Source organism: Kribbella sp. NPDC050281 (assembly GCF_040655855.1).
GTDB lineage: Bacteria > Actinomycetota > Actinomycetes > Propionibacteriales > Kribbellaceae > Kribbella.
In genome coordinates, this window is sequence record NZ_JBFAKS010000030.1 from 55,955 (window position 1) to 110,794 (window position 54,840).

Genomic DNA, 54,840 nt, shown 5'->3' on the forward strand with positions numbered 1-54,840 from the left:
GCGGCAGTGTGATCAGCAGGATGCCCATCACACCCAGAAGCAACGTGGTCGTGACCGTCGATGCGCGCAGCCGCGGAGTACGCGCCAGATGCGCCAGCCCACCGATGACCGAGGCCATGAACGGTTCGCCGCCGGTCACAGCCCGAGGGAGTGCGGGCAGCCGGGTGATGGCGACGATGCTCAGCGTCGCAGCCAGTGCGATGACCAGTACGGCGGTCTCCACCGAGAACACCGCCGAGATGGTCGCTGCGGTCGCCGGACCGGTGATCGTGGCCGCTCCGAAGCTCGCGGCCTCCAACGAGTTGGCGCGAGCCAACCGCTCCTGCGGGACGAGGCTCGGCAACATGCTCGTGAAACCACCACTCACCATCGGCAGCGTCGCCCCGGCGACAGCCGCCAGCACCGGAGTGACCCAGTGCGCACTGTGGCCGACCACGCCGAGAAGGCTCAGCATGACCACACCGAGCACGGCCTGGTTGAGCGCCAGTGCGGAGCGACGGTACGGCGTCCGGTCGAGCCAGGCGCCGAGCAATGGGCCGGTGACAACGGCCGGCAAGGCGTAGGCCGCCCCGGTGAGACCTGCGAGCGCAGGACTGCTGGTGCGCTCCAGCACGAGGAGCACCAGCGTGAACGCGACCATCTCGTCGGCGAGCCTGGCGAGGGTCGCGGCGACGTAGTAGCTGGGCACGCCGACCTCCTGTAACGCTATATCTACGGTTACGCGTTACGCTAGCAAATACGTTACGAGAGGGGGAAGTGGTGGAGATTCAGACGCCGGACCGGCTGATCCGGCTCGCGGTCGATCTGGTCAACACGCGCACCCGTGACCCGGAGCGGCTCAATGAGCCCGACGATGTCCGCGACTTCCTGCTGGAGCATGGCGAGTCGGACCCGATCACGCTGGACGACGGTGATCTGGCGGCGGTCCGGGCTGTCCGCGAGCGGATCCGGCCGGTGTTCCACGCCGACCCGGCCGAGGCGGCCCGGGTCCTCAACGAGTTGCTCGCGGAGTACGCCGTACGCCCGTATCTGTCCGACCATGACGGGTCGCCGTGGCACCTGCATGTGGCCAAGCCGGAGGCGACGTGGGCCGAGTGGCTCGCCGCCTCGACCGCGCTCGGGCTGGCCGGGTTCGCGGCCGGCCATGGGTTCGCGGCGATCGACGCCTGCGCGGCCCCGGACTGCGAGCGCGTCTTCGTCAACCCGGCCGAGCGCCGACCGCGCCGGTTCTGCTCGCCGACCTGCTCCAGCCGCACCCGCGTCGCGTCGTACCGGGCCCGCCAGGCAGTCGCCGGGGAGGCCTAGGATCGAGGCAGAGATCCGGACCGGAGGAGTGCGAGTTGAGTCATACCGTGGTGGCGGAACTGGTGGCCAATGTGCTGAAAGTCACCGCCCGGGCCGGGGACACGGTGGGGCCGGAGGACACCCTCGTCATCCTGGAGTCGATGAAGATGGAGATCCCGGTGCTGGCCGAGGTGGCCGGGACCATTGTCGAGCTGAAGGTCACCGAGGGCGAAGTCGTCCGCGACGGGGACCCGATCGCTGTGATCGAGGAGAACTGATTCAACCGAAATGGCCGCTGATACGTCTTCTTTGGTGAGGGCACCGGCCGGGAACTTCCGGCCGGAGCGCCGCGTTGAGCCGTCGTACGAGCAACTCAGGGTCCAACCCGGGTGTTCCCCACGTGCGCAGAGGACGGTGAACGCGGCACCATGGCCTTCACGCTTATTGCCGAGAGGACCCTGGGAGGCGTTGCGGTGAAGCCGGCTGACACCTCTGTGGTGCCTGTCCCGGAGGCGGTTGCTGACGCGCTGCCGTCGTGGGACGAGATCGTCCGCGCGCATTCGGCCCGGGTCTACCGGCTGGCGTACCGGCTGACCGGCAACAAGCACGACGCCGAGGACCTGACCCAGGAGGTCTTCGTCCGGGTCTTCCGCTCGCTGTCGTCGTACACGCCGGGCACCTTCGAGGGCTGGCTGTACCGGATCACCACGAACCTGTTCCTGGACGGCGCCCGCCGCAAGCAGCGGATCCGCTTCGACGGCCTGCCGGAGGATGCGCACGACCGGCTCCCGGCCAAGGGCGAGGGCCCGGCCGAGAAGCTCGACTCGGACCTGTTCGACCACGACGTGCAGGACGCACTGGACGCGCTGCCGGAGGACTTCCGTGCGGCCGTCGTGCTGTGCGACATCGAGGGCATGACGTACGACGAGATCGCCGACGTGCTGGATGTGAAGCTCGGGACGGTCCGCAGCCGGATCCACCGAGGCCGCTCGATGCTGCGCAAGCACCTGGAGCACCGCGCCCCGCGCTCTGGTCAGTCCCGGATCGGTGGTCCGCCCGCAGACGGACCGTTCAGCACCGGAGGTGAGCACCGGTGACGCTGCAGCACCCGATGGACAAGCTGAGTGCCGTCGTCGACGGTGAACTCGATCACGACTCCCGCGACAAGGTGCTGAGCCACCTGGTCAGCTGTGACACCTGCCGTGCGGAGGTGGACGCGCAGCGCCGGCTCAAGGCCCGGATGGCGACTCAGGAGTTGCCGGAGCCGTCCACCGACCTGATGCAGCGCTTGATGGGCGTCTCGTCGTTCTCGATGGAGCCGCGCGAGGAGGTCCGCCCGGTCCTCACACCGGCCGTGTCGCTCTTCCCGCAGCGGTCCGCGTTCCCGGCGGGTCGCAGTGGCTCCACCGGCCCCGCGCCTCGGACCACTCGCTCCCGGCGGCGTACCGGCGTACTGACTGCTGCGAGCTCTGCCGCCGCAGTGGCCTCACTACTCGGTACGGCGTTCGTCGTCGGAGACCCGGCCCGGTCGGAGCAGCCACCCGCGCTGCAGCCGCCGGTCGCGAGCTTCTCCGCCGACCACGCCAGCACGACGAGCGGAGCGCCGTTCGCTGACCCGGTCGCGCTGCTGAACTCCTACAACGGGGCTGGGTACGCGGGGCTGAGCCCGACGCTGCAGCCGGTGGCCCTGGCAGGACGTTGACCTGTGAGCCTCTCCCGGCTCGCCGTACTGGTCAGCACCGCACTGATCGGGTTCGGCCTGCCCATGCCCGCTGCTGCGATGACTGTCGCGTCCCGTGAGGACTCACCGACGGCCGTCAGCTGGCTCGAGCGTGCCGCCGCGGCGCCGAACCGGGTCTCGTTCCACGGCACCCAGATCATCACCTCGTGGGGACCGCAGGGCGCCAGCTCCGCGATGCTCGACATCGTGCACGCGGCCTCGCAGGGCTCCGAGATCACTGTGGTCGGCTCCGAGGCATCTCCCGGCGCCAAGGCCTTCGTTCAGCGCACCACGAACGCCGGTGCGGTCGACGGTGGACCGCTGGCGTTGCTGGAGGCGACGTACGCGCTCGTCTACAAGTGCTGCACGGACACGATCGGTCGGGCAGCTGTCCTGGTCGAGGCGCTGCGGGATGACCAAACGCTCGCTGCGCGGTTCTGGATCGACAAGGCGACCGGACTGCTGCTGCAGCGGCAGCTGTTCAGCGTGGACGGGAAGACGATGGTCCGGGCCACGGTGTTCACCGAGCTGGAGATCGAGGACTCGGAGTTCCTCGGGCACCTGCCGCCGATGGCGCCCGGCGGAGTCGAGTCGATGGGCCTGGGAACGGTCGACAACCTGCGCTCCGAAGGGTGGGTCTGCGCGCCCGAGCTCCCCGCGTCGCTCAAGCTGTACGACGTCCACCAGGACACCGGCAGCGGGTCGCTGCAGTTCTCGTACTCCGACGGGCTGTTCAACATCTCGCTCTTCGAGCAACGCGGCGCGCTCGACCCGGCGGCTGTGGCCGGTTTCGGCGCCACTGACACCCCCGGCGTCTACCAGCGCTACGGGATGCCGTCGTACGTCGTCTGGTCCTCCGGAGGGATCGTCTACACGCTGATCGGCGACCTGCCGCCGGACATGCTCGGCCAGGTGGTCCGGGCCTTCCCGCACGACGTCCCGGTGAAGCTGACCGCGATCCAGCGGATGGGTGCCGGGCTGGCGAAAATCGCCACCTGGCTAACTCCGATGGGTGCGCTTTCGCCGAAGCTGGGATAATCGAATCTGGAGGGGTCTTCCGGCAACCCCGGGAGAGGGCCTCCGACCGACGACTACGACACGTGAGGCGGCCACCGTGACCAGCGACGACGCCGAACCGACGGTTCCGACCCCCCGCGATCCAGCGACGCCGGAACCCACCCGGATCATCCCGACGGCCGCGCCTGCTTCGGCGGAGCCGACCGCCGACGGTCCGCCGTTGTCGGGGCTGGTGCCGCCTGCGGCCGGGTCGGGCAGCATGCCGTTGCCGCCTCCCGGGAGCGATGCGTCGTACCGGCAGAACGGTGGTCGTTCGGTGACACAACGCAGCTTCGGGCGGCCCGCCGCCGAGGAGCCCAGCTTCAGGCCGGTGTACCAGGGGCAGGCCTGGCCGACCCAGCGTCCGGCGTACCAGCCGACGTACACGCCGCCCCCGCCGATCGACTGGCACCAGCAGCAGGCCCGCGCGTACACCCCGGCGCCGCCGCCCAAGACCAACCGGGTCGTCGCGATCGCCGCGGCCGTCGCCCTGGTCATCGGCGTGATCGCAGGCGCCGGCGCTGCCGTCACCGTCGTCGCCCTCGATGGCAACACCAGTCCGGTCGCCGAGCAGCCCACACCGCCGGTCGGCACCGGCGCGGACCCGAAGATCCGCAGCGGATCGGTTTCCGCCGTCGCCTCGACGCTGCTGCCGAGCGTCGTGCAGTTGCGGGTCGAGGGTGCGGACGACTCGAACGCGACCGGCTCCGGCTTCGTGATCGACAACGTCGGCCACATCCTGACCAACAACCATGTCGTCGCCGCGGCGGCCAACGGCGGCTCGATCCAGGTCGTCGCCGAGAACGGGAAGCCTGCGACCGCGCGGCTGGTCGGCCGCTCCCCGGCGTACGACCTCGCCATCGTCCAGGTGGCCGGTCTGAAGGCGCCATCGGTGCAGTTCGGCCGCTCCGATCTGGCCGTCGTCGGTCAGGACGTGGTCGCGATCGGCTCGCCGCTCGGGCTGGCCGGCACGGTCACTTCGGGCATCATCTCGGCCAAGAACCGCCCGGTCACCACCTCCGGGGAGGCCGCCGACCCGGAGTCGTACATCAACGCGCTGCAGACCGACGCGGCGATCAACCCGGGCAACTCCGGCGGCCCGCTGGTCGACATGAACGCGCGGGTGATCGGCGTGAACTCCGCGATCGCCACCGTGCGCGGCACGCAGGAGGGCCAGAGCGGCAACATCGGGCTCGGGTTCGCGATCCCGATCGACCAGGCCCGGCGGACCGCTCAGCAGTTGATCGCCAACGGCCGGGCGTCGTACCCGGTGATCGGCGCTCAGGTGGACATGCAGTTCGAGGGCGGCGCGCGGGTGAGCCTGGTCAATCCGGGGTCTCCGGCCGCGCGGGCCGGATTACGCGTCGGTGACGTGATCACCTCGATCAACAACCAGGTCGTCGACACCGCCGAAGCACTGATCGTCGCGATTCGCACCCACCAGCCCGGTGAGAGCGTGAAGCTGGCGTACGAGCGCAGTGGGCGGGAGCGGCAGGCGACGGTCGCGTTGGCCGGCCAGATCGGCTGACCCGGCAGGCGGTGTCACCGTACGGCGGCTACCCTGGACGCCGTCGGAAACGACGTACAGAGAGGTGGGGACATGTTCGGCATCGGGCCACTCGAGCTGGTGGTGATCGCGATCGTCGCCGTGCTCGTCTTCGGCCCGGATCGGCTGCCGGAGTTCGCCCGCACCGCGGGCCGGTTGCTGCGTCAGGTCCGCCAGATGGTCAGCAACGCCCAGAACGATCTGCGCAACGAGCTCGGCCCGGAGTTCGCCGACCTCGAGCTCCAGGATCTGAACCCGAAGAACTTCGTCCGCAAGCACCTGCTCGAAGGCTCCGACGACCTCGACGACGAGAAGCCGACCAGCACCCCGGACTTCATGGACTCCACCCCGGACCGTCTCCCGGCCGGCCAGAAGGCACCCTTCGACCCCGAGTCGACCTGACCGTCACCCGGCCAGATCACCGGCCATCAGGTCGTAGCTGACCAGGTCGTCCTGGCGGGTCGCGACGCGGAAGCCTTCGCGTTCGGTGCCGGCATGGCGGAAGCCGGCTGATTCGGCGACCCGGCGAGCGGGAGTGTTGGTGGCGGCGGTCCGGATCAGCAGGCGGTGACCGTTGTGGCCGTCGGGGGAGAAGAACCACCCGGCGACGCGATGGATCGCCTCTGCCGTCAAGCCGCGGCCCTGGGCGTCGGCGTGCGCCCAGAAGCCCAGCTCACCGGCGCCGTCGTCATTGAGATTGAAGAGCGTGAGGTTGCCGAGGCCCAGGTCGGTCCCGGCATCGGCCAGGCACCAGTTGTAGCGGTGACCGGAGGCGGCTTGTTCGTCGAGGCTCTTGAGCCAGTAGCGCGCGTCCTCGGCGGTGAAGGGCTGAGGGATGAACGGGAGGAAGTGGGCCGTCGCCTCGTTGGTCCGGGCCGCGGTGATGCGGGGGATCTCGTCCTCGCGCCAGGCACGAAGGCGTAGCCGCGGAGTCTCGAGCACCGGGGCGACGTACCAGGGCCGACGGGGCGTGCGAGGGTCCATCGGGCCGATCCAGCCGGTCCACGCGTCGATGGGTCGGCCGCCTTCCTTCGCCAGGCCGGGGATGGTGTCACCGAGCCGGAAGCCGGTGGCCCACGCGACCCGGCGTGACGGCCAGTTGCCGACCCGCGCCCACCAGTGGACGACGCGGAATCCGCACGTGCCGAAGCCGAACTCCAGCAGGAGCCGTACGGCGCGACTCGCCACCCCGGCGCCACGCGCCCACTCGGACAGCCCGTAGGTCACCCGGGCGTTGCCGTCCGCATCCGGCTTCAGCGAGGCAGTACCGGCGTACCGGCCCTCATACTCGACGACGAACGCGAGCCGCCGGCCGGCCGCCCACGCCTCGGTGATGCCGAAGGTGATCCACCGCCGCGCGTCCTCGTCGTCGCGGGCGGGGTCCTCGCGGTTGCGGTCGATCTGGCCTTGTACGTCGTCGGGCCGCGGGGCGCGCAGGGTCACTACACCGTCGGTCAGAACCGGATGCTTCTCAGGAATCGGCACCCGGCCAAGTCAACACCAGTGTGGCGTCAGCTTCGGGTGGTCAGCGGCCCGCGGGGGAGAGGCCGAGTTGCCGGCCGGCCAGGCCGCGTGGGCGGCCGCCCAGGGTGGCCGCGATCTGCGTGAGGACCTGCGCTGCGGGAGTTTCCGGGTCGGTGACGGCCAAGGGGTTGCCCAGGTCGCCGCCGCTGCGGAGGCGCTCGTCCAGGGGGATCTCGCCGAGGAGCGGGATCTTGTAGCCCAGGCGTGCGGACAGGGTCTCTGCGACCCGCGTGCCGCCGCCGGTGCCGAAGATCTCGATCCGGTGCTCGGGGCCGCAGTGCGGGCAGGGCAGGAAGGACATGTTCTCGACCACGCCCGCGACCCGCTGGTGCACCATCTGCGCCATCGTGCCGGCCCGCTCGGCCACCTCGGCGGCGGCTTCCTGCGGGGTCGTCACGACGATGACCTCGGCGCTGGTCAGCCGCTGGCCGACCGAGATCGCGATGTCACCGGTGCCGGGCGGCAGGTCGAGCAGCAGGACGTCGAGATCGCCCCAGTACACGTCGGCCAGCATCTGCACCAGCGCGCGGTCCAGGATCGGGCCGCGCCAGGCGACCACCTGGTCGCGCTTCGGCTTCAGCATGCCGATCGAGATCACCTTCACGCCGTGCGCGGGCACCGGCATGATCATGTCGTCCACGGCCGTCGGCCGCTGGTCCGCAACGCCGAGCATCGCCGGCACCGAGTGCCCGTAGATGTCCGCGTCCAGTACGCCGACCTGCAGCCCCTGCAGTGCCATCGCGGCCGCGAGGTTGACCGTCACCGAGGACTTGCCCACACCGCCCTTGCCGGACGCGATCGCGAACACCTTGGTCAGCGAGTCCGGCCGGGAGAACGGGATCTCCTTCTCCGCCACGCCACCGCGCAGTTGGGTCTGCAGGGCGGCCCGCTGCTCGGCCGACATCACGCCCAGGTCTACCTCGACCCCGGTCACGCCGTCGAGTTTGCTGACCGCGGCGGTCGTGTCGCGGCGCAGCGTGTCCTTCATCGGACAGCCTGCGACGGTCAGCAGAATCCGGACCGTGACGACGCCGTCGTCCCGGACGACAACCGACTCGACCATGCCCAGGTCCGTGATCGGCTTTTTGATCTCCGGATCCAGTACACCGCCGAGCGCCGTGGTCACCTGATCAGCAGTGGGAGCCATACCCCCAGGCTACGTGCTCACCCGAGCCGCCCCGACCACGGTCCATGTGACGTAGGTCCACCAAGGTAACCCTTACTTCAGAGGCCGGGGGCGCCGTAGATGGGGAACCAGCGCGAGAGGTCTTGCTCGAAGCGGAGGTCGGCGCCGATCACGGACTTGATCTGGAGTTCGGTGGCGTTGTCGCGGCGGTCCTGCCCAGCGGGGACGAACGGGTACCAGGACCCGCGCTTGTAGAGGTAGACGAGCCCCAGCGACTTGCTGCCGTTGGTGAAGGCGACGAGCGTGCACAGCAGCGCCGATCCGAAGCCCGCGTCGACCAGTGAGGTGTTCACCGCGTGCAGGTCGGTGACCAGGCCCTCGACATCGTCCGGAGTGGTCTGCCGGACCAGCCAGGTGAAGCCGTACGAGTCGGTGTGGCTGGTGAACTTCCCGTTGTCGAGCGCGAGCAGGTTGTCCACCTCCTCGCGCAGGGTCGAGAAGCCACCGCCCTCGGCCGCCTTGAAGCAGACCGATCCACTCCCGGTCGGCCGGTAACCGGCCGCTGTGTCGAGCGTGATCGCGGCCGACGGAAGCGAGAACAGCTGGTCGAGGTTCGGCGGGACGGCTTTGCTCCGGCCGAGCAGGATGTCGAGAAGGCCCATGACCTAAGCTTGCTCGCCCAGCTCGCGTGACAGCACACCGAGGCGGTCGAGACGAGTCTCCAGCGGCGGGTGAGTGGACAGCAGCGAGGACAAGCTCTTCCCCTGGCCCGAGATCGCCGGGGCGAAGAAGAACGCGTTGAACGCCTCCGCCTGGCGCAGATCGCGCGACGGTATCCGGGCGATGTCGCCACTGATCTTGGTCAGCGCCGAGGCCAGTGCCGATGGTCTGCCGGTCAGCATGGCGCCGGCCCGATCCGCGGCGAGCTCGCGGTAGCGCGACAGCGCCCGCGTCAGCAGGAACGAGATCGCGTAGACGACGACGGACACCAGGATCACGGTCAGCACGATCACGGCCGCGTTCTGGTCGCGGTTGCGGCTCAGTCCGCCGTACAGGCCGAAGCGGGTGATGAGGCCGGCGAGTACGCCGAGGAACGACGCGATGGTCATCACCGCGACGTCGCGATGGGCGACGTGGGACAGCTCATGCGAGAGGACGCCCTCGAGCTCGTCCGCGTCCAGCCGGCGCATGATCCCGGTGGTCACGCAGACGACCGCGTTGTTCGGGTTGCGCCCGGTCGCGAAGGCGTTCGGGAGATCGACGTCGGCGACGGCGACCCTCGGCTTCGGCATGTCGGCCAGGGCACACAGCCGGTCGATCGCGCCGTGCAGTTGCGGCGCCTCCTCCGGGCTGACGATCCGCCCGCGCATTGCGTACAACGCGATCCGGTCCGAGAACCAGTACTGCACGAACAGCGCCCCGGCCGCGATCACGACGGCCAGTACGGCGCTCCCGGTCAGCGCGATGAGCAGCGCGACGAAAGCGACGTACAGCAGGCCGAGCAGGAAACTGGTCATCACCATCCGGCGGCTGAGGCCGCGATCAGGCGCGAATCGAGTCTTCATTCCACGTCCTTCCTCACCTGATAGCGAGAGTATCTCGGCTCCAAAGAGGTCAAACGCGGTCGTCCTCGCGGCTCTTCAGGTCCAGATCCGCGAGCAGCGTGCGCAGCTCGGAGCGGAGGAAGTCGCGGGTCGCGACCTCGCCGACGGCCATCCGCAGCGAGGCGATCTCGCGGGCCAGGAACTCCATGTCCGCACGGGTCCGGGCGTCCACGTCGCGGTCGCGCTCGTACTGCACGCGATCGCGCGCCTCCTGCCGGTTCTGCGCCAGCAGGATGAGCGGAGCGGCGTACGACGCCTGCAGGCTGAGTGCCAGTGTCAGGAAGATGAACGGGTACTGGTCGAATCGCAGGCTCTGCGGCGCGAAGATGTTCCAGGCGACCCAGAACAGGATCGTCGCGGTCATGTAGACCAGGAACCGCCCGGTGCCGAGGAAGCGGGCGATCCGCTCCGACAGCCGCCCGAACGCGTCGGCGTCGTACGACGGCCGCGGCACGAACGTCCGCCGCCAGTCCCGCGGTATGTCGAGCCGCGCTGTACTGCGCAGGCGGCGGTCGTCGGTGCTGCGGTCGTCACGAGGCATCGTGGTCCACCTCCTGCGAGTCGTTGTCGCCGGGCTGATCGGATTCACGCCAGTCGTCGGGGAGCAGGTGGTCGAGCACGTCGTCGACTGTGACCGCACCGAGCAGCCGGCCTTCGTCGTCGAGCACCGGTGCCGCGACGAGGTTGTAGGTCGCGAGGTACTTGCTGACCGTGGTCAGGCTGTCGTCCGGCCGCAGCCCGTCCAGATCGGTGTCCAGTACGACGGACACCAGCTCGGATGGTCGTTCGCGGAGCAGCCGCTGGATGTGGCCGATCCCGATGAACCGACCGGTGGGAGTCTCCAGCGGCGGCCGGCAGACATAGATCATCGCGGCCAGTGCGGGACTCAGATCGGCGTTGCGGACCTGAGCCAGGGCGTCCGCGACGGTCGCATCCGCCGGCAGGATCACCGGCTCGGACGTCATCAGTCCACCGGCGGTGCGCTCCTCGTAGGTGAGCAGACGACGTACGTCCTCGGCCTCGTCCGGCTCCATCAGCGTGAGCAATGCTTCGGCGGTCTCGGTGGGCAGCTCGGCGATCAGGTCGGCCGCGTCGTCCGGCGACATCTCCTCGAGCACGTCCGCGGCGCGCTCGGTGTCCAGGCCGGCCAGGATCTCCACCTGGTCGTCCTCGGGCAGCTCCTCCAGTACGTCGGCCAGCCGCTCGTCTTCCAGCGCGGACGCGATCTCCTTGCGTCGCTTGGGCGACAGATCATGCAGTACGGCGGCCAGGTCCGCGGCCTTCATCGACTCGAAGGCGGCCAGGATGTGGGTCGCGCCCTGACCTTCCTCGACCTGGGCGAAGCCACTCACGTCGGCCCAGTCGAACACATGCGACTGCCCGCGCCGCCGGAACCGCTTGCCGCCCTCGCGCACCGCCACCTTCGACAGCACCCAGTCCCGGGTCCGCCACTGCTCCATGGCCATGTCGAACACCACTGCGGTCGCGCCGGTCTCGAGGACGGTGACAGTGCGGTCCAGCATCTCGCCGAGCACCAGCACCTCGGTCGGCCGCTGCTCGAACCGGCGCATGTTCACCAGGCCGGTGGTGGTGACGTGTCCGACGTCGACGTTGGTCACCCGGGTCATCGGCAGGAAGATGCGGCGCCGGGTGAAGACCTCCACCACCAGACCGAGTACCCGCGGCGGTTGCGTACCCTGCCGCATCATCGCCACGACGTCGCGGACCTTGCCGACCTGATCCCCGTTCGGGTCGTACACGGGGAGACCGGCCAGCCGAGCCACGTACACGCGCGACGGTGAGCCACTCATGATCGAAGGCTAACCCGCCGGAGTGGAGTCTCAGCTCAGGCGCGGGCGGCGGCGGATGCGGCGGTGCAAGGTGACCGGTGGCTTGCCTCGGGTGGTCGCCTTGGTGCCGATCGGTGCTTCGGCCCGCGGAGTGGCGTCGTACCGCCCGGCGGCCTCGGTGATCTCACCGGTGGGCTCGAGCACGAGGAGGTCCGCTTCGGTCTTCCAGCGCTCGAGTTGCGTGTCCAGTCCGGCCGCGTTGAGCCGCTCGGTCCGCAGTACCTGGGCTGCCGTCGTCCACTCGTCGCTGCCCGGCTCCAGCCGTCGTACTGTCGCCTTCCAACTCGCCAGCCGGTTCGTGGCGGGCTTGGCCGGTACGACGACGTCCGCCGAGCCGGCCGTGGCCAGTCCGGGCAGCGGCTGCTCCGCGCTGTCGGTCGCATCCGCCAGTACGACGTACTGGCCGTCGACTGTGGCGAACCAGGCCGGCGCGGGGCGTCCGCCGTTCCAGGACAGCCAGACGAGGCCGGCCTTCTTCATGACACCGGCGATCTCGGCGGCAGCGTCCTCGATGGTCACGGACCCAAGGTTGTCACACCGGCGCGTCCTCCGGGGCACGGTGAAACCGGACACACTCGATGGCGAAGTGAGCCCGATCACCGGACCTCGCCGCGGGTTCGCCGTACGCTGCCGGTGACCGGCGGGTAACCCGAGTTGGAGGACGACGGCGATGGCTGATCAGACAACTACCTTGCGCAGCAGGCGGTCCTGCCTGGCCACGCCGGGGTCGAACCCGCGGTTCCTGGCCAAGGCGAAGGGCCTGGACGCCGACCAGGTCTTCCTCGACCTGGAGGACTCGGTCGCGCCGATCGCCAAGGTGGACGCCCGCAAGAACATCGTCGCCGCGCTGAACGAAGGCGGCTGGGGGACCAAGATCCGCGTCGTCCGGGTGAACGACTGGACCACCGAATGGACGTACGCCGACGTGATCGAGGTCGTCGCCGGCGCCGGCGCGAACCTCGACTGCATCATGCTGCCGAAGGTGCAGACCGCCGAGCAGGTGGTCGCGCTCGACCTGCTGCTCACACAACTCGAGAAGGTGCACGGCTACGAGCCCGGCCGGATCGGCATCGAGGCGCAGATCGAGAACGCACTCGGCCTCACCAACGTGAACGCGATCGCCACCGCGTCACCCCGCGTCGAGACGATCATCTTCGGCCCGGCCGACTTCATGGCGTCGATCAACATGAAGTCGCTGGTGGTCGGTGAGCAGCCGCCCGGGTACGACGTCGGGGACGCGTACCACTACATCCTCATGCAGATCCTGATGGCCGCGCGGGCCCACGGGAAGCAGGCGATCGACGGTCCGTACCTGCAGATCAAGGACGTGGACGGCTTCCGCCGCGTCGCCGGCCGGTCCGCAGCGCTGGGCTTCGACGGCAAGTGGGTGCTGCACCCGGACCAGATCGCTGCGGCGAACGAGGTGTACTCGCCGAGGCAGGAGGACTACGACCACGCCGAGAACATCCTCGACGCCTACGACCACTACACCTCCGCCGCCGGCGGGGCTCGCGGAGCAGTCATGCTCGGCGACGAAATGATCGACGAGGCGTCCCGCAAGATGGCGCTGGTGGTCTCGGCCAAAGGTCGCGCGGCTGGGATGACCCGCACTGACATCTGGCAACCGGCTGAGTAGTTCCCGACTCAGCCCCCGACCTGGGCCATGATTGCGAGGAGGTGGCCGTCCGGGTCTGGGAAGAACGCCATCCATTCCTCGATGCCGTTGTCGTGTTTGTGGATCAGGTGGGGTGCGTTCTCGAACTCCACGCCTCGGGCGCGCAGGTCGTCGTACGCGGACTGGATGTTGTCGACGCGGAAGTACAGCACCGACGGCTCACCCACAGGCCCGTCGTTCGCGCTGAGGAACAACCGGGTTCCGCCGCAGTCGAAGAACGCCAGATCTCCGAAGGTGTAGAGATGCGGCAACCCCAGCGTCCCGCCGTAGAAGTCGACCGCGGTCTGGATGTTGCTGACCGGCCGTGCGATCTGTCCGATCGTGCCCAACTGCAGAACCATGTCCGAGCCTCCTTGTCCACGCAGAGCGCTGTCGGCGGGCACGCCGCGCCAGGTGCGAAGCTCGGCCCGGCGTTCCAGGCCGAGCTTCAGCAAGGCGTTCGCGACGTGGAACTTCACCGCGTCGAGGCTCACCCCGCGGCGCCGGGCGATCTCCCGGTTCGACATGCCGTGCCGGACCGCGTGCACCACCTGCCACTCCGCCGGCGTCAGTACGTCGGGATGCCTCGGTCGTCCGCGAGTGCCCACGAGCTCAAGGTAGCCCTGCAGGCTGTGGAATTACCCTCCCCCGAAAGGTCAGTGGGACCAGACCTTGTAGATGCGGATCGGCTTGACCGGCGGGCCGTCCTGGTCGGGGTCGGCGATGCCGGCGGCGACCATGCGGTCGAACGTGGACATGCCCGCGATCACGTGGCCGAGGACGGTGTAGTTCGGGTCGATGTTGGCGAACGAGTGGACCACGAAGAACTCACTGCCATTCGTCCCGGGACCCTGGTTGCCGTAGGCAACGGTACCGCGTGGGTACGTCTCCTGCCCGGTGACCTCGTCGGGGAACTTGTACCCGGGGCCACCCTCCTCCTGCCGGTAGATGTCCCCGCACTGCAGGACCCCGAGCCGGGCCGAGTTGGTCAGCCGGAAGCACTGGGTGAAGTCGTAGAACCGGCTCTTCACCAGATGCACGAAGTTGTGCACCCCGCACGGCGCGTTGGCCCGGTCCATCCGTACGACGAACGGTCCGTAGTTCGTCACGAAGAACACGTCGACCGTGCCCTTGGCCTTCGCGGTGGCCGACGGAATCCGCACCGGTTTCGCCGCCGGATTCTCCGGCGTCGGCGTGAACTCACACTTCACCACCGGCTTCGGCCGGTGCGCCGGCGCAGCCGACGCGGTCGTGGTGGTCAGCGTCGCGGCAACCAGTGTGGCCGCGATCAGGGCGGTGATTGATCGCTTCATTCGCTCACGGTAGTACTTTCATCGCTCTGTGCAGAGGTTCTTCAAGCTTTTGGCCGTGGACTCGATCTCGTCGCCTTGGCCGCCTAAGGTGTTGCGGTCCGCTGCGGAAGGTGTTGTGTGTGAACGGCGAGGTACTGGCAGGGCGTTACCGGTTGCTCACCCTGCTGGGCAGGGGTGGCGCGGGTGAGGTGTGGAAGGCCGAGGACACCGTCCTGGCCCGCCAGGTGGCCCTCAAGCTGCTCCGCCGGCTCGAGGGCGATCCGATGGACGCGGCCGAGCGGTTCCGGGCGGAGGCGCAGGCGGCCGCGCGGCTGACCCATCCGAACGTGGTCGCGACGTACGACGTCGGCACCGAGGGTGAACATGTGTTCCTGGTGATGGAACTCGTTTCCGGCCCGGATCTGGCCCAACTGATGCGTACGGCGGGCCTGCCGAGCGGGGAGCTGGTCGCCGACATCGCGACCCAGGGTGCACGCGGTCTGGATGCGGCCCACGCCGCCGGGATCGTGCACCGCGACGTGAAGCCGGCCAACCTGATGCTGGCGGCGGACGGCACGCTCAAGATCACCGACTTCGGTATCGCCAAGCACGCGGGCAACGAGACGACCGGTCTGGGTGTCCTGCTCGGTACGGCGTCGTACGTGTCGCCGGAACAGGTCCGCGGCAAGTCGGCCACCCCGGCCAGCGACTGGTACTCCTTCGGCTGCGTCCTCTACGAGCTCCTCAGCGGTACGCCGCCCTTCACCGGCGAGACGGTGGACGTCGTCATGCGCCAGCACCTCGAGACACCGCCGCCGCCCATCGTGCGGACCGACGTACCGGTCGAGCTGGCCGGCCTCGTCACGCACCTGCTGGCCAAGGACCCCGCTGACCGACCGTCGTCGGCTGCTCAGGTCGCTGCCCTTCTGACGCCATCTCCAGCGCACAACGCGACGCAGGTGCTGTCTCTCCCCACACCGGCGACCGACGTGCCAGGTGAGCACACAGACGCGGCCGAGGATGTGGTCGGCGTGGGCCACTGGGAGGACGAGTCCTCCGAAACGGGTACTCACCGAGCACCTCGCAAGGCGTTCCCGCTCGCGAAGGTGGGTGTGGCCGCCGCGGTGGTGCTGGCTGCGATCACTGGTGGGCTGATGCTCCGCGAGAGCGTGACGAACGAGCCGCCGGCGCAGGCGGGTGGGACCCCGTCCGCACCGGTGCAGAAGGTCTCGGTCGCACCCAAGACCACGTCGAAGCCGACGCCGACTCCGACGCCCTCGAAGAAGCCGAAGCCCACGCCGACTCCGAAAGAGACGCAGAACCCGCAGGCGGCGCTGGTGCAGAGCTTGCGGACGCTGGCCGCTCAGGTGCGGGCGACCCAGGAGGGGAGCCGGAGCAAGGCTCCGCGCGAGGCGGCTCGCGACTTGGACCGGGCCGCGGAGGCACTGGACCATGGCGACACGGAGTCCGCCGCGCAGCACTTCTACGACGCCCGGAAGCGGCTGTTCGAAGCGCAGCAGCAACACCGCTGGCGGGCGACTCCGCAGATCGCGGCGTTGTTCGCAACAATTAGCCGGACGCTGCCCAACCCCAATTCGGACGGTTCACGCGACGAGTGAGCCACGCGACGGTGAGCGCGTGGCCGGTGTCACAGCGGGTGTCGTCCTCGTGCCGGGATGCTGAGAACCGCGATACTCGCGGGTAAGGCCAACTCCCGAAGGAGCCGACGATGAGCAGGTTGCAGCAGACCGACGGGCTGACCGACATCCAGGAGGAGATCCTCAAGACGGTCCGCGCCTTCGTCGAGTCGGAGATCCTCCCGGTCGCGACCGAACTGGAGCACCGCGACGAGTACCCGGCCGAGATCGTCGAGGGCCTCAAGGATCTCGGCCTGTTCGGCCTGATGATTCCGGAGGAGTACGGCGGCCTCGGCGAATCGCTGCTCACCTACGCACTGTGTGTCGAGGAGATCGCCCGCGGCTGGATGAGCGTGTCCGGCATCATCAACACCCACTTCATCGTGGCGTACATGCTGCTCCAGCACGGCACCGACGAGCAGAAGCGGAAGTACCTGCCGCGGATGGCGACCGGCGAGGTCCGTGGCGCGTTCTCGATGTCCGAGCCGGGCTGCGGTTCCGACGTCGCCGCGATCAAGACCAAGGCGGTCAAGGACGGCGACGCCTACACGATCAACGGCCAGAAGATGTGGCTGACCAACGGCGGCTCCAGCAACCTGGTCGCCGTACTCGTGAAGACCGACGAAGGTCAGGACTCGGTCTACAAGAACATGACCACGTTCCTGGTCGAGAAGGAGCCCGGGTTCGGCGAGGTGGACATGGGCCTCAGCGTGCCGGGCAAGATCGAGAAGATGGGCTACAAGGGCGTCGACACGACCGAGCTGATCTTCGACGGTTACCGGATCGACGCGGGCCAGATCCTGGGCGACGTACCGGGCAAGGGTTTCTACCAGATGATGGACGGCGTCGAGGTCGGCCGGGTGAACGTCGCCGCCCGCGGCTGTGGCGTGGCGCGGCGGGCGTTCGAGCTCGGCATCTCGTACGCGCAGCAGCGGGAGACGTTCGGCAAGAAGATCGCCGAGCATCAGGCGGTGCTGTTCCGGCTGGCCGACATGGCGGTCAAGGTCGAGGCCGCGCACGAGCTGATGGTGAAGGCGGCGCGGAAGAAGGACAGTGGTTCGCGCAACGACTTCGAGGCCGGAGTAGCGAAGTACCTGGCGAGCGAGTACTGCTCACAGGTCGTGGAGGACTCGTTCCGCATCCACGGCGGCTACGGCTTCTCGAAGGAGTACGAGATCGAGCGCCTCTACCGCGAGGCCCCGATGCTCCTGATCGGCGAAGGTACGGCGGACATCCAGCGGATGATCATCGGTCGCCGGTTGCTGGAGGACTACAAGCTCTGACCGGACGGGCCGGCACGCTGGGCCGACAGGCGGGGCGGTGCCGGTCGGCGTCCAGCGTGCCGCGGAGGGGTGGCTAGACGGTCACCCGAAGCTCCGAGGGCGGCTGCCGGGTCTTACCCGAGCCGTGGCCGGACAGCAGCCAGATGCCCAGCTGGGTGATCTCGTGACGCACGGACGCGCCGTCCCGGCGGGTGGTGATCAGGCCGGCCTCCCGCAGGACCGTGGCCTGGTGGCTGGCCGCGGCCGGGGAGATCTTGCACCGCTTCGCGAGCTCCGTCGTCGTACAGCCGGAGACGGCGGCCTCCAGCGCGGCGGCACGGGTCGAGCCGAGCAGCGAGCCCAGCGCGTCGGTCGACGGATCCGGCTCCGCGGACCCCTGCCGCAGGATGCCCGGCGCGTGCTGGATCGGGTACACCAGGATCGGCTTCAACTCCGGGTCGCGCAGCTTGGTCGGTACCTGCCAGCAGAACGCCGACGGCTGCAGTTCGATGCCACGCCCGTCCAGGTAGAGGTCGCGGTCGTTCATGTCCAGCACCTGCAGGACCGGCGCCACCCACCGGACCCGCGGGTGCAGCGAGGAGAGCAGCCGGTCCACCCCGTGCCGGGCCAGTGCCTCCCCGCGGTGTGCGTGATCGGCCGACACATGTGTCCCGATCGACTTCCAGTACGGCGCGATGGCGGCCGCGTGATACGTGCGGATCGCCCGGCCGAGCTTCTGCAGCGAGGAACGCTCGCCCTGGGCCAGCTCCCGCGTCCACGGGGAGACCGGACGGTACTTGCTGAGCAGGTCGAGCTGGCTGCGGATCTGCTGCCGCGGCGTGGCCAGCGTCAGCTCCAGCGCGGTCTCGAAGTCCGGTGCGGGCTCGTCCGGGGTGAGGAAGTCCGGGGAGTAGCCGCGCAGCGGGGTCAGCTCGAGCAGGAGCCGCATCTGCTCCGGAGCGACCTTCGCCCGCACCTGCCGGCGCCAGTCCTCGAAGATCAGCCGCCCGTCGGAGTGCTGCAGCATGTGGAGGCTCAGCAGCACCTCCCACAGCGGCGCGGGGTTGGTGGCGACCGTGACCCGGGTCAGATCACGCGGTGTGAAATGAATACGAAGCACGGCACCAGCCCTCCCTGCCTACCGAGACGCCGAACCCATCACGACATCCCCCGATGCCGCCGGTCGCAGAATGTGGCGGCCTGCTGACCGAACGCGATGACCGCATTGAATCAAGGGCGCCGAGCCGTCCACAACTGTTGGAACATTCCAAACGAGTGGTACTCGTGGCCATGGCAGAAGGTTGCCAACTCGTGCGTGACGTTGTATTGGAACTGCGGCCTCAGAGCCAGTGGTTTCGCTTGAACAATCGGTAAAGGACCGTGCACGCGGCGAACATGATGCCGAGGATCACGAAGTACGCGTACTTCAGGTGCAGCTCGGGCATGTTGTCGAAGTTCATCCCGTAGATGCCGGCGATCATCGTCGGGACCGCCAGGATTGCCACCCAGCTGGAGATCCGGCGCATATCCTCGTTCTCGGCGACCTGCACCTGGGCCAGGCCGGCCTGCAGGATCGAGCTGAGCAGCTCGTCGAACGAGATCACCTGCTCCTTCACCCGTAGCAGGTGGTCGTCGACGTCGCGGAAGTAGTTCCGGGTCTCGTCGGCGATCAGCGGGTGGCGCAGCGTTGACAGCGCCCGCATCGGACCGGTCAGCGGCGCCACCGCCCGCTTCAGCTCCAGCACCTCGCGCTTGAGTTGGTAGACCCGGTCGATGTTCCGCCAGCCGCGCGGGCTGAACATCTCCGTCTCGATCATGTCGATGTCCGCCTGGACGGCGTCCGTCACCTCGAGGTACCTGTCGACGACGAGGTCCGCGATGGCATGCAGTACGGCGCCGGGACCGAGGGCGAGGCGATCCGGCTGCTCCTCCAGGGACTGCCGGAGTCCGGTCAGCTCACTGTGCTCCCCGTGCCGGACCGTCACGACGAAGCCGGGTCCGCAGAACACCATCACCTCACCCGACTCCACCACTTCGCTGGTGGCGGTCAGGTCTCCGTGCGGGACATACCTGACTGTCTTCAGTACGGCGAACAGCGTGTCGTCGTACCGCTCGAGCTTCGGGCGCTGGTGGGCCTCGGTGGCGTCCTCGATGGCCAGCGCGTGCAGTCCGAACTCCGCACCGATGATGGCCAGCTGGCGGTCATCTGGCTGGAACAGACCGATCCAGACGAACCCCTGACCCCGCTTGGCCCGGCTCAGAGCCTCTGTATAGGAGTTGATCTTCGAGTCGCGCCGGCCGTCGCGGTAGAACGCCCAATCGACCAGCGCGCCGTCCAGCTTCCCGCTGGCGACCAGGTCCACCGGTCCCGGGCCGTCACCGCCCGAACGCCGGGCGAAGACTCGTCCCATCCGGCGTGTCGCGCCTGTGTCCCACCGTCGCCCGGCCATCACCGGCGAGGCTATCAAGCGGCCGTAACCAGCCGTCGGCAATGATGGGGGTGACGAACGTGGAGAGGAACGACGATGACCCCGCAGGGCATGCCCTCGATGGACCCCCGGCCGAGTGGCCTGACGATCGGGACGTACGACACCTACCGGGAGGCGCAGCGAGCGGTCGACTACCTCTCGGACGAGAAGTTCCCGGTCGAGCACACGACCATCGTCGGCAACAACCTCCGTCAGGTGGAGAAGATCACCGGCCGGCTCACCTGGGGCCGGGCGCTGACCGCGGGACTGGCCAGCGGTGCCTGGTTCGGTCTGTTCGTCGGCCTGCTGCTGGGCCTGTTCACGACGGGCAACTGGCTCGCCGCGTTGCTCACCGGTGTGGTGCTGGGTGCCTTCTTCGGCCTGGTGTTCGGCGGCCTCGGCTACGCCCAGTCCGCCGGCCGGCGCGACTTCACCTCGCGGACCGCGGTGGTCGCGACGACGTACGACGTACTGTGCGACTTCAAGTTCGCTGAAGAGGCGCGGAACCACCTGGCCAAGCTTGCTCTGAAGGGCGAGGTCAACCCGCGCCTGCCGGAGCACCAGGCCACGCAGCCGACGGCCACGCAGCAGCCGGTCGAGCCGGGGCAGCGGCCGCACGACTGAGGCTCCGCGGTGGGAGGTGACCTATCTCTCCTGCCGGTGAGAGCCACACCACGGACCGGGAACGCCCGGATTCGGCAGCATGGGAGGTCCATCGGGTTCAGGAGGAGCCGGCATGCAGTTCGGGCGCAGCTATGAGGAGTTCGAGGTCGGTGCCGTCTACAAGCACTGGCCGGGCAAGACGGTGACGGAGTACGACGATCATCTGTTCTGCCTGCTGACGATGAACCACCATCCGCTGCACCTCGACGCGCACTACGCCGGCGAAACCACGCAGTTCGGCAAGAACGTTGTGGTGGGCAATTACATCTACTCGATCCTGCTCGGCATGTCGGTGCCGGACGTGAGCGGCAAGGCGATCGCGAACCTGGAGGTCGAGTCGCTGCGGCACGTCGCCCCGACCTTCCACGGCGACACGATCTACGGCGAGACCGTCGTACTGGACAAGTGGGAGTCGAAGTCGAAGGACGACCGCGGCGTCGTGTACGTCGAGACCAAGGGCTACAAGCAGGACGGCACCGTCGTCTGTCTCTTCCGCCGCAAGGTCATGGTCCCCAAGAACACCTACCTGGAAGCCCGGGGCGGAGAACAACCCGGCCGTCCCACCCCCACGTCCTAGCCCCGACCACCCCTACGTCCTAGCCCCGACCACCCCCGCCCCCCCACGGACCACCCATGCGCGCCCCGGCCCGCACCCATCTGATGGGCTGACCCACGCCGTTGTGGGTCGGCCAACCGCACGCGGTGGGTCAACCCACTGTCTGGTGGGTCGACCCACGAGCCCGGACCCCGCGTCGGCGTCGGCTCTCCGTGCAGCCGCCCTCGCGCCGTCCGGCGTACGTCGCGCCATCCGGCGTACGTCGCGGTGCCGGGTGCTCGTTCGTGTGTGGTGGGTCGACCCACGCGCTTGGGGGTCGGCCAACCGCACGCGGTGGGTCAACCCACTGTCTGGTGGGTCGACCCACGAGCCCGGACCCCGCGTCGCCGTCGGGCTCCGTGCAGCCGCCCTCGCGCCGTCCGGCGTACGTCGCGGTGCCGGGCGCTCGGTCGTGTGTGGTGGGTCAACCCACGCGCTTGGGGGTTGGCCAACCGCACGCGGTGGGTCAACCCACTGTCTGGTTGGTCAACCCATCAGCGGGTGGTCAGCAGCTGGCGGGGGGCGGGGGGTGGCGGGGAATCAGGTGAGGAAGAGTTCGATCACGGGGACCAGGGTGTTGGGTTTCTGGATCGGGAGTTTGAGGGTGAGGGTGTCGGCGGAAGTGCCGCCCATGGTGGTGTTCTGGGCGGTTTGGTGGGGGTCGTTGACGATGCGCTTGATCTCGGACGCGTCGTTCAGGAGTTGGGCGTACTTCACCTTGCCGGCCAGGCCGGGCAGGTGGACATGGCCCATCGGCCACGAGAACAGGTGCAGGTAGAGCCGGTTGCCTCTCTGGGTGAAGCGGCAGTCGGCCGGAGCGGTGTACCCCGAGGCCGGCCGGGCTCCACGGATCGAGCGCTCGTGCAGCCGCATCCATTCGCCGATCGATGCCAACGTAGCCAGTGCGCGCGGGTCGAACTCGCCCCGCCCGGTCGGGCCCACGTTCAGCAGCAGGTTGCCGTCCTTGGAGACCGAGTCGACCAGCATCTTCACCAGCAGCTCGGGTGACTTCCAGTCCAGGTTGTCCCGGTCGTAGCCCCAGCTGCCGTTCAGCGTCTGACAGGCCTCCCACACCACCGGCTGCCCGTCGCGTTGCATCGGGCCGTCCGGCTGGTACTGCTCCGGCGTGACGAAGTCGCCCGGGATGTCGAGCCGGTCATTGATCAGGATGTCCGGCTGCAACTCCCTGACCATCGCCATCAGTTCCTCGGACCGCCAGTCGTCGCGGCCCTTGCCGTGTCCGTCGCGGCCGTCCGGGTACGTCCGGCCCGGGTAGGAGAAGTCGAACCACATGATGTCGATCGGGCCGTAGTTCGTCAGCAGTTCGCGCGTCTGCGCGTGCAGGTAGTCGGCGTACACCTGGATGTCGCGGCCGGCCGCCTTCGCGATCGCCTCCTCGTCGTCCCGCTGCGGATGCACCAGGTCGATCGGGAACTCGGGATGATGCCAGTCGATCAGCGAGTGGTAGAACCCGACGCCGAGCCCTTCGGCCCGGCAGGCCTCGACGAACGGGCCGACCAGGTCCTTGCCCCACGCGGTCTTCGCGACCGTGTAGTCCGAGACCTCGGAGTCCCACAGGCAGAAGCCTTCGTGGTGCTTGGTCGTGAGTACGGCGTACTTCATGCCGGCCTCACGGGCGGCGCGGGCCCACTTGCCCGGGTCGTACAGGTCCGGCTCGAAGTGGTCGAAGTACGGCTGGTAGTCCTCGTCGGTCAGCCGCTCGAGGTTCTTCACCCACTCGTGCCGGGCCGGCAGCGAGTACAGCCCCCAGTGGACGAACAGGCCGAATCGCCAGTCACGGAACTTCTCGACGGAATGCGCGGGAGGCGCGTCGGTCATCTCAGATCTCCTCGGAGTAGTTAACGGCCGCCCAGACCGGTGACGAGCAGGCCGCGGACGAGATGCTTCTGGAGCAGGATCACCAGCAGGACGGTCGGTGCCATCGCCATGATCGAGGCCGCCATCATCAGGTTCCACTGAGTGCCCTGCTGGCCGACGAACTGAGCCAGGCCGAGCGGCACCGTGCCCTTGTCCGCGATGCTGTTCACGATGATCAGCGGCCACAGGAAGCTGCCCCAGAAACTGATGAAGGTGAAGACGGTCAGTACGGCGATGGCCGGCCGGGCCAACGGCAGCATGATCCGCAGGAACGAACGGAACGGCCCGCACCCGTCGACCCGCGCCGCCTCCTCCAGCTCGGCCGGGACAGTTAGGAAGAACTGCCGCAGCAGGAAGGTACCGAACGCGGTGAACGCCCAGGGCAGAATCAGCGCCCAGTAGCTGTCCACCCAGCCGAGCGACTGCATCAGCCAGTACATCGGCACGATCAGTACCTCCTGCGGCACCATCAGCGTGCCCAGGAACAGGACGAACAGTTGCTCACGGCCCCTGAATTGCAGCCGGGCGAAGGCGTATGCCGACAGGCTCGAGGCGATCACCACGACCGCGGTACCGGCGATCGCGACGAACAGACTGTTCAGGAAGTAGCGGCCGAACGGCGCGAACGTGAACGCGTCGGCGTAGTTCTGCCAGCGGATCTCGGAGCCGAACAGCTCCGGTGTCGGCGTGAACACCTCGTCCGCGGGTTTCAGCGAGGTGGACACGGCGTACACCAGCGGTGTGAGGAAGGCGATCGCGACGATGATCAGCAGCGTGTGCGAGACCCCGCTGCGGACCCGGCGGCCAACGGTTTCAGACGTCATACTGCACCCACCTCCGCTGCCCGGCGAACTGGATCGCGGTGACCGCCATGATGATCACGAACAGCACCCAGCCCGCCGCGGACGCCAGCCCCATGGTGAGGAACTGCCAGCCCTGGTTGTAGACGAACATCACGATCGTCTGGGTGGCCACGCCGGGACCGCCCTGGGTCAGGATGAACGGTTGCACGAACACCTGGAACGACGTGATCAGCGTCATCGTGGTGGCGAAGAAGATCGACGGTGTGATCATCGGCCAGGTCACGTACCGGAACCGCTGGAACGGCCCGGCGCCGTCGATCTGGGCCGACTCGAGTTGCGACTGCGGCACCTGGTCGAGGGCGGCGGAGAAGACCAGGAAGTTGTAGCCGAAGCCCTGCCAGATCGACATCGCGACGACGGCCGGCATCGCCCAGGTCGACGAGCCGAGGAAGTTCGGCGCGTTGATGCCGAACCAGCTCTCCAACGAGGTGTCGATCAGACCGCCGGGCTGGAACAACAGTCGCCAGACCATCACGTTGGCCACCATCGGCGTCATCACCGGGATGAAGAACAGCACCCGGAACGCCTGCCGGCCCCTGATCTTCGGCCCGACCCAGACCGCGAGACCCAGCGACACGACCAGGTTCAGCGGCACGTACAGCACCACGAACAGGGCCGTGTTCAGCACCACCCGGCGGAACACCGGATCGTTCAGCAGTTGGGTGTAGTTGTCGATGCCGAGGAACTTGCGCTCGCCGAACACCGGCCAGTCGAACAGGCTGATCGCCAGCGCCATCGCGGTGGGGAACAGCGTGAACAGGGCCAGCCCGCCGAGGCTCGGGGCGAGGAAGATCCCGGCGAACCGGCCGTCCCGTCGCAGCGCGGGCCGGCGCCCCACCCGGTCGGCCCCGGAGGGCAGACCAGGCGGAGCGACGGTCGTGGTGTCGGTGGCCATCAGGAACCGGCGCCCGCCTGGTCCTGGATGGTCTTCAGCGCCTGGTCCGGCGGGATCTCGCCGTTCAGCGCCTGCGTCCCGAACCGGTTGAGCAGATCGGCCACCTGGACCCAGTTCTTCGAGGTCACCAGCGGGACCGAGTTCTCGGACGCGTAGTCGATCGTCTCCTTGGCGCCCTCGACCTTCACCGCGGTGAACCAGGCCGGGTGCGCGGCGGTGCGAGCCGGGTACGCCCGGCCGGCCACGGCCAGCGTGGTCAGCGGCTTCTCACTCGTCATCGACATGATCGCCTGGAAGGCCGCGTCCGGCGTCTTGCAGGACCGCGAGATGCCGAAGCCCGAGCCGGCCGTGTACGTCTTCGAGCCGTCCGGACCCGCCGGGATCGGCGCGATGCCGAGGTTGAACTTGACCTTGCCCTTGACGTCGATCAGCGACCACGGCCCGTTCAGCTGCATCGCCGCCTTGCCGGAGGTGAACTGCTGGGTCTCGAAGTCGGGGTTGCCCGACGGCACCTGCGGGGCGATCTTGTCGGTCTTGACGAAGTCGGCGTACGTCGTGAAGCCCTCTTCGAACTTCGGGTCGGTGAGCGCGAGCTTGCCGTCGGCGAGCGGCTCGGCGCCGGTCTGGGTGCGAACCCAGGACGTCACGCCCAGATCGCCGGGACTCGTCACGAATCCGGTCTTCCCGGCGGAGGTGAGCTTCTTGGCGGCCGCGGTGAACTCGTCCATCGTCCAGCCCGGCTTCGGCTCGGCCACGCCGGCGGCCTTGAACAGGTCGCGGTTGTAGAAGATCACCATCGGGCCGGAGTCGTACGGGATCGCGATCTGCTTCCCGTCCGCCTTCAGGCCGTCCATGATCGGCTTGTCGAAGTCCTCGGTCTTCAGGCCGTACTTCTTGATCAGATCGTCGAGCGGGAGCAGGGCGTTCGCGTACGACGCCAGCCGCAGGCTCTGCATGCCCATGATGCACGGCGCCTTGCCGCTCGCCAGCAGGGTCCCGACCTTCGCCCAGTAGTTGTCCCAGGTGGTGCCCTGGAGCTTGACGGTGATGCCGGGATGGTCCGTGTTGGCCTGATCCGCGACCTTCTGCCACGCGGCCTGGTCCTCGGTCCCCGCGACCCAGAACGACCAGGTGAGATCGGCCTTGTCGGCCGAACCGGATCCGCCGCCACTGCCGTCGTTGCCGCCGCCACAGGCCGCCACCGCCGTCAGAGCCAGCACCGACAGGGCGGCGGTGGCCCAGCGGCGAGCCCGCGCTGGTGTTCCTCTCATCCTGACCTCCATGGAGAGCTGTGATTCATCCGATCAATATGCCGAACTCTTGACGAGAGTCAACAGTTCGTGGCCTTATTTCAGGGAAGAAACTCGGCGCTGAGCGTAGATGCGCCGAGCAGACCTCCGATGTATTGTCCCAAGACATCGGAGGTTTCCGGGCCGAGCAGGGAGGCTGGCATGCGGGTCACCGACGAGGCGATCGACCGGATCAAGCAGATGATCGTGTCCGGCGAACTGCAGCCTGGCGACCGGCTGCCGCGCGAAGCCGACCTGGCCGCGCGCCTCGGCCTGTCCCGCAACTCGCTGCGCGAGGCGGTCAAAGCGCTGGCGCTGATCCGGATCCTCGAGGTCCGCCAGGGCGACGGGACCTTCGTGACGAGCCTCGACCCGTCCCTGCTGATGGAGACGATGGGGTTCGTCCTCGACCTGCACCAGGACGCGTCGGTGCTCGAGTTCTTCGAGGTACGCCGGATCCTGGAGCCGGCCGCGGCCGCGCGGGCCGCGCTCCGGATGCCGGACGAGGACGTCGCCGCATTACGCAAGCTGCTGGACGATCTCGGCGAGGAACCGTCGGCAGATGATCAGCTCGCCTGTGACGTGGAGTTCCACCGTCAGCTCGCGATCGGCAGCGGCAACCGGGCACTGGCCTCGATCATCGAGAGTCTGCGTCAGCCGACGTACCGGGCCCGGATCTGGCGCGGCCTGACCCAGACCGGCGCGGTCGCCCGATCGGTGGCCGAACACCGCTCCATCCTCGACGCCATCGCCGCCCGCGAACCCGAGGTCGCGCGGGCCTGGGCGACGGTCCACATCGCCGGCGTCGAGCGCTGGATCCAGGACGCGGTCAATCTTGACTCGGGCGAAGCTCCACCAGGACAGCGGACGGCATCGGGAGGGTCAGCTCGAGTGCTGAGCCGTTCCACTCCAGCGGAGTACTGACCATTTGGCTCCGGTCCGCCAGCTCGGTCAGCTGCTCGTCGGAAGGCCAGTCGCCGATCCCCAGGTCGGCGGCGGCTGCGACGAGATCGCCGACACCGATGCCGAGTGTGGTGATGGTGGCCTGCCAGGACGGATCCACGCCGGGCAGCTGCACGTGGACCGTCCTGGACAGTTCCGGTGCCCCCGCCGACTTGGTCTGGTCGAGGGTCAGATTCCACAGCAGTACGGCGATCCGATCGTCATCCCGGGAGGCCCACGCCTCCACCAGGCTGCCGCCACCGTCGCCGCTCCATGTCACCGGCAGCTCGACCGGCCCGAGCCGACTCAGCAGGCTCATCGCGTGGTACCGAGGCTTCGCCAGTCCACCAACGGTCTGCAAGCCGAAGCCACCATGCAGGAACCGCGGCGGACGGCCGAGCTCCTCGAAGTGGTCTGACGCGACCCAGTACGCGAGCGCGTCGACCCGCCCGGCCGCCGACTTCATCCCGCGCATCAGGAACACTCCGGAGAACACCGAGTCGTTGATCGGGTTGAAGTGCGTCGGGGTCACGCCCCACTCGGTCCACAGGATCCGCGCGTCGCCGAACCCGTGCCGATCCAGCGACGCCTGCACATCGAGCGGTGGACTGCCGTAGGTGTGCGTCGACACGAAGTCCACCGGCGTACCTTCTGCCGAGGCGTGCGCGAGCAGGTCGTCCACCCAGCCCGCCGCGGCCGACGACGGTCCGCCGATCGCCAGCCGCGGGTCCACCGACTTCACGGCTGCCGCGGTCACGTCGTACAGATGCAGATACTCGGCCTTCGTGCCGGACCAGAAGACCTCCAGGTTGGCCTCGTTCCACACCTCGAAGTCCCAGGTCAGCACCTCGTCGAGGCCGTACCTCTCGACCAGGTGCTGCACCAGCGCGCGGACCAGGTCGTGCCAGCGCGCGTACGACTTCGGGGGCGAAATGATCGCGCCGTACGCGAACACGGTCTTGGCCGGATCACTGGCCAGGTCCCGCGGCATGAACCCGAGCTCGACCACCGGCCGCAGCCCGATCGCCAGCACCTTGTCGTAGATCGCGTCGACGACCGAGAAGTCGTACGCCGGTTCGCCGTCGACCTCGGCGTACACCCGAGTGTCGTCATGGAAGATCGCATGCGCCCGGACCGTGCGTACCCCGATCTCGTCGTGCATCCGGCGCAGCGCCTGCTCCAGCTCCGCGCCGATCTCGTGACCACCGGTGAGATCCGTGCAGAGCAGCTGGCTTAGCCGCTCGCTGCCGACCATCGGAACCCACGGCTTCGCCAGTTCGGTGCCCTCGGCAACCGTGTCGACGGTCACCGAGACCACCGGGACGGTGCCGTCGGCAACCAGTGGTACGGCGCTCACCGTGCTGCTCGGACGGCCGCTCGCGGTCACCTCGGGGACGCTCGCGACCGCATAACGGTACGGCGTCCCCGGCGTGCAGGTGGTGTCGACGTACGGCGGCGCCGGGACCGAGAGGATGTCTCCGCTGTGGTGATCGACCGGCTCGAGCGGGCCGTGGTCGCCGGTGGACCGCAGGATCAGGTAGCCCGCGGCTCCGTCCACCGGCCTCCAGTCGATCGTCACCTGGCCGGCGCCGGCGGTCGCGGTGACCTCCTTCGGCGGATCCAGGTCCGGGAAGGTGAACGCGCGCTCCTCGTCACTGCGGAGCGCGATCCGCGCATCCCAGTCGGTCTTGGCCTCCACCGAGGCGTCGTCGTGCATCAAGCTGACTCCTGTCGTCGTGTCACTCGAGCCCGGACTCGAACTGCTCCATCGCGATCAGCGGCCGGATCCGGCGCTCGACCGTCGTGGTGCTGAAGTTCCGCCGGACCACGTCGCTGGCGAAGACGTTGCCGATGGCACCCATCACCATCGCCTGGTCCAGGGCCAGGTACCGCTGGGCGATCAGCCCGGACCGGACCGCGACCGAGTCGTAGAAGCCGCCGGCGCCGTACGCGTGCAGGTTCGTCTCGATCCGGCGCAGGTTCTCGATCGCCTGCCCCGGCGCGTACTGCATCGCCAGGAACGCGGCGTGCGGGGTGACCACACCGTCGCCGAAGGTGGGATTCGGGTTGACGCCCTCGCGGCAGCCCTCGAAGCCGGCGTCGAAGTTCGTCGCCTCCAGGTCCGACGGGTAGCCGCCCGGGTCCATCCCGATCGCCTCGACGCCGTAGACGGAGTACCCGCCCTTCGGGTTCGAGGCCGGCGAGAACCCCCAGTAGCCGTACTTCGCGTCGTCCAGTCCGTGCTCGATCTGCGCGCGGACGGTCAGCGGGTGGTTGATTCCCCAACTCCGCGGCGCCCAGGTCGACTCGGGGATGAACAGGTCGGGCATCAGCGACTCGAACATGTCGCCGCCCCAGGACGGCACGAGCCGCATCCCGCGGTACGAGTAGGTGCCCTCGAAGACGTCGAGACCGAGGTACGTCCGGTGCACGCCCTTCGGCTTCTGCTCGACCCAGGACCAGTCGCACGAGTCCGGGAACGTCCGGTACGTCGCGAAGTACTGCGTGTGCGGGACCTGGTCGAGCGCGAATCCGATGTAGCCGGCGATCCGGGCCTCGGTGTTGCAGGTGTCGTAGTGGAACTTGCGGTAGTACACGTCCGGCCCGGTGCCGGCGTGGTTGCCCTTGTCGGTCTCCTCATCCGGCGGCGGGGTCTCGAAGAAGCCGCCGCGCATCAGACCGCCGGGCCGGGCCGCCGGGTTGTAGTAGTAGGCGAAGTTCATCTTGCTGAGCAGCGAATCCGCCAGCGCGCGGGCCCCCGGCTCGGCGTTGCGAACCACCATCAACGCGCAGGCGAGCCAGCCGTTGTCGACACTCGAGACGAACGGCGTGATCGGCCTCGTCCCGTCCGGGTCGACGTACCGGACCTCACCGGTCGATTCGTCGTACCAGTTGAAGTACATGCCGCTCGGCTCGTGGTGGTCGACCTTCGACATCGTGGTCAGGGTCTGGGTGATCCGGCGCAGCGACTCCTTCGGCGAGATGATGCCGAGGTGGCGCGCGACGACCGTGCTCCACAGGTAGCCGCCGATGTTGGTGGGCGAGGTGTACTGGCTGCGGACCGGGTTCGTCACCGAGGAGCCGATGTTGTCGGCCGGGAGGCCGGTCTTCTCGTCGGTCATCGCGACCAGGCTGCGCCAGGTGTCTCGCGCCCAGCGCCCGACGAGTGCGCGGTCGGCCTTGCTCGGCTTCCACCCACCCATCAACAGTTCCGCAGGTGAGCGCGTTCCACCGAAGGCGGGGGCAGCGGTTCCGATCAGAGTGGCGGCGGTGCCGGCGGCGAGCAGGGTACGGCGACTGATGTTGGCGGTCATCTAAGTCTCCAGAGGTTATTTGAGTCCGGTGCTGCGTCTACTTCAGTCCGGTGATGGCTATGCCCTTGGTGACGTGCCGCTGGAAGGCGAGGAACATCACCAGCACCGGCAGGACGACCACGACCGCGCCGGCCATCAGCAGGCCGTAGTTCTGCGCGTTCTGGCCGGTCGAGTACAGCGCCAGGGCGACGGGAAGGGTGTATTTGTCCTCGGTCTGGGCGACCACCAGCGGCCAGAGGAAGTTGTTCCAGGAACCAAGGAAGGTCAGGATGCCGAGAGTGGCCAGGGCCGGCCGCGTCAACGGCAGCATGATCCGGCCGAAGATGCCCAGTTCACTGGTGCCGTCCACCCGGCCGGCGTCCATCAGATCGTCCGGCAGTCCGGAGAAGAACTGGCGCATCAGGAAGACACCGAACGGCGACACCAGGAACGGCAGGATCAGGCCGGGGTAACTGTTCGCCAGCCCGGCATTGGTGACGAGCACGAACAGCGGCACGAACGTGACCATGCCGGGGATCATCAGCGTCGCCAGCACCAGCACGAACAGCGCGTCGCGGCCCTTGAACCGCAGCTTGGCCAGCGCGTAGCCGATCATCGAGCAGAACGTCAGGTTTCCGGCCGTCACGACCAGCGCGACCACGGTCGAGTTGAGGAAGTAGCGCGGGAAGTTCGCCTTGCGGAACAGGTCGCCGTAGTTCTGCGTGGTCGGATTGTCCGGCCACCAGGTCGGCGGGACGCGGAGCAGTTCGCCCTGCGTCTTGAAGCTGCCGAGGACCATCCACAGGAACGGCGCCGCGACAGCCACCAGGCCGAGCACCCCGATCAGGTAGATCCACCAGGTACGGCGCATCACTTCTCCCTCAGCACCCGGAACTGGATGAACGTGACGACGGCGATGACGACGAACAGGATGTAGGCCATCGACGTGGCCAGGCCGTAGTTGCCGAACCCGAACTGCTGGTAGGTGTACATCGACACCGACAGCGTGCTGTTCAGTGGACCGCCCTGGGTCATCACCAGCGGCTCCTCGAAGAACTGCAGGTAGCCGATGCCCGTGGTCACGCTGGTGAACAGCACGGTCGGACGAAGCAACGGCAGGATCAGGTAGCGGAATCGTTGCCACGAGCTCGCACCGTCGATCTGACCGGCCTCCTCGACGGTCTGCGGGATGCCTTGCAGACCGGCCAGGAAGATGATCATCGCGGAGCCGAAGTTGCGCCAGATCGCCATCGCGATCAGCGAGGGCATCGCCAGCGTCTTCGACGCCAGCCAGTTCGGCCCGTCGATGCCGAACCAGCCGAGCACGGTGTTCAGCAGGCCGGAGTCGGGCGCCAGCACGAACCGCCAGATCACCGCGATCGCGACGATCGACGTGACCACCGGCAGGTAGTAGCCGACCTTGAACAAGCTCTGGAACCGCTTCACACCGCGGTCCAGCAACACCGCCGCCGCCAGCGCGACCACCAGTGTCAGCGGTACGCCGAGGATCACGAAGTACGCCGTGTTGAACGCGGCCTTGCGGAAGGTCTCGTCCGACAACGCCTTCACGTAGTTGCCGAACCCGACCCCGTTCACCGCGAACGGCGTCCGGAGATCCCGCTGCCGCATGTCGGTGAAGCTCATCCCCAACGACCCCAGCACCGGCCCGGCCGTGAACGCGAGGAACAGCAGTACGAACGGAAGGACGAGCACCCACGCCGCGAAGGTCTGCCGATCCAGCCGCCTGGTGCGGGGACGCGCACGGACCGTGCTCGCTCCTCCGCCCGATGGCGGTCCTCCCGACGAGGTCCGCAGCGCCTCGTCGGGAGCTGTGTCATGAACCATCGGGATCAGCTACCGGTGCCGATCGACGATGCCTTGGTCTGGGTGGCTTTGGCGGTGTCGGCGGGGGACTGGCCCGACTTCGCCATCTTCTCGATCTCGGTGTCGAACGCGTTCGCGACCTGCTCCCAGTTGACCACCGCGGGCGGTGCCTTCGCGCTCTCCAACTGCTTGCCGAACACCGGCAGCAGCGGGTCGGAGGCGATGCTCGGGTCCTGCCACGCGCTCTTCACCGCGGGCAGGTCGGACGACATCTTGAACCATGCCGCCTGCGTCTTCGGATCGGACAGGAACTTGACCAGCTTCCAGGCGCTGTCCTTGTTCTTCGACGTCTTGAACACGACGAAGTTGGACCCACCCACGAACGACGTCGAGGTCTTGTTCTTCGGGATCTCGAACACACCGATGTTCGGCTTGATCGCGTCGCCGCCGAGCTTGGCCACCGACCCGGCCATCCACGGCCCGGAGATGAACATCGGCACCTGGCCGTTGACGAACTGCGCCTCGGTCTGGTTCGGCGGCAGGTCGGTCCCGGCCAGCTTCTCGGTGAAGAAGCTCTGGTAGTACTTCAGCCCCTCCTGCATCTCCGGGGTGTCGAAAGTGAACTCCTTCTGGTCGTCCGTGGTGAGGTTCGCGCCGGCGGACCAGGCGAACGGCATCACGGTCTGCCAGGAGCCGGTACCGCCCGGCTGCAGGTTGATCCCGTACTTCGCGCCGGCCTTCTCCTTCATCGCCTTGGCCATCGCCTTCAGGCCGTCCCAGTCGGTCGGCGGCGTGGTGATCCCGGCCTTCGCGGCCAGGTCCTTGCGGTAGTAGACCAACCGCGTCTCGACGTACCACGGAACGCCGTACTGGGTGTCGCCCACCTTGGTGGTGTCCAGCGCGCCGGGGTAGAAGCCGTTGGTGTCGAAGCCCTGCGGGGTCGGGTCGAGTGCGCCGAGGTCGGCGAACTCGCCCATCCAGGTGGTGCCGACCATCGCGGCGTCCGGCAGCGACTGCGCGGTGATCGCGGTGGTGAACTTGCTGTGTGCGGCGTCCCACGGGATCGGCGTGACGGTCACCTTCACGCCCGGGTTCGCCTGCTGGAACTGCTCCATCAGCTTGGGCAGGTTCTCGCCCTCGGTCCCCATCGCCCACACGGTCAGATTGCCGGTGGCGGGTCCTTCGCTGACCGTCGTCGTCGCCTGTGAACCCCCGCTCGGGGCGTCCTCGGACCGGCCACATCCCGCGAGTGCGAGAGCGGTGGCGGTGAGCGCAGCGCTGCCGATCACCAATCGGCGGCGGATGCTGTGGGTGAACATGTGTTGTCTCCTCACTCGGTTCCTGCTGCATCCCCCGGTTGCGCCGTGCCACAGCTGTCCCGTAGCACGAGTTGCGTTGCCAGTACGTCGTTCCGCGCCCGGGTCCGTTCCCCGGTCACGCGTTCGTGCAGTCGTTGTGCCGCGAGCCGGCCGAGCTCGATCATCGGCTGCCGCACCGTCGTGAGCCCCGGCGACACGTACCGCGCCGCCATCACGTCGTCCCACCCGGTCACCACGATCTCGTCCGGTACGCCGATCCCCTGCGCACTCAGGCTGTTCATCGCCGCCAGCGCGAGCTCGTCGTTCGCGCAGACCAGTCCGCCCGGCGGGTTCGTTGCCCGAAGCACCCTCTCGCCGACCTCGGCGCCGGCCTCCTCGGTGAGCGGGACCCGCTCGGGCTCCGGCGGTTCCAGCCCGCGACGTGCGTGGGCCTGGACGAACCCGGCGTACCGCTCGGAGACGTCGTACGAACTGGCCGGATCGCCGACGAACAACAGGTTCGTGTGGCCGTGATCGAGCAACCGGTTCGTCAGCTGCTCGGCGCTGGCCGCACTCTCGCTGCGGACCGAGTCGCAGCCGGTCATCGGCGGATGGGCGACCAGCACCAGCGGGGCGCCGGTCTTGCGCAGGTCCTGGATCGTCGGCAGATCCAGAGCGTTGCCGTGGACAACTATCCCGTCGACCCGGCCGGCCAGGTCACGAACGCTGCGGCGGGGATCGGGGTGGCCGTGTGTCACCGTGATCACCACGCTCTGGCCGTGCTCGCCGGCCCAGCGTTCGTACCCCATCAGCAGGTCGCCGTAGAACGGGCCGGCCAGGTCGGGCAGTACGAGCCCATGCGCCTCATGCCGTTGTACCGCCAGGCTTCGGGCGGCGCGCAGCGGTACGTAGTTGAGCTCCTGCGCCGCCTGGTCGACCCGGGCCCGCGCCTTCTCCGACACCGGTCCGGTCCCTTGCAGGACGCGCGAAACCGTCGCGATCGACAGCTTCGCGCGGGCCGCGACGTCGTAGATCGTCGCCGGCCTCCCGCTGGTCCCGGATGCCACGTGCTCGCTCCTGAGGGTCGGAGTGGAAGCGCTTACAGTTTCTGACCCTGCCCTGCCCCAGGTGCATCGGTCAAGACCTCGGCCCGGATCTGCGACGATGAAAGCGTGACCACACCGGAACGAACCGACCAGCTCTTCCTGGTCCGGCACGGCGAGACCGAGTGGAGCCGGTCCGGCCGGCACACGTCCGTCACCGACCTTCCGCTGACCGCGGACGGCGAGCAGGTCGCGGCGTCGCTGAAGCAGCGCCTGGCGGCCGAGAACTTCGACCTGGTCCTCACCTCACCGCGGCAGCGTGCCCGGCGTACGGCGGACTTGGCCGGCTACCCGGACGCCGAGGTCGACGACGACCTGGTCGAGTGGGACTACGGGGACTACGAAGGCATCACCACCGCGGAGATCCGCGAGACCGTGCCCGGCTGGACGGTCTGGGACGATCCCGTACCCAACGGCGAAACCCCGGCCCAGGTGGCGGCCCGCCTCGACCGCGTCAACGCCCGCATCGCCGCCGTCGACGGCGACGTCCTCGTCTTCGGCCACTCCCACGCCCTCCGCGCCCTCACCGCCCGCTGGCTCGAACTCGACGTCACCGAAGGCCGCCACTTCGTCCTCAACACCGCCACCATCTCAGTCCTAGGCTGGGAACGAGGCTCCCCAGCAATCCACCACTGGAACAACTAACCGCTCTCCGGAAAAAAGTCGCCGGTGAGAGGCTCCTTGTTTCCGAAGATCGTCAGCGGACCGGGCAGGAGGGCCCGCACCGCTTCGCCGTCAGGGCCGGCGCTCGCCGACGCAGTACCTGCAGCACCTGTACGGCGGCCTGACACGGCCGGCCGGTGACGTCGAACCAGCCGTAACGCAGCGTCGACTCGGTCCGCAGCGTGGCACGGTTGTCCCGATCGAGGTCGCGCCAGCGCTGCCGCGGGACGAGGTGGAGTCGCCCGTCGAGCTCGACCACGAGCTCGAACCCGGCGTAGAACACGTCGGTGAATTCGCGGTCCACCGCGCGTTGCCGCTGCCCGGTCGGCAACGCGTGCCGGCGTTCGACGTCGCGCAGATAGCGCAGCTCGAGCAGAGAATGCGACCCGGCAGCGACATCTTCGATGATCGGCCGTAGCGACCGGCGATGCCGCAACCGCGGACGGACAGCCAGGGCCGTCGCGATCTCCGCGGGAGCGACTCGGCCGCTCTGACAGGCCTCGGCGATCACCGCCGCCGCCCGGTCAAGCGATCGTGTGATGCCCACGATGTCGAGGACGGCGTGCGCCGGAGTTCGTCGAGGCGGTACGACGGCCGCGAGGCGAGCCGCCCAGTGCTGGTCGCGATGTACGACGAGATTCGGCTGCCGCCTGACACGGCGGTGTTCCGGGATCGTCACGTACACCGGGCGGTTGCTGTCCGGGATGATCAGGCCGAGCTGCTCCGCCGCGGTGTAATGGCTCCAAGCCGCTTCGGGTCCGGAGTAGAGCAGGGCCGCCAGCAACTGCTCGTCGTACCCGATGGGGCCGGTGTGGGTGGCGTAGACGCCTGGGTGAACGGTTTGCCAGCGTCGAGCCCGCAACGGCTGTCGGATCCGCGCCTTGGACCAGGCTGCGGCGGACAGCTGGACGCGCGACACGATCCGATTCTGGTCATGGATCAGCGCATCGATGCCCTCGTCTGCGAGCTGTCGCCGCCACCACCAGTCCATCCGCTCAAGCGTGACGGATTTCGCCGGCGCTCGCCGAGGCGGCTGTGGACAACCGCCTCGTACCGCCGCTGTCCGGAAACAAGTCGCCGCTGGGTGGCGATTGGTTTCCGAAGTTCAGCTGTGGCTGATGATTGCGACTAGGTGGTCGAGGCGTTGTTGGTGGTGGGTGGGGCGGAGGCGGGATCCGTTGGCGAGGGTGGCCAGGCCGTGGAGGGAGCTCCAGAAGACCTCGGTGAGGGTTTCGGGGTCGTCGGGGGCGAAGGGGGTGACGACGGCCAGGATCTCGCCGAACGTCGTCCTGAGGATCTCGGGGGTGCCGGCGTCGCCGAACACCAGGTCCGTGCGCCGTACGAACATCGCGTCGTAGACGGCCGGATGGTCCTCGGCGTACCGCAGGTAGGCCTCGGCCAGTCCGCGTAGGCCGTCGTGTTCCCGGCCCGCGCGAAGTCCGGCGGCCAGTTCTTCGAAGCCTTCGAGTGCCACGGCGGTGGAGATGGCGTCCATGTTCTTGAAGTGGCCGTACAGGACGGGCTGGCTGTAGTCGACGGCCTCGGCCAGGCGGCGGGTGGTGACGGCCTCCCACCCTTCGGCCTCGGCGAGCTCGCGGGCGGTCCGGAGGATCAGCTCCCGCCGCTCCTCCCGCGCCCGTTCCCTGCGTGTCTGACTCGGCATAGACCGGATCTTAGCACCGCTAGACAATCTAGCAACGGCAATGCTAGCGTCGCTAGAGAAATTAGCGCTGCTAGATCGTCAAGGAGTCAGTCATGCGTCGTTTCGTCACCGTGCTCACCGTCCTGCTCGGTCTGTTCCCGATCTCGTTCGGCCTGCGGTTCCTGTTCGACGGGCACGGAGCCGCCGCCGGTTTCGGCATCGATCCCTGGCCGACCGGCACCGCGGCCGGCTACTTCGCAGTGAAGGGGATCCGCGACATCGTCTGCGGCCTGAACATCCTGGTCCTGTTCGCCCTCGGCCAGCGCCGTGCCACCGGCATCGTGATGGCACTCGCGACACTCATCCCGGTCACGGACATGATCGTCGTACTCACCCACGGCGGCTCGGTCGCCACCGCGCTCGGCGTTCACGGCCTGACCGCAGCGGTGGTCCTCGTCGACGCCTGGCTGCTGCTGCGCCAGCGCGAGACTGTCGCGGCCGCTCAGCCGGTCGGAGCCCATTCGTAGAGATCGATCGTGCAGTACTCGCGGAACCCGAGCCCGGCGTACACAGACCGCCCGGCCGGCGACGATCCCAGTACGCCGTACTCCGCAACGCCTGCGGCCTCGCGGAGGGCGGCGGACGTGATCGCCGAGCCGATCCCGCGCCGTCGAGCCTCGGGGACCGTCATCACGAAGTACACCCCGGCGACGCCGGCGCCGAGGAAGATCGTGGTCGTCGCGACGGGCTCACCGTCGAGCCGTCCGAGGTAGTGACGCCACGGATCCCCGTATCCGAGCTTCCGGTAGACCTCGGCGACCCACCGAGCCTCCTTCACACCCTCCCCGAATCCACGCCCGAGCGTCGCCTCCCAGGTCGCGAGCTCCTCGTCGTCCCGGACGCGCGTGATCTCCAGCCCTGGTACGACGGCCGGCGTACGCAACTCGTCCAGCCGCACCGCCATCCCGGGCTCACTCCCGCCGAACGTGAACCCGCCCGCGACCAAGCGCTCAGCCAGACCGTCCGACCGCATCGACGGCCCGACATGCCAGCTCCCCGGTACGCTGTGATTCCTCAACTCAGCAAGGGATTCCGCGATCACCTGCTCGCCGTCCGCCCCAACCACCGCGTTGTGGTAATCGATCGGCGACCCCCCGATCGTCCACCGTGCTGCGGCGTCGTCGCGCTGCACTCCACCTCCGGCGGCCCCCATCGCCATCAGCAGTTCGGCCGCGTTCTCCTCGATCGCCCGCACCACGTTCTCCACGGGGACAGTCTGGCCGATCACCCGAACGCAGCGCGATTGCTTTCCGTCCAACCGCGGAAGGTCCCGGCCGCGCGCCCGAGCACCCGCTCGACATCAGTCACCGACTGCTGATCAGCCGGGTAGGGCGTTCCACTGTTCCAACGTGGAAACGAGCAGGGTTGTGGTCGACAGGGCGAGGAACTCGGTACGGCTGACGAACTTCGCGTCGGTCGCGTCGTCACCGGGAGTGAGCGTGCCGCCCACCGCGGTCGCTGCGTAGTCGCGGATCACGTAGAGCTGGCCCCTCGGGCCGTCGCGTTCGACCTCGCCGACCATGGCCCCGACCTGCACGGTCAGGCCGGTCTCCTCGGCGACCTCGCGCGCCACAGCCGCCGGATCGTTCTCGCCGGGCTCGACTCGCCCGCCGGGGATGGACCAGAGCCCGCGGCCGGGTTCGTTGGCCCGGCGTACCACGAGCAGCCGGCGCTGCTCGTCGTACACGAGAGCACCTACACAGTCGACCCGCTCGGCATCCATGCGACGGCAGGATAGTGCTCGCCTGGGGACAACTGACAGGTCCAGCGAGTGAACGCGGCTAGCATCTGCGGTGACAGATGTCCTGATCACGGACATGGTCACGGACACCGAAGGGATCCTCACCGCTCGTGCGCATCGATCTGCACACCCATTCGAACCGCTCGGACGGCACCGATCCGGTGGACGTCCTGATCGCGCACGCGCAGCAGGCCGGCCTCGATGTGATCGCGCTCACCGATCACGACACCGCCGACGGGTGGACCGACGGCCGCCGGGCCGCGGAGGAGCTGGAGATCGGGTTCGTGCCGGGGATCGAGATCTCCTGCAAGCTTCGCGGGATCAGCGTTCACCTGCTCGGCTACCTTCTCGACCCGTCCCAGCCTGAGCTCGCCGAGGAGTTGCGGATCGTCCGCGACGGCCGCACCGACCGAATCCCGTCGATCGTGGCCCGGCTGAACAGCATCGGCGTGTCACTGACCGTCGACGAGGTGCTGGCCCAGGCCACCGGTACGCCGTCCGTCGGGCGGCCGCACGTGGCCGACGCACTGGTCGCCAACGGCACAGTCGCGAACCGTGGCGAGGCGTTTGACCGGTACCTCGCCGACGGCCGGGCCGGCCACGTCTCGCACTACGCGATCGAGCCCGGTCGCGCGATCGACCTGGTCCGCGCCGCTGGCGGCGTACCGGTGATCGCGCACCCGTGGGGCCGGTCCAGCTACAAGGTGATGACCCAGGATGCCATCGCCGCGCTCGTCGCGGACCACGGCCTGGCCGGGATCGAGGTCGACCACCAGGACCACTCGGCCGAATCCCGGGCCACGCTGCACCGGATCGCCGACGACCTCGGCATCATCGCCACCGGCTCCAGCGACCACCACGGCGCGGGCAAGATCGACCACGAGCTGGGGGTGAACTCGACCGAGCCCGAGCAGTTCGAGCGGCTGCTCGAGGTCGCCAAGGCGAACGCGGCCGCCACCGACGCCCAGGTCCCCGAGGCCTATCTGCCGTGAACAGTGTCATCAACCTCGGGCTGCTGAGCGAGGTCGTGGTCACGCTGTTCGTGATCATGGATCCGCCCGGCACCGTGCCCGTGTTCATCTCGCTGACCGCGGGTCAGTCCCGCGCGGTCCGGAAGAAGGCCGCCTGGCAGGCGGTGCTGGTCGCGTTCGGTGTGATCGTCGTGTTCGCGGCGTTCGGGCAGCAGATCCTGCACCACCTCGGTATCACGCTGCCTGCCCTGCAGGCCGCCGGCGGTCTGCTGCTTCTGCTGATCGCGCTGCAGTTGCTGACCGACACCGCCGAGGACCCGGTCCAGACCAAGAACGTCAACATCGCGTTCGTCCCACTGGGTACGCCGTTGCTGGCCGGGCCGGGTGCGATCGTTGCGACCATGGTGTTCGTGCAGCGGGCGAACGGCTCACTCCCGGACGTGATGGCGATCTCTGTCGGCATCATCCTGATCCACGTGGTGATGTGGCTGACGCTGCGATTCTCGGGGATCATCATGCGGTTGCTGGGGGAGAACGGCGTACTCCTCGTCACCCGGATCGCCGGTCTGCTCCTGAGTGCGATCGCCGTACAACTGGTGGCCGATGCCGTCACGGACTTCATCAAGGCGGGCTGACGTGAGCGACATGCTGCCCGGGATGCCGGTACGGCTGTTCGTCGCGACGCCGACCAAGCTGCTCACGTTCACGGACTGCAAGCGGAAGTACCGGTACACGTACCTGGAGACGCCGCGGCCGACGAAGGGACCACCGTGGGCGCACAACACGGTCGGGGCCGTCGTGCACGAGGTGCTCGCCGACTTCTTCGGTCGCTGGCCGGCCGCCCGCCGCACGCCGGACGAGGTGGTCGCGAAGATGCGGTCGAGCTGGCGGAGTGAGGGCTTCCGGGACGACCAGCAGTCGCTGGACTGGCGCGAGCGGTCGACCGAGATGGTGCTCGGGTACCTGCGCGACTCAGATCCGTACTACGAACCGCGCGGAGTGGAGCGCACCGTCGCTTTCACCACCGAGCGGGCGTCGCTGCGCGGGCGCATCGACCGGATCGACGAGCGCCCGGCGCGGGACGGCAGTGGCGGTACCGAGCTGACGATCGTCGACTACAAGACCGGCCGGCGCCCGCTGACATCGGTGGACGCGCGGTCGTCGTTGGCGATGGCGCTGTATGTACTGGGCGCGCGGCGGGTCCTGCACAAGCCGTGCACGCGGGTCGAGCTCCACCACCTGCCGACGAACACGGTGGCGGCGGCCGAGCACGACGACGCGTCGCTCGCCCGCCACCAGCGCCGGGCGGAGTCGATCGCGGATGATGCGGCCGCCGCCGAGGTCCGCTGGCACGAAGGGCTGACCCCCGCCGAAGCCGACGAGGCGTTCCCACCTGAGCCATCACCCCTGTGCGGCTGGTGCGACTTCGTCCGCATCTGCCCCCAAGGCCGCCGCACCGCCCCACCCCGCGACTCCTGGGCCGGCCTCGACGACACGTCTCCGATCCCGTCCACGGACGAGTCTCTCAGCTGACGCCCTCTGACTTGGTGGACGCCGTCTGAGTTGGCCGAGGCTGGCTGAGGGCGCCGTACCAGCGGCGTGTGCGTGGGGTGCCAGCGGGGGAGGCGAAGGTGGAGGCACGAGAGAGGGGTGCCTGATGGGTGCGAAGACTGTGAACAAGCTGGCGGTACCGGGGGCGACGCTGCACTACGAGGTGACGGGGGCCGGGCCGGTGCTGCTGCTGATCGCCGGGGGTGGGACGGATGCAGGGGTGTTCGACGGGATGGTCGGGCAGCTCGCGGCCGACTACACCGTGGTGGCGTACGACCCGCGCGGCAACTCGCGCAGCCCGTACGACGGTCAGCCGGCCGACGAGTGCGTCGACCAGTCGGCCGAGGACGCACTGGCGTTGATCGACGCGGTCGCCGGCAACGAACCGGCGTTCGTCTTCGGCAGCAGTTCCGGCGCGATCACCGGACTCGAGCTGATCACCCGCCACCCGGACCGGGTGCGGATGCTGGTCGCGCACGAACCGCCGTGCGTCGAGGTGCTGCCGGACGTCGAGGACGCGCGCGCGTTCTTCGAGGACGTGCACGACACTCACAAGACTGACGGGGTCGCGGCGGCCGACGTGCTGTTCTTGATGGGCACCGGAATGGACGACGAGGCGATGCCGCCAATGGAGGACCTGCTGCCGGAGTACCGCGAACTGGCCGAGCGGATGCAAGCCAACGCGGGCAACTTCTACCAACACAAACTGCTGCCGTTCACTCGCTACCAGCCAGACCTGGACGCCCTGAAGACCGTCGCCGACCGAATCGTCCCGGCCGCCGGCCTGCAGTCGATCGAACTCCTCCCCGGCCGCCCGATCCAACTGATCGCGGAACGCCTCGGCTGGCCCGTAGTCACCTTCCCCGGCGGCCACGCCGGCTACGCGAGCCACCCGGCCCCGTTCGCGACCCTCCTGAACCGCGTCCTCGAAGCCGAGATCAGCTGATCCCTCCCAGTCCCGGTCCGGGCGAGGTCTGAGGGGTCCCCGCCCGGACCGGTAGTTTCCAGCCGTCGGCGCACCGCCCAGGAATCCGGTTGACGGCTGCCTGGAGTGCGGCGTACTGTCCGATCCTTGCCTTGAAAACGGTGTGGTTCAGCCATGCCTGTCACAGTGGTGTCCGAACCCCCCGGTCCTGTCGGATTCGGGGTAGTTCTGCGTGCCGCTGGATCCGGACACCACCTCGAAGTTCGGAGAGGAGGTTGCCGTGGGCGTCTATTGGGCGATCGGCGTACGGTCGTTCCGGCGCTTCTCGACGTACCGGATCGCGACCGCGTCCGGCGCGTTCACCAATACCGTGTTCGGGTTCATCCTGTGCGGTATCTACCTGACCCTGTGGCACGAGCGGCCCGGGCTCGGCGGGTACGACGTCGCCGATGCGCTGACGTTTGTGTGGTTGCAGCAGGGGCTGCTGATGCCGATCGGAATCTTCGGTGCCACCACCACGGTCGAGCTCGGCGAGCGTGTCCGCAGCGGTGAGATCGCCGTCGACCTGTACCGGCCGACGCATCTGTTGCTGTGGTGGCTGTCGGTCGACCTCGGGCGCGCGATGTTCCAGCTGCTGGTCCGCGGCGGTGCGCCGCTGGTGGTCGGTGCGCTGGTGTTCGACCTGAAGTTCCCGAGCGACCCGATCACATGGCTCGCCGTCGCGGTCGGGCTGGTGCTGGGGATCCTGGTGAGCTTCACCATCCGCTACCTGGTCGCGTTGTCCGGGTTCTGGATCACCGATACGCGGGGCATGGAACAGCTCGCGTTGTTGCTGTCGTGCTTCTTCTCCGGGACGATCCTGCCGCTGGTCGTGTTCCCCGGCTGGCTCGGCGAGTTCGCGCGGGCGACGCCGTGGGCCGCGACGCTGCAGGTGCCGATCGACATCTGGCTCGGCCGCAACCCCGGAGGGATCGCATCGGCGCTGATGTTCCAGCTCGGCTGGCTCCTGGTGCTGCTGCTGGCAGGGCAGCTCACCACGTCGGTGGCGACCCGGAAGGTGGTGATCCAGGGTGGTTGAGCGACTCCGCCGGGCACCCGCGCAGTACTGGATGCTCGTCCTGATGTGGATCCGGTCGTCGCTGGCCTATCCGGCGTCGTTCGTGCTGATGCTGTTCAGTTCGATGCTGCTCACCGTGACCGACTTCGTCGCGATCGTGCTGATGTTCAGCCACATCGACACGTTCGGCGGGTTCACCATCGGGGAGATGGCGTTGCTCTACGCAACGGCCTCGATGACGCTCGGGATCGCCGACTTGTTCACCGGATCGATCGAGCGCGTCGGCGAGCGGATCCGGACCGGGTCGCTCGACGTCTACCTGATCCGGCCTGTGCCGACGTTCCTGCAGACTGCCGCGGACGGGTTCGCGCTGCGCCGGATCGGCCGGCCGCTGCAGGCCGGCCTCGTGCTGGCACTTGCCCTCAGCAACGTTCACATCGATTGGACGGCAGCCAGGATCGTCATGCTGGTGCTGTCTGTGATCACAGGCTCGATCATCTTCGCGGCGATCTTCGTGCTCGGCGCCGCCTTTCAGTTCCTCGCGATCGACTCCGCCGAGCTGGCCAACTCGTTCACGTACGGCGGTCAGACGCTGACGCAGTACCCGTTGGCGGTCTTCGGCAAGGAGATCGTTTGGGCCGTCACATTCCTCGTACCGCTTGCCTTCGTCAACTACTACCCGGTGCTGTTCGTGCTGGGTAAGCCGGCCCCGCTGGGCCTGCCGTCCTGGATCGGTCTGCTGTCTCCGCTGGTCGCCGTCGCGATGGTTGCGCTGGCGTCACTGGCGTGGCGGGGCGGTCTCCGTCGTTACCGCAGTACAGGGAGCTGAGCAGTGGCAGTCATCGAGTTGTCGAACGTGTCCCGCACCTTCACCGTCACGTCGCGGAACGGATTCCGCCGTACCCGCCGGGAAGTGCGCGCCGTGGACGGGATGACGTTCACCGTCGAACCAGGCGAGGTGATGGGCTACATCGGGCCGAACGGCGCCGGGAAGTCCACAACGATCAAGATGCTGACCGGCATCCTGGTCCCGAGCAGCGGCACGATCCGCGTCGCCGGGGTGGACCCGTCCCGCCACCGGCTCAAGCTGGCCAAACGGATCGGCGTCGTCTTCGGGCAACGCACCACGCTGTGGTGGGACCTGCCGCTGAAGGACTCGTTCGCCGTACTGCAGAAGATGTACGACGTCCCGATCGCGAGGCACCGGGAGAACCTCGCGACGTTCGTCGAACTGCTGGACCTCGGCGAACTGCTCGACGTACCTGTTCGTCAACTGTCGCTGGGTCAACGGATGCGCGGCGACATCGCGGCCGCGCTGCTGCACGACCCGGAGATCGTGTACCTCGACGAGCCGACGATCGGGCTGGACGTGATCAGCAAGGCTCGGCTGCGCGAGTTCCTTGCCCAGGTCAACGCGGAACGCCGTACCACCGTCATCCTCACCACCCACGACCTCGACGACATCGAGGCCCTGTGCAGCCGCGTCATGGTCATCGATCACGGCCACCAGATCTACGACGGCACCCTGACCGGCCTCCGCGCCAGCCAGTCGGCCCCTCGCACCCTGGTCGTGGACCTCGCCACCTCCCTCCCACCCATCGAGATCCAAGGCGCCACCGTCGTCAAGGTCGACGGCCCCCGCCAGCACCTCACCTTCCCCACCACCACCAGCGCCGCCCCCCTCCTGTCCCAAATAGCCGCCAACTACCCCCTCGTAGACCTCTCCGTAGCCGAACCCTCCATCGAGTCCGTCATAACCCAGCTCTACACCCCCACCCACCACTGATCCTCACGCCAGGTCAGCCACCATCGACGCGAAGACGACCTCGGGGTCCATCGCATCCGCATCCTGCCGCCACCGCGCAAGCGAGTCGGCAAGCCGCCCCTCGTCAACAGTCCCAACGCCTTCCGCCATCAACCGCCTGGCCTCGGCAACCCCGACCTCGCCGTACTCCGCCTCGTTGCCCCCGAAGTAGTCGTCCCGAACCCCTTCGTTCCGATGGAACTTCCCCGTGTTCCCGACATAAGTCCAAACATCCTCATCCACCAACGCGGCCACCCAAACCCGCCGTTCTCCCTGCTTGACCAACAACAGCCGCGTCATAGCGACCTCTCCTTCGTCGAAGTCCGTTGTGCCAATCGCTGCGTGGCGCCCTGCTGGCCCTGCGACGAGGCATCGCCCTCCTCGCGTCCGGGTGCTTGGCTGCTTCTCCTACCGTAGAAGCGGATCGCGACCGGTACGCCGCCGAGGGTCTTGAGGTCGTCGATCCCAGTTGGTTGCCGCATCTGTCCCGACAAGGCGATGGCTTCGTTGCGTGCTTGCGTGCGCCTCTCACGCGGTTGTCTGTGGTCTCGTTCCACCACATAGAGCGGGGTCGTCCGGGTCTTGACGTCGATCGACTCCTGCGAATGCACTTGCACCTCGACGCGTACGGCTTTGCTGTACAGGAACAGGTGCAGTCCCTTGTATCTGCTTCCCTCGACGTACGAGTGGATCGCGCCGCTCATCTCCCAGCCCCGGCCGGCGAGCGAATCGCAGGCGTCTGTCGCTGTCCGGACCAGGTCGTCTGGTTCAGGGGTCAGGACTGTGTAGCGGACGACGTCATCGAGCGGTAGTTGGTCGAAAGCCGTGCCAGTGCGGACGAAGATCTTGCGGGCCAGGGACTGCGGCGACTTCAACCGGCTCTCCAACTGGTACGCCGTCGTGCCGGGACCGATCGACACGGTGAGATCCTCCGTGATCTCCCGCTCGACTCGTGCCGCCTGGGTCAGCAAGGTCAGACTCCGTGCGGTCGCGTCCACGCCGTACTGGCCGGCGATCTGCGCCTTGGTCGGGATCAGCTCGTCCCAGTCGAGACGGCGCCGTGCGTTCAGCCAGGCGTGCAATGCGGTGGGCTCCGGAAGGTCACCCAGACTGATGGTCATCTCTTCCCCAGACTCTGCTCGTCGTTCCTCCGACCGTAGTGACTCGCCGAGCGGTCATGGGGCGGGTTTCAGCGATCTGTGGATAACTCATGGAGATCAGGGGTTGTGGCCGGCACTCATGGACAAGACATCCGTGGGGTCCTGGGGGTTGGGGTCGGTGCGCCACCGGGCGAGCGCCTCGGAGTGGTCGGTCTCGCTCAGCGTCCCGACGCCCGCGTTGATCAGTCGCCTCGCCTCGGCCGGGCCGATCTCCTCGTAGGTGAACCAGCGTTCGAGGTAGAAGTCGTTGCGCAGGGCGTTGTTGTCGTGGAACTTGCGGGTGTTGGCAACGTAGGCATACATCTTCTCGTGAGCGAGTGCGGCGACCCAGACCAGACGTTCCTCCTCCTTCACCAGGTAGAGCTTCATCCCGCGATCCCGTCGTCTGTGCCAGGTTGATGATTCGTTGACCGTAGTCGGGCGGGGAGCGATCGTGGGGTGGGTTTCGTGGATTGTGGATAACTCGGGGAGGTTACGAAGTGGGGTGGGGTGTGACTTGGGGGTGGTGGGGTCGTTGAACTGCGGTAGGGACCCAACCGGGAGTGGGATTCGGGGGTAGACAGGGTATGCCGACGATGACGGATGAGCCTGCGGTGGTGGTGGGTCCGCCGGCGCACGGGGCTGGGTTCGTCGAGTGGGTGCGCCCGTATCTGCCCGCGATGGCCCGGCTGGCGGGGCGGCTCGCGGTGAGGGCTGACCGGGACGACATCGTGCAGGACGCACTGGCGCGGGCGTGGGCGAAGCGGAGTCAGTACGACGCGAGCCGGGGTGCGCCGTCGGCGTGGCTGCTCGCGATCACCGCGGACCAGGCCCGGAAGGCGGCGCGGCGGTCGCGGCCGGCCGGGGAGTTCGACGAGCACGACCGGCCGGTGTCGCGGCCGGACCTGGATGCCCGGATGGACGTCGACCACGCGCTCACCTCGTTGTCGGCAAGACAGCGCCTCGCAGTGGACTGCTACTACTTCGCCGACCTGTCGATCGCCGACACGGCCGCGGTGATGGGCTGCTCCGAAGGCACCGTCAAGTCCACCCTGTCCGATGCGCGGTCCCGCCTGCGCACCCTGCTGGAGGTCAGCGAATGAACCCGACCGACGAGGTCGACGACCTGCTGACGCGGGCCGGTTCGCGGTGGCGCGCGGACCAGCCGTCGGCCCCCGAACCAGACTTGGACCATATTCTCGGCGGTCGCCGCCATCCCCGTCGCTGGGTACCGGCGCTGGCCGCCGCGAGCGTCGCCGCGATCGCCGCCGCCGCGCTCACCGTCCTCCCGGACGGCGGCCAGGACCCGGCTGCCGTCCCGCCCGCAACCGGTGACATCCAGCAAGCCTTTGCCCAAGGCAACCAGGCGGCCAGGCCGATGCCCGGTGCCACCCAACCGGATCCGGTGAACGACAAGCTGCTGGTCCGCGCCGGTGACAAGGTCCAGGCCAGCGGCGAGGTGATCGCCGTACCAGGTCAGGAGCCTGTGTTCTGCCCGTCGCATCCGACAGACCTGGTGGGTTATCCGCCCGGTCAGGAGCCTGCTCCCAGCTGCCCGGCCACCATCGCCGTCAAGCTCAAGGGCGTCGACCTCGACCGGCTCGGCGACGCACGGACGGTCAAGAACGTACGCCAGGGGACCGCGACCCTGATCGGGATCTGGGGCAACCGATCCATCGACGTCCAGGAGCAGAAGGCGTTCGTCGCATCACCCGCACCGCAGATCCCGCCGCTGCCGTGCAAGGCCCCGCAGGGCGGCTGGGTGTCGCAGCCGAACAACCTCAACGCGCCCGCGGTTCTGGCCTTCCTCGACGCGCACAGCTCCCAGATCTCTGAGCCGCTCATCCAGTACCCGGCCGGTCACGGCCGGAGCAAGCCGATCGTCGTGCAGGTCGGCGTCGCGCACGGGGATCTGGGGGCGTTCCGGACCTCCCTGGACAAGGTGTTCGACGGCAACCTCTGCGTGTTCAGGGCCCTGCTCAGCCGCGGCGACGTCAACCGCATCTACCAGACCCTGACCAACCTCACGGCGAAGCAGGAGCTCGGCATCCAGACCGCGTCCGCATCATCCCCGGGCGGTGGCCGCGCCGAGGTCGAGGTCCTGGTCTACACCGAGGCGGTGAAGACGGCGCTCACGCCCGTCGGCCTCAACCTGCTGACAGTCAAGCCGGCGGTGCAACCAGTCGCCTGACCGCGCAGCCGGCGACGACCGGCGTCAGTCGATGAAGGTCTGGTCGTGGAAGAAGTCGACCAGGAGCCGGGCCGTCGCGGCGGGCTGCTCGATGGCCGGGGAGTGGCCGGCGTCGGAGATGATCTGGGCCTGAATGCCGAGCCGCTCCGCCACGTCGGCCTGGACCGTGATCGGCCAGCCGTCGTCGGAGGCGCCGTACGCGACCTGCGTGCGGACGCCGGACTTGGCCAGCCGGTCGGTCTTGTCATCGGCGTCCATCAGGCGGCGGGTGATCTCGGCGAGGCCGGCCGGGTTGTTGCTGGTGAACCGCTTGCGGAGGAACGCCGCGATCTCATCCGGCGGCATCACGTACCCGGGCACCAAGCTGTCGTGCTCCAGCTTCAGGTCGTACACCTGCTCGATCGGCAGGTTGTCCAGCCCGAACGCGAGCATCTGCAGGCCCTGCACCTTCGCCTCGTCCGTGAACGCCGCCGGACCCGAGCACAGCAGCGTGATGGTCGAGAACACCGACGGATCGGTCAGCACGGCCTCCCGCGCGACCAGTCCACCGAACGAATGCCCGACCAACTGGCTGTACCCGCCGAGTGCCTTGCTCATCGCCACCACATCGGCGCCGAACTCCTCCAGCGTGTACGCCGACCGCTCGGTGGGCCCGGGGGTCTCGTACTGACCACGCTGGTCGACCGCCACCGTGCGCCATCCGTACCGGCACAGGTGGTCGACCAGCGGAGTGAAGTCCTCCTTGCTGCCGGTCCACCCTGGTACGAGCAGCACGGTGCCGAGCGGCGTACCGTACTTCGGCACCGCCATGAGCGTGGCGAAGGAACCCCGGTCGGTGTCGAGGGTCGCGGGGTGGACCCCGTCGGGCAGCGTCAACGTGCGCGGCGTACTCACAAGTCAAGAGGGTAGTCGCCGGTACGGCACAATGGCCGGGTGCCTCGCACCATGGCTGTTGCCAACCAGAAAGGCGGCGTGGCCAAGACGACCACCGTCGCGACGCTCGGCGCTGCCCTGACGGAGCTGGGTCAACGGGTGCTGCTCGTGGATCTGGACCCGCAGGCGTGCCTGACGTTCTCAGTCGGTATCGACCCCGAGGATTTGGACACGTCGATCTACCAGGTCCTGCTCGGCGGCGTGAGGGCGCGGGACGTGCTGGTCAAGCTCGGGGACGGAGCGGACCTGCTGCCCGCCACGATCGAGCTGGCCACCGCGGAGGTGCGGATCGCGCAGGAGACCAGCCCGGAGCAGATGCTGCGGACCGCCTTGCGCCCGCTGCGGGCGTCGTACGACTGGATCATTGTCGACTGTCCGCCGACCCTCGGGCTGCTGACCGTGAACGGGCTGTCGGCGGCGTCCGAGGTCCTGATTCCCTTGCAGTGCGAGACTCTGGCGCATCGTGGCGTAGGGCAACTACTTGACACGATTCACGACGTACAGCGGTTGACCAACCCGGGCTTGCATGTGCTCGGCGTACTACCGACGCTGTACGACGGCCGCACGACGCACGCCCGGGCGGTGCTGGAGACGATCGCGGACACGTACTCGCTGGAGGTGCTGCAGCCGTCGATCCCGAAGTCGATCCGGTTCGCGGAGGCGCCGGCGATCGGGGAGACCATCCTCAGCACCGCGCCGGCCTCGCCCGGTGCGAAGGCCTACCGGGCTCTGGCCGGCGCGCTGCTCTGACCTACTGCCCGCCGTCCGGAGTCTGCGGAAGCGCAGGCTGACGGCGCAGACGGTGCCGGTTCCGCCACAGCGGTACGCCGATCAGCGCGATCAGCACCAGGAACGGGAGAACCGCGCCGAGTGCGGTCGCCAGGGCGGAGAACGTCGCGACGAACGCGTTCCAGCCGCCCTTCAGCCCGACCAGGAAGCCACGATCCGGGTCCTCCGCGACGGGAGCCTTGCCCTTCTCGGTCAGGGTCAGCGTGAGCGTGGCGAGCTCGGTCTGGAGGGAGAGGTTCTTCTGCTTGGCCAGCAGGGACTCCAGGTCGGCCTCACGCCGGGTCAGCTCGGTCTCGACCGAGACGATCTCGCCGATCGTGTTCGCCTTCGCGAGCAGGGTTCGCATCCGATCGAGGCTCGCGCGCTGGGAGTTGATACGGCTCTCCACGTCGACCACCTGCTCGGTGACGTCGGCGGACTCCTGGTGGATCTGCACGCGCTTGCCGAGGTCGGACAGGCGCTGGATCGCAGTCTCGTACGACGCGGTCGGGACCTTCAGCACCAGGTTCGCCTGGGTGATCTTGCCGTCGGCATTGCTGCCGGTGTCCTCGGACGCGACCTGGCCACGTAGTGCGGTGACCACGGTGATCGCCTTCTGCCGTTGACCGTTCACGTCGTCGGCCTCGACCGTGAGCGAGCCCGTCTTGATGATCGCCCGGGTCACGCTCGGCTGCGCTTGGGCCTTCGGCGCGCCGTTGCTGGACTCGCCCTCCGCGACCTTGCCGCTGTCGCCCGCGGATGCACCGCTGCCGCCATCCTGCCGCTGCGCGGGACCGGACACCCCTTCAGCGGTGCTTTCGTTGCTGTTGCCCCCGCAACCCGCCAGCAACACGACCCCCAGCGCCGCCATTCCGACCACGGCACCCCTGATCCGCCTCATCACCCAGCCCCTCTCTCGTGGTTTCCGTCCTAGGACGGTCCACGAGAGACCTGGTGTTGCAGGCTGAGGTCACTGTTCAGCCACGGTCGGGCGACGGGCAGGTCACTCCGGAGCGGTGAACAGCGGGACGGTCGGGCTCGTGCCCGGCTCCGGCGCAGCCTTCTCGACAGGCTCGGCGACGGCAGGCTCGGTGGCGACAGGCTCGGGAGCAGCCGTCTGAACGGACTTCTCGACAGACTTCTCCGCAGTCTTGCGAGTGCGGGCCCGCTTGCGCGGCTTCCGCTCGGCCGGAGCCTCGGCGGCCTCCGTCGCGGATTCCGCGGAGGGCGGGACCTCGGTCTTGGTGGTGACGTCGGCGCCCTCTTCGAGCGGCTGCCCGGAGCGAGTGCGCTTGCGGGTCCGGTTCCGCTTCCGGGCTGCCGGACGTTCGCCTTCCTCGGTGCGTTCCTCGCTGCGGCGCGGCTCCCGGGCCGGCTTCTCGTCGCGCTGCTCCTTGGCCGGCTTGATCCGGCCCTTCGCATCGGTCGGGATGCCCAGGTCGTGGTACAGCTCCGGCGACGTCGAGTAGATCTCCTGCGGCTCGTCGTACGGCAGGTCGAGCGCCTTGTTGATGGTCTTCCAGCGGGTCACGTCCGGCCAGTCGACGAACGTCACCGCGATACCGCTCGCACCCGCCCGGCCGGTCCGGCCGATCCGGTGGATGTAGGCCTTCTCGTCCTCGGGGCAGGTGTTGTTGATGACGTGCGTGACGCCCTCGACATCGATGCCACGGGCCGCGACGTCGGTGCAGATCAGTACGTCGATCTTGTCGCCGCGGAACCGGGTCAGCGCCCGCTCGCGGGCCTGCTGGTTCAGGTCGCCGTGGATCGCGGCGGCCTTGAACCCGCGGTCCTGCAGGTCGTCGGTGAGGCGGGACGCCTCCCGCTTGGTCCGGCAGAAGATCATCACCCGGCCGCGGTCCTCGGCCTGCAGGATCCGCGCCACTACCTCGGGCTTGTCGAGGTCGTGCGCCCGGTAGACGAACTGCGCGGTCGTCGGCACCATCTCGGTGTCCTCGTGCGACTCGGCGCGGATGTTCAGCGGGTGCCGCATGTGGGTGCGGGCCAGCGCGATCACGGCCGACGGCATCGTTGCCGAGAACAACATCGTCTGCCGCAGCTCGGGAGTCTTGCGCAGAATGCGTTCCACATCGGGCAGGAAGCCGAGGTCGAGCATCTCGTCGGCCTCGTCGAGGACCAGGACCTTGATGTGGCCGAGGTCGAGCACGCCGCGGTTCGCCAGGTCCAGCAGGCGTCCCGGCGTACCGACGACGACGTCGACGCCCTTCTTCAGTGCGTCCAGCTGCGGCTCGTACGCGACTCCGCCGTAGATGGTCAGGACCCGCACCGTACGCACGGTGGATGCGGTCGTGAGGTCCTTGGCGACCTGGATGGTCAGCTCACGGGTCGGGGTGACGACCAGTGCCTGCGGCTTCCCGGGGGCGGCCAGTTCCTCGTAGTCGGCTTCGCCGGGGGAGATGGTGCGCTGCAGCAACGGAATGCCGAAACCCAGCGTCTTGCCGGTGCCGGTCCGGGCCTGACCGATCAGGTCAGTGCCCATCAGGGCGACCGGGAGCGTCATTTCCTGGATCGGAAACGGCTCGACGATGTTGACGCGATCGAGCGCGTCACAGATCTCGGGTAAGACCCCGAGCTCTCGGAAGGTGGTCAGGCTGATCGCCTCTCAACATGCTTGATACGGACAGGTGCTCTGTGGCCGGGCGCCAGAGGCTTTTCAGCCTCGTCTGTGAGGCGCGGGGACACTGTGCAAGCACCTCGCACCAGCTTGCCCATCTGGGCGCGTCACCGGCGAATCGCCCACCAGTGTAACCGCATGAGCTGTCAACGCCGCTTCGTGTGGTTTGCGCCACTCCCGCCGGTGGACAGATAGGGTGCCGGGCATGGAGCAGACGGCCTTTGATGATCCCGCCTACCGGGCCGCGGCGGTGGATCTGCTGGGAGTTCTCGCGTACGGCGAGCTGACCGCGTTCGAGCGGATCGCCGAGGACGCGAAACTGGCACCGACCCTGAACGACAAGGCGGAGCTGGCGGCGCTGGCGACGACCGAGTTCGGGCACTTCCGGCAGTTGCGGGACCGGCTGGTCGCGCTCGGCGTGGACCCGATGGAAGCGATGCGGCCGTTCGTGACGCCGCTGGACGCGTTCCACGACCACACCGCGCCGTCGGACTGGCTGGAGGGCCTGGTCAAGGCGTACGTCGGGGACGGTCTGGCCAACGACTTCTACCGTGAGATCGCGTCGTTCGTGGATGCGGAGACGCGGGCCCTGGTGCTCGAGGTGTTCGCCGACTCCGGGCAGGCCGAGTTCGTGGTGGACCGGGTCCGGGCCGCGATCGAGGAGGACCCGAAGCTGGGTGGCCGGCTGGCGCTGTGGGGCCGCCGGCTCGTCGGCGAGGCGCTCAGCCAGGCGCAGCGGATCGCCGCCGACCGGGACTCGCTGGCCGCACTGCTGGCCGGCAGCGTCGACCGGCCCGGACTGGACCTGGCCGCGATCGGCCGGATGTTGACCCGCCTCACCGAGGCGCACACCGCCCGGATGACCGCACTCGGCCTCCAGGCCTGACACCACCTGCCATCCTCACCCCTCTGCCTGCCTCCGTCGCCGTCACCTCTGATGGGCTGACCCATCAGGTTGTGGGTTGGCACGGCGCAGGCGGCTGGCGAACCCACCGTCTCGTGGGCCTACCCACGAGACGGTGGGCGAGGGTGAACGCAGAGCGGCCGCCTGCCCCGGATCGGGGTGGCGGCCGCTGAGGTGAGGTCGTCAGGCTGAGGTTTTCGATCTGCTCTGGTAGCCGGCGATGACGCCGACGACGATCACGGCGCAGATGATCTGGATCAGGTACTGCGTCCAGTCCAGGCCGGGGGTGTCCTTGACTCCGAAGGCCTTCGCGATCAGACCGCCGACGAAGGCGCCGATGCCGCCTCCCAGGATGGTCCAGCCGAGGCTGATGTTCTGCTTGCCGGGGAGCACCAGCCGGGCCAGCGGCCCGAAGATGATGCCCGCGATGAGACTGACGATGAGCATCCAGACCCAGTACACGGTTCCTCCTTATGAGGGATGGCTGACCCGCGCTCCGGCCTGGCGCCCCGTGCTACCAGACCACTGCAACGCAGGTCTTACTGCCATCGTGCCCTCTGGGTCGCAGTCCGCAACCGGGACACGCGCGACTGTGTCCGGACCGCGATCAGATCGCGCCGAACCCGACCTTGCGAATCGACACCTCGCCGATCTCGACGTACGCCAGCCGGTCGGCCGGGATGATCACCCGGCGGCCCTTGTCGTCGGTGAGCTGCAGCAGGTTGGCCTTGCCGCTGAGCGCTGCCGCGACCGCCTCCTGGACCTCGTCCGGGCTCTGCTCGCTCTCGAGCACCAACTCACGATTGGCGTGCTGTACGCCGATCTTGACCTCCACGAAACCCTCCGGGCACGATCCGACCGGCGGCTCTCGCCGGTGACGGTTCGAGCCTATCCGCTACCGACCCCCAGCTCTCACCCGTCCGCCCAGAGCAGAACCTTGGTACGTCGTACCCGCGGCGGCGCTGGTCAGGAGTCGGTGCGGGGGAAACCGCGGATGCCGCGCCAGGCCAGTGAGGCGACCAGGTCGGCCGCCTGCTGCTGGGCCAGTGTCGGGTCGTCGGAGGCCAGCCAGTAGCGGGCACTGACCTGGGCCATGCCGACCAGGCTGACGGCCAGCACCATCGACTGTTCGCGGTTCAGGCCGGCGTCGGCGCTGATCACCTCGGACACCGCTTCGGCGCAGGTGTGCG

At 68.3% G+C, this 54,840-nt stretch carries 61 protein-coding genes (2 of these 61 only partly in view); 26 read left to right on the forward strand and 35 right to left on the reverse strand.

Going from position 1 to position 54,840, the window contains the following annotated elements; translation table 11 throughout:
* A protein-coding gene (locus AB0I34_RS28820) for an MFS transporter (RefSeq protein WP_360450991.1) crosses the window boundary here: on the reverse strand, positions 1 to 688 show its 5' portion. Its footprint begins 488 nt before the window's first position; only the first 688 of its 1,176 coding nucleotides appear in the window; the start codon lies at positions 686 to 688; its stop codon lies beyond the left edge, outside the window.
* 71 nt (positions 689 to 759) lie between these two features.
* On the opposite strand from AB0I34_RS28820, the gene AB0I34_RS28825 reads away from it, so the two are divergent.
* The 7 genes from AB0I34_RS28825 to AB0I34_RS28855 all read left to right on the forward strand — a co-directional run bounded on the left by AB0I34_RS28825 (position 760) and on the right by AB0I34_RS28855 (position 6,008).
* Positions 760 to 1,305 carry a CGNR zinc finger domain-containing protein gene (locus AB0I34_RS28825; RefSeq protein ID WP_360450994.1) on the forward strand — a complete coding sequence of 182 codons (546 nt, stop codon included), beginning with the start codon at positions 760 to 762 and terminating at the stop codon, positions 1,303 to 1,305.
* A 35-nt stretch (positions 1,306 to 1,340) separates the two neighbouring features.
* Positions 1,341 to 1,562, forward strand: coding sequence for a biotin/lipoyl-binding carrier protein (locus AB0I34_RS28830; RefSeq protein WP_360450997.1), 222 nt, complete (start codon positions 1,341 to 1,343; stop codon positions 1,560 to 1,562).
* A 150-nt stretch (positions 1,563 to 1,712) separates the two neighbouring features.
* Entirely contained in the window at positions 1,713 to 2,381 is a 669-nt protein-coding gene (gene sigE / locus AB0I34_RS28835) for an RNA polymerase sigma factor SigE (RefSeq protein WP_360450999.1), read from the forward strand.
* Positions 2,378 to 2,986 (forward strand): zf-HC2 domain-containing protein, encoded by a 609-nt coding sequence (locus AB0I34_RS28840; RefSeq protein ID WP_360451002.1) that lies wholly within the window; start codon positions 2,378 to 2,380, stop codon positions 2,984 to 2,986. The genes sigE and AB0I34_RS28840 overlap by 4 nt, the downstream gene beginning before the upstream one ends.
* 3 nt (positions 2,987 to 2,989) lie before the next feature.
* Positions 2,990 to 4,042, forward strand: coding sequence for a transcriptional regulator (locus tag AB0I34_RS28845; protein WP_360451005.1), 1,053 nt, complete (start codon positions 2,990 to 2,992; stop codon positions 4,040 to 4,042).
* A gap of 76 nt (positions 4,043 to 4,118) precedes the next feature.
* Complete coding sequence (locus AB0I34_RS28850; RefSeq protein ID WP_360451007.1) at positions 4,119 to 5,588, forward strand: trypsin-like peptidase domain-containing protein; 1,470 nt, start codon at positions 4,119 to 4,121, stop codon at positions 5,586 to 5,588.
* 72 nt (positions 5,589 to 5,660) lie between these two features.
* Positions 5,661 to 6,008 carry a sec-independent translocase gene (locus AB0I34_RS28855; protein ID WP_360451009.1) on the forward strand — a complete coding sequence of 116 codons (348 nt, stop codon included), beginning with the start codon at positions 5,661 to 5,663 and terminating at the stop codon, positions 6,006 to 6,008.
* A gap of 3 nt (positions 6,009 to 6,011) precedes the next feature.
* On the opposite strand, the gene AB0I34_RS28860 is transcribed toward AB0I34_RS28855, so the two are convergent.
* The 7 genes from AB0I34_RS28860 to AB0I34_RS28890 all read right to left on the reverse strand — a co-directional run bounded on the left by AB0I34_RS28860 (position 6,012) and on the right by AB0I34_RS28890 (position 12,229).
* The gene (locus AB0I34_RS28860; protein ID WP_360451012.1) at positions 6,012 to 7,091 is read right to left on the reverse strand and encodes a GNAT family N-acetyltransferase; all 1,080 of its coding nucleotides are present in this window, start codon (positions 7,089 to 7,091) and stop codon (positions 6,012 to 6,014) included.
* Between the two features lie 40 nt (positions 7,092 to 7,131).
* On the reverse strand, positions 7,132 to 8,277 hold the full coding sequence (locus AB0I34_RS28865) for a P-loop NTPase (protein ID WP_360451015.1): 1,146 nt from the start codon (positions 8,275 to 8,277) through the stop codon (positions 7,132 to 7,134).
* Positions 8,278 to 8,354: 77 nt separating this feature from the next.
* Entirely contained in the window at positions 8,355 to 8,918 is a 564-nt protein-coding gene (locus tag AB0I34_RS28870; protein WP_360451017.1) for a hypothetical protein, read from the reverse strand.
* Positions 8,919 to 8,921: 3 nt separating this feature from the next.
* Complete coding sequence (gene htpX, locus AB0I34_RS28875; RefSeq protein ID WP_360451020.1) at positions 8,922 to 9,821, reverse strand: zinc metalloprotease HtpX; 900 nt, start codon at positions 9,819 to 9,821, stop codon at positions 8,922 to 8,924.
* Positions 9,822 to 9,870: 49 nt separating this feature from the next.
* Positions 9,871 to 10,401 (reverse strand): DUF1003 domain-containing protein, encoded by a 531-nt coding sequence (locus AB0I34_RS28880; protein WP_360451023.1) that lies wholly within the window; start codon positions 10,399 to 10,401, stop codon positions 9,871 to 9,873.
* The gene (locus tag AB0I34_RS28885; RefSeq protein WP_360451026.1) at positions 10,391 to 11,671 is read right to left on the reverse strand and encodes a CBS domain-containing protein; all 1,281 of its coding nucleotides are present in this window, start codon (positions 11,669 to 11,671) and stop codon (positions 10,391 to 10,393) included. The genes AB0I34_RS28880 and AB0I34_RS28885 overlap by 11 nt, the downstream gene beginning before the upstream one ends.
* Before the next feature lie 30 nt (positions 11,672 to 11,701).
* A complete protein-coding gene (locus tag AB0I34_RS28890; RefSeq protein WP_360451029.1) occupies positions 11,702 to 12,229 on the reverse strand; it encodes a hypothetical protein in 528 nt (175 codons plus the stop codon).
* A gap of 151 nt (positions 12,230 to 12,380) precedes the next feature.
* Between AB0I34_RS28890 and AB0I34_RS28895 the strand changes: the two genes are divergently transcribed.
* Positions 12,381 to 13,346 (forward strand): CoA ester lyase, encoded by a 966-nt coding sequence (locus AB0I34_RS28895; protein ID WP_131359055.1) that lies wholly within the window; start codon positions 12,381 to 12,383, stop codon positions 13,344 to 13,346.
* Positions 13,347 to 13,354: 8 nt separating this feature from the next.
* Here the strand turns inward: AB0I34_RS28895 and AB0I34_RS28900 are convergent, their stop codons facing one another.
* Entirely contained in the window at positions 13,355 to 13,972 is a 618-nt protein-coding gene (locus AB0I34_RS28900) for a VOC family protein (RefSeq protein WP_360451032.1), read from the reverse strand.
* 48 nt (positions 13,973 to 14,020) lie between these two features.
* Entirely contained in the window at positions 14,021 to 14,677 is a 657-nt protein-coding gene (locus AB0I34_RS28905) for a peptidylprolyl isomerase (RefSeq protein WP_360451034.1), read from the reverse strand.
* Positions 14,678 to 14,796: 119 nt separating this feature from the next.
* Between AB0I34_RS28905 and AB0I34_RS28910 the strand changes: the two genes are divergently transcribed.
* Positions 14,797 to 16,275: a serine/threonine-protein kinase gene (locus tag AB0I34_RS28910; RefSeq protein WP_360451036.1), complete on the forward strand. Its 1,479-nt coding sequence runs from the start codon at positions 14,797 to 14,799 to the stop codon at positions 16,273 to 16,275.
* A gap of 110 nt (positions 16,276 to 16,385) precedes the next feature.
* Entirely contained in the window at positions 16,386 to 17,576 is a 1,191-nt protein-coding gene (locus tag AB0I34_RS28915; RefSeq protein WP_360451039.1) for an acyl-CoA dehydrogenase family protein, read from the forward strand.
* Between the two features lie 73 nt (positions 17,577 to 17,649).
* Here the strand turns inward: AB0I34_RS28915 and AB0I34_RS28920 are convergent, their stop codons facing one another.
* A complete protein-coding gene (locus tag AB0I34_RS28920) occupies positions 17,650 to 18,675 on the reverse strand; it encodes a winged helix-turn-helix domain-containing protein (protein WP_360451042.1) in 1,026 nt (341 codons plus the stop codon).
* 220 nt (positions 18,676 to 18,895) lie between these two features.
* Positions 18,896 to 20,005: a magnesium and cobalt transport protein CorA gene (locus tag AB0I34_RS28925; protein WP_360451045.1), complete on the reverse strand. Its 1,110-nt coding sequence runs from the start codon at positions 20,003 to 20,005 to the stop codon at positions 18,896 to 18,898.
* A gap of 75 nt (positions 20,006 to 20,080) precedes the next feature.
* On the opposite strand from AB0I34_RS28925, the gene AB0I34_RS28930 reads away from it, so the two are divergent.
* A complete protein-coding gene (locus AB0I34_RS28930) occupies positions 20,081 to 20,647 on the forward strand; it encodes a general stress protein (RefSeq protein ID WP_360451047.1) in 567 nt (188 codons plus the stop codon).
* A 112-nt stretch (positions 20,648 to 20,759) separates the two neighbouring features.
* Positions 20,760 to 21,263, forward strand: a complete 504-nt coding sequence (locus AB0I34_RS28935) for a MaoC family dehydratase (RefSeq protein ID WP_360451050.1) — start codon at positions 20,760 to 20,762, stop codon at positions 21,261 to 21,263.
* A 558-nt stretch (positions 21,264 to 21,821) separates the two neighbouring features.
* On the opposite strand, the gene AB0I34_RS28940 is transcribed toward AB0I34_RS28935, so the two are convergent.
* From AB0I34_RS28940 to AB0I34_RS28955, 4 genes are read right to left on the reverse strand one after another with little or no spacing between them, the layout of a single operon-like run.
* Complete coding sequence (locus AB0I34_RS28940) at positions 21,822 to 23,120, reverse strand: alpha-L-fucosidase (protein ID WP_360451053.1); 1,299 nt, start codon at positions 23,118 to 23,120, stop codon at positions 21,822 to 21,824.
* Between the two features lie 20 nt (positions 23,121 to 23,140).
* On the reverse strand, positions 23,141 to 23,983 hold the full coding sequence (locus AB0I34_RS28945; RefSeq protein WP_360451055.1) for a carbohydrate ABC transporter permease: 843 nt from the start codon (positions 23,981 to 23,983) through the stop codon (positions 23,141 to 23,143).
* On the reverse strand, positions 23,973 to 24,917 hold the full coding sequence (locus AB0I34_RS28950; RefSeq protein WP_360451058.1) for a sugar ABC transporter permease: 945 nt from the start codon (positions 24,915 to 24,917) through the stop codon (positions 23,973 to 23,975). The genes AB0I34_RS28945 and AB0I34_RS28950 overlap by 11 nt, the downstream gene beginning before the upstream one ends.
* Positions 24,917 to 26,188 (reverse strand): sugar ABC transporter substrate-binding protein, encoded by a 1,272-nt coding sequence (locus AB0I34_RS28955; RefSeq protein ID WP_360451061.1) that lies wholly within the window; start codon positions 26,186 to 26,188, stop codon positions 24,917 to 24,919. The genes AB0I34_RS28950 and AB0I34_RS28955 overlap by 1 nt, the downstream gene beginning before the upstream one ends.
* 180 nt (positions 26,189 to 26,368) lie before the next feature.
* Here AB0I34_RS28955 and AB0I34_RS28960 point away from each other — a divergent pair, with 180 nt between their 5' ends.
* Positions 26,369 to 27,130 carry a FadR/GntR family transcriptional regulator gene (locus tag AB0I34_RS28960; RefSeq protein WP_360451064.1) on the forward strand — a complete coding sequence of 254 codons (762 nt, stop codon included), beginning with the start codon at positions 26,369 to 26,371 and terminating at the stop codon, positions 27,128 to 27,130.
* On the opposite strand, the gene AB0I34_RS28965 is transcribed toward AB0I34_RS28960, so the two are convergent.
* The 6 genes from AB0I34_RS28965 to AB0I34_RS28990 are packed head-to-tail and all read right to left on the reverse strand — an operon-like array spanning position 27,036 to position 34,630.
* Positions 27,036 to 28,865: a xylan 1,4-beta-xylosidase gene (locus AB0I34_RS28965; protein ID WP_360451067.1), complete on the reverse strand. Its 1,830-nt coding sequence runs from the start codon at positions 28,863 to 28,865 to the stop codon at positions 27,036 to 27,038. The two genes, AB0I34_RS28960 and AB0I34_RS28965, sit on opposite strands and share 95 nt — an antisense overlap.
* A gap of 22 nt (positions 28,866 to 28,887) precedes the next feature.
* Positions 28,888 to 30,462 (reverse strand): glucoamylase family protein, encoded by a 1,575-nt coding sequence (locus AB0I34_RS28970; protein ID WP_360451070.1) that lies wholly within the window; start codon positions 30,460 to 30,462, stop codon positions 28,888 to 28,890.
* 37 nt (positions 30,463 to 30,499) lie between these two features.
* A complete protein-coding gene (locus AB0I34_RS28975; protein WP_360451072.1) occupies positions 30,500 to 31,312 on the reverse strand; it encodes a carbohydrate ABC transporter permease in 813 nt (270 codons plus the stop codon).
* Complete coding sequence (locus AB0I34_RS28980) at positions 31,312 to 32,286, reverse strand: sugar ABC transporter permease (RefSeq protein ID WP_360451075.1); 975 nt, start codon at positions 32,284 to 32,286, stop codon at positions 31,312 to 31,314. The genes AB0I34_RS28975 and AB0I34_RS28980 overlap by 1 nt, the downstream gene beginning before the upstream one ends.
* A 5-nt stretch (positions 32,287 to 32,291) precedes the next feature.
* Positions 32,292 to 33,584, reverse strand: coding sequence for a sugar ABC transporter substrate-binding protein (locus AB0I34_RS28985; RefSeq protein ID WP_360451078.1), 1,293 nt, complete (start codon positions 33,582 to 33,584; stop codon positions 32,292 to 32,294).
* An 11-nt stretch (positions 33,585 to 33,595) separates the two neighbouring features.
* Positions 33,596 to 34,630, reverse strand: a complete 1,035-nt coding sequence (locus tag AB0I34_RS28990; RefSeq protein WP_360451081.1) for a LacI family DNA-binding transcriptional regulator — start codon at positions 34,628 to 34,630, stop codon at positions 33,596 to 33,598.
* A gap of 105 nt (positions 34,631 to 34,735) precedes the next feature.
* On the opposite strand from AB0I34_RS28990, the gene AB0I34_RS28995 reads away from it, so the two are divergent.
* Positions 34,736 to 35,311 (forward strand): histidine phosphatase family protein, encoded by a 576-nt coding sequence (locus AB0I34_RS28995; protein WP_360451083.1) that lies wholly within the window; start codon positions 34,736 to 34,738, stop codon positions 35,309 to 35,311.
* A gap of 52 nt (positions 35,312 to 35,363) precedes the next feature.
* Here the strand turns inward: AB0I34_RS28995 and AB0I34_RS29000 are convergent, their stop codons facing one another.
* A complete protein-coding gene (locus AB0I34_RS29000; protein ID WP_360451085.1) occupies positions 35,364 to 36,320 on the reverse strand; it encodes a hypothetical protein in 957 nt (318 codons plus the stop codon).
* Between the two features lie 114 nt (positions 36,321 to 36,434).
* Positions 36,435 to 36,992: a TetR/AcrR family transcriptional regulator gene (locus AB0I34_RS29005; RefSeq protein ID WP_360451087.1), complete on the reverse strand. Its 558-nt coding sequence runs from the start codon at positions 36,990 to 36,992 to the stop codon at positions 36,435 to 36,437.
* 92 nt (positions 36,993 to 37,084) lie between these two features.
* Here AB0I34_RS29005 and AB0I34_RS29010 point away from each other — a divergent pair, with 92 nt between their 5' ends.
* Positions 37,085 to 37,498, forward strand: coding sequence for a DUF4267 domain-containing protein (locus AB0I34_RS29010; RefSeq protein ID WP_360451090.1), 414 nt, complete (start codon positions 37,085 to 37,087; stop codon positions 37,496 to 37,498).
* Here AB0I34_RS29010 and AB0I34_RS29015 read toward each other — a convergent pair.
* Entirely contained in the window at positions 37,474 to 38,238 is a 765-nt protein-coding gene (locus AB0I34_RS29015; protein WP_360451093.1) for a GNAT family N-acetyltransferase, read from the reverse strand. The two genes, AB0I34_RS29010 and AB0I34_RS29015, sit on opposite strands and share 25 nt — an antisense overlap.
* Positions 38,239 to 38,349: 111 nt before the next feature.
* A complete protein-coding gene (locus tag AB0I34_RS29020; RefSeq protein ID WP_360451095.1) occupies positions 38,350 to 38,754 on the reverse strand; it encodes an NUDIX domain-containing protein in 405 nt (134 codons plus the stop codon).
* Positions 38,755 to 38,882: 128 nt separating this feature from the next.
* Here AB0I34_RS29020 and AB0I34_RS29025 point away from each other — a divergent pair, with 128 nt between their 5' ends.
* From AB0I34_RS29025 to AB0I34_RS29055, 7 genes are all read left to right on the forward strand, one after another.
* Positions 38,883 to 39,764 carry a PHP domain-containing protein gene (locus tag AB0I34_RS29025; RefSeq protein WP_360451098.1) on the forward strand — a complete coding sequence of 294 codons (882 nt, stop codon included), beginning with the start codon at positions 38,883 to 38,885 and terminating at the stop codon, positions 39,762 to 39,764.
* Positions 39,761 to 40,378 carry a MarC family protein gene (locus AB0I34_RS29030; protein ID WP_360451100.1) on the forward strand — a complete coding sequence of 206 codons (618 nt, stop codon included), beginning with the start codon at positions 39,761 to 39,763 and terminating at the stop codon, positions 40,376 to 40,378. Before AB0I34_RS29025 ends, AB0I34_RS29030 begins: the two co-directional genes overlap by 4 nt.
* A gap of 10 nt (positions 40,379 to 40,388) precedes the next feature.
* Positions 40,389 to 41,276, forward strand: a complete 888-nt coding sequence (locus AB0I34_RS29035) for a PD-(D/E)XK nuclease family protein (RefSeq protein ID WP_360451166.1) — start codon at positions 40,389 to 40,391, stop codon at positions 41,274 to 41,276.
* A gap of 124 nt (positions 41,277 to 41,400) precedes the next feature.
* Positions 41,401 to 42,240, forward strand: a complete 840-nt coding sequence (locus AB0I34_RS29040; protein ID WP_360451103.1) for an alpha/beta hydrolase — start codon at positions 41,401 to 41,403, stop codon at positions 42,238 to 42,240.
* A 211-nt stretch (positions 42,241 to 42,451) separates the two neighbouring features.
* Positions 42,452 to 43,297, forward strand: coding sequence for an ABC-2 family transporter protein (locus AB0I34_RS29045; protein ID WP_360451106.1), 846 nt, complete (start codon positions 42,452 to 42,454; stop codon positions 43,295 to 43,297).
* Positions 43,290 to 44,105, forward strand: coding sequence for an ABC transporter permease (locus AB0I34_RS29050; RefSeq protein ID WP_360451109.1), 816 nt, complete (start codon positions 43,290 to 43,292; stop codon positions 44,103 to 44,105). The genes AB0I34_RS29045 and AB0I34_RS29050 overlap by 8 nt, the downstream gene beginning before the upstream one ends.
* Before the next feature lie 3 nt (positions 44,106 to 44,108).
* Positions 44,109 to 45,062, forward strand: coding sequence for an ATP-binding cassette domain-containing protein (locus AB0I34_RS29055; protein WP_360451112.1), 954 nt, complete (start codon positions 44,109 to 44,111; stop codon positions 45,060 to 45,062).
* 3 nt (positions 45,063 to 45,065) lie between these two features.
* On the opposite strand, the gene AB0I34_RS29060 is transcribed toward AB0I34_RS29055, so the two are convergent.
* The 3 genes from AB0I34_RS29060 to AB0I34_RS29070 form a co-directional block, all read right to left on the reverse strand.
* Positions 45,066 to 45,380, reverse strand: coding sequence for a hypothetical protein (locus AB0I34_RS29060; protein ID WP_360451115.1), 315 nt, complete (start codon positions 45,378 to 45,380; stop codon positions 45,066 to 45,068).
* Entirely contained in the window at positions 45,377 to 46,201 is an 825-nt protein-coding gene (locus tag AB0I34_RS29065; protein WP_360451118.1) for a hypothetical protein, read from the reverse strand. The genes AB0I34_RS29060 and AB0I34_RS29065 overlap by 4 nt, the downstream gene beginning before the upstream one ends.
* A gap of 96 nt (positions 46,202 to 46,297) precedes the next feature.
* The gene (locus tag AB0I34_RS29070; RefSeq protein WP_360451120.1) at positions 46,298 to 46,609 is read right to left on the reverse strand and encodes a hypothetical protein; all 312 of its coding nucleotides are present in this window, start codon (positions 46,607 to 46,609) and stop codon (positions 46,298 to 46,300) included.
* Positions 46,610 to 46,815: 206 nt separating this feature from the next.
* On the opposite strand from AB0I34_RS29070, the gene AB0I34_RS29075 reads away from it, so the two are divergent.
* Positions 46,816 to 47,322, forward strand: coding sequence for an RNA polymerase sigma factor (locus AB0I34_RS29075; RefSeq protein WP_360451122.1), 507 nt, complete (start codon positions 46,816 to 46,818; stop codon positions 47,320 to 47,322).
* Positions 47,319 to 48,410 (forward strand): hypothetical protein, encoded by a 1,092-nt coding sequence (locus tag AB0I34_RS29080; RefSeq protein ID WP_360451124.1) that lies wholly within the window; start codon positions 47,319 to 47,321, stop codon positions 48,408 to 48,410. The genes AB0I34_RS29075 and AB0I34_RS29080 overlap by 4 nt, the downstream gene beginning before the upstream one ends.
* 24 nt (positions 48,411 to 48,434) lie before the next feature.
* On the opposite strand, the gene AB0I34_RS29085 is transcribed toward AB0I34_RS29080, so the two are convergent.
* Positions 48,435 to 49,304, reverse strand: a complete 870-nt coding sequence (locus AB0I34_RS29085; protein ID WP_360451127.1) for an alpha/beta hydrolase — start codon at positions 49,302 to 49,304, stop codon at positions 48,435 to 48,437.
* Between the two features lie 39 nt (positions 49,305 to 49,343).
* On the opposite strand from AB0I34_RS29085, the gene AB0I34_RS29090 reads away from it, so the two are divergent.
* Positions 49,344 to 50,093: a ParA family protein gene (locus AB0I34_RS29090; RefSeq protein WP_360451130.1), complete on the forward strand. Its 750-nt coding sequence runs from the start codon at positions 49,344 to 49,346 to the stop codon at positions 50,091 to 50,093.
* Between the two features lies 1 nt (position 50,094).
* Here AB0I34_RS29090 and AB0I34_RS29095 read toward each other — a convergent pair whose 3' ends face one another.
* Positions 50,095 to 51,012: a DUF4349 domain-containing protein gene (locus AB0I34_RS29095; protein WP_360451132.1), complete on the reverse strand. Its 918-nt coding sequence runs from the start codon at positions 51,010 to 51,012 to the stop codon at positions 50,095 to 50,097.
* A 102-nt stretch (positions 51,013 to 51,114) separates the two neighbouring features.
* A complete protein-coding gene (locus tag AB0I34_RS29100; RefSeq protein WP_360451135.1) occupies positions 51,115 to 52,632 on the reverse strand; it encodes a DEAD/DEAH box helicase in 1,518 nt (505 codons plus the stop codon).
* A 319-nt stretch (positions 52,633 to 52,951) separates the two neighbouring features.
* Here AB0I34_RS29100 and AB0I34_RS29105 point away from each other — a divergent pair, with 319 nt between their 5' ends.
* A complete protein-coding gene (locus AB0I34_RS29105; RefSeq protein WP_360451138.1) occupies positions 52,952 to 53,632 on the forward strand; it encodes a ferritin-like fold-containing protein in 681 nt (226 codons plus the stop codon).
* Positions 53,633 to 53,833: 201 nt separating this feature from the next.
* On the opposite strand, the gene AB0I34_RS29110 is transcribed toward AB0I34_RS29105, so the two are convergent.
* The 3 genes from AB0I34_RS29110 to AB0I34_RS29120 form a co-directional block, all read right to left on the reverse strand.
* Positions 53,834 to 54,112, reverse strand: coding sequence for a GlsB/YeaQ/YmgE family stress response membrane protein (locus tag AB0I34_RS29110; protein ID WP_360451140.1), 279 nt, complete (start codon positions 54,110 to 54,112; stop codon positions 53,834 to 53,836).
* A 145-nt stretch (positions 54,113 to 54,257) separates the two neighbouring features.
* Positions 54,258 to 54,485 carry a DUF3107 domain-containing protein gene (locus AB0I34_RS29115; RefSeq protein WP_360451142.1) on the reverse strand — a complete coding sequence of 76 codons (228 nt, stop codon included), beginning with the start codon at positions 54,483 to 54,485 and terminating at the stop codon, positions 54,258 to 54,260.
* Positions 54,486 to 54,616: 131 nt separating this feature from the next.
* Positions 54,617 to 54,840: the 3' end of a TetR/AcrR family transcriptional regulator gene (locus tag AB0I34_RS29120; RefSeq protein WP_360451145.1), read on the reverse strand. It continues 406 nt past the right edge of the window; the window shows 224 of its 630 coding nt (coding positions 407-630); its start codon lies beyond the right edge, outside the window; its stop codon occupies positions 54,617 to 54,619.

Coding starts and splice junctions, on each gene's coding strand:
- AB0I34_RS28950 (WP_360451058.1), bottom strand. CDS start 24,917: ATGGCCACCGACACCACGACCGTCGCTCCGCCTGGTCTGCCCTCCGGG.
- AB0I34_RS28940 (WP_360451053.1), bottom strand. CDS start 23,120: ATGACCGACGCGCCTCCCGCGCATTCCGTCGAGAAGTTCCGTGACTGG.
- AB0I34_RS29095 (WP_360451132.1), bottom strand. CDS start 51,012: ATGAGGCGGATCAGGGGTGCCGTGGTCGGAATGGCGGCGCTGGGGGTC.
- AB0I34_RS28955 (WP_360451061.1), bottom strand. CDS start 26,188: ATGAGAGGAACACCAGCGCGGGCTCGCCGCTGGGCCACCGCCGCCCTG.
- AB0I34_RS29065 (WP_360451118.1), bottom strand. CDS start 46,201: ATGACCATCAGTCTGGGTGACCTTCCGGAGCCCACCGCATTGCACGCC.
- AB0I34_RS28915 (WP_360451039.1), top strand. CDS start 16,386: ATGAGCAGGTTGCAGCAGACCGACGGGCTGACCGACATCCAGGAGGAG.
- AB0I34_RS29040 (WP_360451103.1), top strand. CDS start 41,401: ATGGGTGCGAAGACTGTGAACAAGCTGGCGGTACCGGGGGCGACGCTG.
- sigE (WP_360450999.1), top strand. CDS start 1,713: ATGGCCTTCACGCTTATTGCCGAGAGGACCCTGGGAGGCGTTGCGGTG.
- AB0I34_RS28975 (WP_360451072.1), bottom strand. CDS start 31,312: ATGCGCCGTACCTGGTGGATCTACCTGATCGGGGTGCTCGGCCTGGTG.
- AB0I34_RS29075 (WP_360451122.1), top strand. CDS start 46,816: ATGACGGATGAGCCTGCGGTGGTGGTGGGTCCGCCGGCGCACGGGGCT.
- htpX (WP_360451020.1), bottom strand. CDS start 9,821: ATGAAGACTCGATTCGCGCCTGATCGCGGCCTCAGCCGCCGGATGGTG.
- AB0I34_RS29070 (WP_360451120.1), bottom strand. CDS start 46,609: ATGAAGCTCTACCTGGTGAAGGAGGAGGAACGTCTGGTCTGGGTCGCC.
- AB0I34_RS28945 (WP_360451055.1), bottom strand. CDS start 23,983: ATGACGTCTGAAACCGTTGGCCGCCGGGTCCGCAGCGGGGTCTCGCAC.
- AB0I34_RS29005 (WP_360451087.1), bottom strand. CDS start 36,992: ATGCCGAGTCAGACACGCAGGGAACGGGCGCGGGAGGAGCGGCGGGAG.
- AB0I34_RS28960 (WP_360451064.1), top strand. CDS start 26,369: ATGCGGGTCACCGACGAGGCGATCGACCGGATCAAGCAGATGATCGTG.
- AB0I34_RS29000 (WP_360451085.1), bottom strand. CDS start 36,320: ATGGACTGGTGGTGGCGGCGACAGCTCGCAGACGAGGGCATCGATGCG.
- AB0I34_RS28985 (WP_360451078.1), bottom strand. CDS start 33,584: ATGTTCACCCACAGCATCCGCCGCCGATTGGTGATCGGCAGCGCTGCG.
- AB0I34_RS28935 (WP_360451050.1), top strand. CDS start 20,760: ATGCAGTTCGGGCGCAGCTATGAGGAGTTCGAGGTCGGTGCCGTCTAC.
- AB0I34_RS29035 (WP_360451166.1), top strand. CDS start 40,389: ATGCTGCCCGGGATGCCGGTACGGCTGTTCGTCGCGACGCCGACCAAG.
- AB0I34_RS28895 (WP_131359055.1), top strand. CDS start 12,381: ATGGCTGATCAGACAACTACCTTGCGCAGCAGGCGGTCCTGCCTGGCC.
- AB0I34_RS28930 (WP_360451047.1), top strand. CDS start 20,081: ATGACCCCGCAGGGCATGCCCTCGATGGACCCCCGGCCGAGTGGCCTG.
- AB0I34_RS28865 (WP_360451015.1), bottom strand. CDS start 8,277: ATGGCTCCCACTGCTGATCAGGTGACCACGGCGCTCGGCGGTGTACTG.
- AB0I34_RS29010 (WP_360451090.1), top strand. CDS start 37,085: ATGCGTCGTTTCGTCACCGTGCTCACCGTCCTGCTCGGTCTGTTCCCG.
- AB0I34_RS29100 (WP_360451135.1), bottom strand. CDS start 52,632: ATGACGCTCCCGGTCGCCCTGATGGGCACTGACCTGATCGGTCAGGCC.
- AB0I34_RS28965 (WP_360451067.1), bottom strand. CDS start 28,865: ATGCACGACGACGCCTCGGTGGAGGCCAAGACCGACTGGGATGCGCGG.
- AB0I34_RS29105 (WP_360451138.1), top strand. CDS start 52,952: ATGGAGCAGACGGCCTTTGATGATCCCGCCTACCGGGCCGCGGCGGTG.
- AB0I34_RS28885 (WP_360451026.1), bottom strand. CDS start 11,671: ATGAGTGGCTCACCGTCGCGCGTGTACGTGGCTCGGCTGGCCGGTCTC.
- AB0I34_RS29060 (WP_360451115.1), bottom strand. CDS start 45,380: ATGACGCGGCTGTTGTTGGTCAAGCAGGGAGAACGGCGGGTTTGGGTG.
- AB0I34_RS28905 (WP_360451034.1), bottom strand. CDS start 14,677: ATGAAGCGATCAATCACCGCCCTGATCGCGGCCACACTGGTTGCCGCG.
- AB0I34_RS28925 (WP_360451045.1), bottom strand. CDS start 20,005: ATGGCCGGGCGACGGTGGGACACAGGCGCGACACGCCGGATGGGACGA.
- AB0I34_RS28880 (WP_360451023.1), bottom strand. CDS start 10,401: ATGCCTCGTGACGACCGCAGCACCGACGACCGCCGCCTGCGCAGTACA.
- AB0I34_RS28855 (WP_360451009.1), top strand. CDS start 5,661: ATGTTCGGCATCGGGCCACTCGAGCTGGTGGTGATCGCGATCGTCGCC.
- AB0I34_RS29020 (WP_360451095.1), bottom strand. CDS start 38,754: ATGGATGCCGAGCGGGTCGACTGTGTAGGTGCTCTCGTGTACGACGAG.
- AB0I34_RS28970 (WP_360451070.1), bottom strand. CDS start 30,462: ATGACCGCCAACATCAGTCGCCGTACCCTGCTCGCCGCCGGCACCGCC.
- AB0I34_RS28870 (WP_360451017.1), bottom strand. CDS start 8,918: ATGGGCCTTCTCGACATCCTGCTCGGCCGGAGCAAAGCCGTCCCGCCG.
- AB0I34_RS29080 (WP_360451124.1), top strand. CDS start 47,319: ATGAACCCGACCGACGAGGTCGACGACCTGCTGACGCGGGCCGGTTCG.
- AB0I34_RS28980 (WP_360451075.1), bottom strand. CDS start 32,286: ATGGTTCATGACACAGCTCCCGACGAGGCGCTGCGGACCTCGTCGGGA.